Origin of the sequence: Cellulophaga sp. BC115SP, assembly GCF_009905545.1 — a bacterium.
GTDB lineage: Bacteria > Bacteroidota > Bacteroidia > Cytophagales > Spirosomataceae > Flectobacillus > Flectobacillus rivi.
This window is the reverse complement of the sequence record NZ_JAAALB010000003.1, coordinates 1-57671: the sequence shown is the minus strand read 5'-3', so window position 1 is coordinate 57671 and position 57671 is coordinate 1. Positions and strand designations below refer to the sequence as shown.

The following is a 57671-nucleotide window of genomic DNA, read 5'->3' as shown; positions in this document are numbered from 1 at the left end:
ATCATAAAAACAGTCATCCCAATAATATCGTCCAACATTGTTGCGGCAATACCGCCATGCAAGATACGAGCAGGATTTACCATTTCTTCTTTGACTTGGTATTCTATTTCGATACCATGGTCGTGAACCCCTACCAAAACACCGTCTAGAAATTTAGCCACTGGCGAAATACTCTTTTCGGCTACACGAGTACCAATATATTCCTTAAAAACCTCTAATGCGTGTTTATTACTCATTTTTCTTTTTAATAAGATTCAACATAAAGTCCAGAGATTCCCCTAGTAGCTTTTCTAGCTGTATTTCTGGATTTAGTTCACAGAATGGCTCAAATCGCCCTCTAATATTTAAAGATACCAACCCGTGCACGTAAGACCATATCGACATAGACAATACATCGATATTGGCAGGCAAAATAGAGCCTTGCTCAATACATAGCGCCAAGTTTTTTTGTAGTGCCACAAAATTGTGCATTCCACAATCCCAGCCAGCTTCTTGCTTTTTGAGTGCATGCATTGGAGCTTCTTTGATAAACATCAAATCGTATAACTCAGGATTCTCAAAAGCAAATTTCAAGTAAATCAATCCTCTCGCACGTAGTTGTTGAAAACCATCTTCGATATTTTCAACGGAACGCGTCATTTCTGATAATTTATCAAATCCTAATTCATGTACCGCATAAAACAATTCATCTTTATCTTTATAATGCAGATAAATTGTAGCTGGACTATACTCTATTTTGTCCGCAATAGCTCGAATAGAAGCCTTATCAAAGCCTTCTTTGATAAAGATTTCCTTGGCAGCTTCTAAAATTCGCTGCTTTAATTCTAGTTTTTCGCGTTCTTTTCTCTCTAAAATACCCATTTCTTATAAACCAATCTTAGTATGTAGACAAATTTAAGCAAAGTGTACAGGCATTCCCAACAGGTAGCTGGCTTATTTCACTTTTGTCCACACGGTAGTTCGTCCCAGCAACGAAACACCAACAAAACCTCTGATTTCTAATTCATCAGCTTTCTTGAGTTTCATATTACATGAATAACTTTTGCCATTTTTAGGATCATAAATACTTCCTTCTTCCCAAGCTTTTCCTGTAAACTCAAAGTTTTTTAGAATCACCAAGCCTAACAACGGTTGATTACGCAAAGATGCATCTGGATTATTTACATCTTTTTTGGCAGCATCTTTTATCCAAGAAAGTTTCCCAAAGTATTTATCTCCTTGTTTGAATATAAGCACTTTTCCATCTTTACTTTCCGACAGCCACTCCCCTAACACAGCGTCTTTCGTAGGGTTTTGAGCTTGTACGATTTGTATAGTTGATAACAGGGTGGCAAGAATAAACAATAACTTTTTCATGAGTTTGGATGATTATTATTAAAAGGTTTTGTTTTCAAGGCTTGAGATTCGGAAGATTTTGTAATCTTTGTATTAAATTATACTAAAACTATAGGCTAAAAATACTTATTGTATTTTTAATCAAATTTGAGATGACATTTAAGTAATCAAGATACTAAGTTTAGGATAATTTGAGTACTATTATTTCCTAAACGATTTAGGGTAAGCTAGTTCTAGTTATTCTCAGAGTTATAAATATGCTTTAAAGATTAATATTTTATCGTCTTTCATTTTTATAACGTTGTAAAATTACTAAACAGTGTTTAGTAAACAAATTTTTGACATTATTTTTTGAAAAATCTATGAAAAATCATTTTTTCAAAAAAATTAAATCATTGATTTACAGTAAATTAAATAAAAGCAATTATTATTTAAAGACAATCTAGTAAAATAGTAGTTTGTGCCATTTGGAAGATATTTCTAATTTTGCAAAATTGCACGTTCGAAATACCTCATTATTCAATCAAAAAGAATTACTTATTCTGAATAAGTGCAACAAGCACAACATTGTTGTTCTGAAAACCAAATATTTAATCCCAGAAATTTCAAAAAATATGAATTACCCACTTAACCAGATTCCTGAGAGAACTGAAAAGCCACGTCAAAAAGGTTTGACAATGGTAATGGACAAAGGGCTTAGTCTCAGACAAGTTGAAGATTTCTTGGAGCTTGGCTCTGGATATACCGATATAGTGAAGTTGGGTTGGGCAACCTCTTTTGTGACTCCAAACCTAAAAGATAAATTGGCTTTGTATAAATCGGCAGGCATCCCTGTATATTTTGGGGGTACTTTGTTTGAGGCATTTGTGGTAAGAGGTCAATTTGACGAATACCGTCGTGTTTTGGACCAATATGGCATGGAATACGCAGAGGTTTCGGATGGCTCTTTGGAAATGGAGCAAGATGACAAATGCGGATACATCCAAACTTTGGCTAAACAAGTAACTGTTCTTTCGGAAGTAGGTTCTAAAGACGAAGCCAAAATCATTCCTCCATACAAATGGATTAAATTGATGAAAGCGGAGTTGGAAGCGGGTGCTTGGAAAGTAATCGGTGAAGCTCGTGAAGGTGGAAACGTAGGTTTGTTCCGTGCATCAGGCGAGGTTCGTCAGGGCTTGGTAGAAGAAATTTTGACAGAGATTCCTGAAGAAAAAATCATTTGGGAAGCTCCTCAAAAATCTCAACAAGTTTGGTTTGTGAAGTTGGTTGGTGCTAACGTAAACGTTGGTAACATTGCTCCTCATGAAGTTATTTCATTAGAAACGATCCGTTTGGGCTTGAGAGGCGATACTTTCTCTCACTTCTTGGACAAAAAATAATTAGTATTTCTAAAAAGAATGATTGGGTGAAAACAACATTCGCTCAATCATTCTTTTTTAATTTTTGATTAAGATTCTCACTATCATACCGTACAAAGGTTACTCTTCTATACTTTTGTAGTTTACTTTCACTATTTACTCCAAGCCTCATTTGGACATTGTAAATCTTCCCAAACAATGGAAATCATTCAATTTGTATTACAACTTCTCAAAGATCCTTTAACTGCACTTACGCAGTTTATCACCGACAACGGTACACTTACTTATGGTTTGCTGTTCCTAATCGTATTTGCCGAAACGGGTTTGGTAGTTATGCCTTTATTACCAGGCGATTCGCTTTTATTTGCGATTGGCGTATTGGCAGCTCCTGCAACAGGTGGTAAAATCGATATTACTTTCGTTATTCCATTGTTGATTGGTGCAGCGCTTTTGGGCGATAATGTGAATTATTTTGTAGGGAAATATTTGAGTGACTTCGTTAAATCAAAAGATAAAATTCTCTTCTTAAAACGTGAGCACATTGTTAAAACAGAGGAGTTTTACGAAAAAAATGGTGGTCAAACTGTAATTATGGCTCGTTTTGTACCAATCGTACGTACTGTAGCGCCATTTGTAGCGGGTGCAGGTAGTATGAAATATGGCAAATACATTACGTTCTGTGTAATTGGTGCTATTGTATGGGTAACTTCTATTACTTTGTTGGGATACTTCTTGGGTAACAACGAGTGGGTAAAACATAACTTCGAAAAAGTAGTACTAGGTATCGTGGCTATTTCAGTATTGCCAATGGTTATTGGTTTTGTAAAAAGTCAATTTAGTCAAAAGTAAGGTGTTGAAGAAGGCACACTTGTTTTCTTCATATCAATCATATAAAGTATTATTTCATCAAAGAGGCAAAAGTTTTCGTACTATTGCCTCTTTGTTTATTTTTACGCTATGAAAAATTTATTTGGTCTTATTGGTTTTCCTTTGGGGCATTCGTTCTCGAAAGGATATTTTACAGAGAAATTTGAAAAAATTGGTCTTTCTCAGACACATGCGTATGAGAAATTTGAGCTAGAAAATATTGAAGATTTTCCAGCCTTACTTCAGTCTCATACAGGTGAACTAAAAGGGTTAAATGTGACGATTCCTCACAAACAAAACGTGATGGACTATCTTGATGAAATAGATCCAGCGGCGAGTAAAATTGGTGCAGTAAATACCATCAAGTTTTTGGAGAATGGAAAAATCAAGGGCTTTAATACCGACTATTGGGGCTTTAGATGGACGCTTGAAAAATGGGATGCTTTCAATGAGATTGCTCCTAAAAAAGCATTAGTACTTGGTAAAGGTGGCGCAGCCAAAGCCATTATCGTAGCTTTAGAAGACTTGGGATTAGAAGTACAATTGGTTTCTCGTACCAAAGAAAGCGATACTATCACCTACGAAGAACTTACGCCAGAGGTAATGTCTGAGCACTTGTTCATTGTTAATACAACACCACTAGGAATGTATCCAAAAGTAGAGAATTGCCCCGCTATTCCTTACGAATTATTGAGTGGAAAGCATTTACTATACGATATTGTGTATAACCCACTCGAAACATTGTTTTTGAAAAAAGGTACTGAAGCTGGCGTGCGTGGTGTTCACTTCGGACTAGAAATGCTACATGGACAAGCCGAAAAAGCTTGGGAGATTTGGAACAGCTAGATACGATTTCAGATTGGGAATTTTTGATTTCAGATTTAAACTTTTATACAATTCAATCCGAAATCAAAAATCCCACATCCGAAATCAATTTTATTGTTCAATCGAATACCTCCACAAACTATTATCGCCTATTTCTTTTTTATCTATTAAGCCTTCTGTTAGTGTTGGTGCCATGATGCCCTCTCCTATTGCTTGTGGACTAATCCAGCGATATGCTTCATCCCATAGTCCAGCATCGATACAGGATTGTAGTAAAGCTGTGCCTCCTTCGACGATGACCGACTGAATTTTTCGTTGGTATAAATCATCTAAAATCATCAGAAGCCAAGAGTTTTCTGCCTCCATTTGGACATAAGAAATATGCCCTTTTTGTTCTGACTTAATGGAATTATAGCAAATTGTAGGCGTTGTTCCTGCATAAATAGCCGAATCCTCCACTACTTGTAAATGTTTATCAATCAATACTCTTATCGGATTCTTACCTGTCCAAAAACGTGTATTCAGTGAAGGGTTATCATATTGTGCCGTTCGGGTGCCCACCATAATAGCATCCTCCTCTGAGCGCAATTGATGTGTCCATCGTCTGGATAAGGCATTGGAAATTTGAACCGCTTGGAAATTGGGTAAGGCTATTTTACCATCGGTCGATTCTGCCCATTTGAGAATAATATAAGGTCGTTTTTTTTCGAAAAAGGTAAAAAAGCGGCGATTCAACACACGTCCTTTTTCTTCTAAAACACCCGATATGACTTCAATTCCTGCATCTCTCAATTTCTGAATACCTTTTCCTGCTACCAAAGGGTTGGGGTCATCGTTACAGATATACACTCGACGAACTTGATGTTTGACCAATAAATCAGCGCAAGGAGGTGTTTTACCAAAATGCGAACAAGGTTCGAGCGTCACAAACACTTCGGATTCGGGCAAAAGGCTTTGATCTTTTACATCTGCTACCGCATTGACTTCAGCATGCCAATGCCCATAGCGTTGATGCCAACCTTCGCCAATTATTTTTCCTTGATGTACAATTACGCATCCTACCATGGGGTTCGGAGATACATTTCCTGCTCCCAATTGGGCAAGGGCAAGGGCACGTTGCATGAAGGCATTTATTTGAGTATCGCTCAAAACATGATTATTCTTCGACATTTCTGTAATTTTGTATATTCATCAGTGAAAAGAAAAGCGCTCGTATAGGCTAACGACATAAAAAACATCTTTGCTTTTATCTAAAGTAAAAAACCTATATCCAATCGCTTAAAATTTATTATTCTCCATGACTCAATCATCCAAGCAACTATTTGCGGATTTGGTAGCCGAAATTACGGCAGTTTACTCAGAAAACGAAGCAAAAAGCATGGTCTATCTTTTGCTTGATACGCTTGTGGGTCTTTCAAAAACAGACATACTTGTCGACAAGCCTGTAGACATTAATACAGATTTTGCCCCACTTGTGGCTCGTATCAAGTCCTTCGAGCCAATACAGTATGTGCTAGGCGTTGGTGATTTTTATGGAAGACTTTTCCACGTTAGTAAATCAACTCTTATTCCTCGACCCGAAACTGAGGAACTTATCGAACCTATCATTACCTTTGCCAAAAGTTTAGGGCACTCAGCTACTATACTTGATTTAGGTACAGGGACAGGATGTATTGCCATTACTATTGCTTGTGAAATACAAAATGGCGCTGTTATTGCTTATGATATTTCGGAAGAAGCATTGAGCGTTGCCAAGCAAAATAATGAACGCCACCAAGCAGGTGTTCAATTTGTTCAGAAGGATATTTTGACTTATCAATACGAAAAATCAGAGCAACTTTTTGATATAATTGTAAGCAATCCACCTTATGTGACACATCGGGAAAAAGATGAAATGGAGGCTAATGTACTTGACTATGAACCACATTTAGCCCTTTTTGTAGAAAATGACAATCCTTTGGTTTTTTATAAAGCTATTGCCAATTATGCCTCTTTGAATTTGGTAAACAATGGTTTTTTTATAGTAGAAATCAATCAGTACTTAGGCTCAGAAACTGCCGAAGTATTTGAAGAAAAAGGATTTGTAGAGGTAGAAATTATCAAGGATATGTTTGGCAGAGAAAGATTTATCAAAGGAAAAAAACAATAGCGTCAACATTTTTCCATTTTCTGATTATTCAAATGGATTAATTCTCGTCTTTATTGTACATTTATTAATAACATATCATACCATCTTTAACGAAAGCATTCCCCTGTATTTTACCTATCACACAACTTGAACATTAAAGATTTATGTCTGAACATTACAACCTTACTGTTTCGATTATCATTCCTTGTTTTAATGAGGAGCAGGTGATTATGTACACTTATGAGCGAGTGTCTAAAACCATGCAATCTTTTGGGCATAAAGGCTATGAAATCATTTTTATCAACGATGGCAGTCGTGATCGTACATTAGCTATTCTGAAAGAAATTGCTCAGAAAGATGCCAACGTCAAAATCATTGGTTTTTCTCGAAACTTTGGTCACCAGCCTGCTGTAACCGCAGGGATCCAAGCTTGTACAGGCGATGTAGCTATTATTATTGATGCCGATTTGCAAGACCCACCTGAGTTGTTTCCAGATATGGTAAAAATGCACCTCGAACAAAATGCCAATGTGGTGTATGGAATGCGGGAGAAACGTAAAGGAGAAACCTTCTTCAAAAAAATTACGGCACGTATGTTTTACCGTACCATCAATTTCCTATCAGATACTCCTTTACCTGTAGATACTGGTGATTTTAGATTAATTGATAGGCATGTTATAGAAGCATTCAAAGCTTTTCCAGAAAAGAACAAATATATCCGAGGGCTCATCTCATGGATTGGTTTTAAGCAAGTACCGATCATGTATGTGCGTGAAGAAAGATTTGCAGGAGAAACGAAATATCCTCTTTCTAAAATGCTCAAATTTGCCTCTACAAGTTTGTTGTATTTTAGTAAAAAACCTCTCAAACTTGCTCTGGGCTTAGGAAGTCTTAGCCTAATTGTAGGTTTAGCTTTAGGAATTTGGGTTCTTACAGGACTTATTTTCAGACCAGAAACCTTAGTGCCAGGTTGGGCATCAACGGTGATTGCAGTTATCTTCTTTGGAGGTGTTCAATTGCTTACGATAGGTGTTTTAGGAGAGTATTTGGGTAATATGTTTGAAGAAATCAAAAACAGACCAGAATATATCATTTACGAAAAAGTAAATTTTTAATAAGAAAAGCATTTGGGGCATTCTCCCACTATTCATCAAAAAAGCGGTCGAAAAACAATTTTCGACCGCTTTTTTTGATACTACCATGCTGGATATAACTCGGCTTAAGACGCAATCATTGCGTCTCTACTGCTAGAATAATAATGACTAAATTTGGAACGACTCATGTATTTGAGCTATACTGATGGTGGTTTATTTCAAACTGTAAATACTAATCACCTTATTCCCATCTACTTCTACGTTGAATACCTCTTTTGAAGGAACTAAATAAGCAGAAAAATCAGGATTGAAATTAAAATGACGATATTCTGTAATAAAATAGTCTGCTTGGTTAATGTCACTCACAAATTTTAGTGCATCTTTTTCGCTTTTTCCCAAGTTATACGAAGCGCAAATATTTCCATTAATTTTGACTTTTGCTCCTTTCTGACTGTGTATTTTCAAATAGTCTAATGCTTGCTTATAGGAAGTACCCCAATAATCCATCTCAAATTTTTTGTCGACATGATTTCCTGCTAATACATTAAAATACACATTTTGATACGGGTGATTTTTTACAATCCAAGCAAGTAGATATACCACTACCAACACATTCAAACCGATAAAGCCTCCTGCTACAGCAGGTTTCCATCCCTTCAGAAAGTCTTCAATCGTAACTATTCCCAATGTGGCAAGATACACAAACCCTGCGTAAGTAAAATACAAGTGACGCCAACCATCATACAAGGTCGAATCTAATACGACAACACTTAAAATGGGACCGACAAAAAGCCCTAGAAAAAATAAATTGATGTACGTAAGTGGATTCCTATATTCTGTTATCCATTGTTTTAAGGTTACAACAATACCTATCAATGCCAACAAAAGAAAAGGAATTGGCGTAGTAATCACAATCCAAACCAAGGCATAATAACGAGGCAAATCAGGGGCGGTATAATATTGACCTTCAAACAATACTGGCGCATTCAATGGATATTTACTCAGATTTTCGAATACCTCAATAAAGTGCCCGATGGGGTTTGTCCACAAATAAGGGAAAGCAATGTAAAAAGTCAGCAAATACACGATAAGCATGCTTGCCAACATTTTGAGTTTTTGGATTAAGTCTTTTTCTTGTGTAAAAAAATGTTTTAAGACTATTGCTCCTCCAAAAATCAGTGGAAGAAAAATGCCTACAATACGCAAAGCCGTAGCCAATCCCATAACCAAACCTAGCCCAATAGCATACTTGTAATTAGCGCCTTTTAAAATTTTAAAACCCAAATAGCCTGCAATTACAAAGAGGGATAACAGCGGTAAATCCTTAGGGTTATAGAATGATTCTGCCAAAAAACGTGGCGAAAACACATAGATAAAGCACCCTAACAAACTAATATATTGTTTCTGAAATCTTTCAGAAAGAAGTTTGTACAAGAAAATAATGGATAGCGCAAAAATCAAAAAAGTCGATAAGTGCCAAAGCCGATATACTCCCAATTCGTCGTCGATGCCCAACCCTTTTTCTAATACCACCATCGGCAAAGCAAACAGCGCACCATGGTCTCTATCTCGATAATGCTCCATGTCTGGTGCATTTTTCAAATCAGGTGGAATCACCTTCGAAGCCATACCTGGTGCCAATTGCCGAGCTACGTGAATAATATTCATAATCCCGATGTGACGCTCTGTGCCTTCATCGTACGAAACACCATAATCTTTGTAAACCAAAAGCCCACAAATAAAATAAACCACAAATAAAATCATGGGTAATTTGGGCGTATCGAGCAGACGACTAAAAAGGTTCAACTTCATATACAATAGTCTTGGGTTAAGTGGGAAAGATGAATGATAACTGTTAGCTCAGGTATTTTGAAGCTTTATTCTGAATGGCCTATCAAAAAATAACAACCGCAAAATATGTCGCAAAACCTATGCCCAAATGCTTGATTCTCTACAATATTTTTACATCATCGCTATAAATTATCCATAAAGTCAAATAGAACAGGGACAAAGTTCTCTGGCTACTGTCAGATGATATCCTATTATGCTCTTCTGTATTCTATTTTTCACAGTGAATTCCTGAAATTTTCTGAGCCATTCAAAGCCATTTTTATAAAAATATAACAATTCAAAGAAAAAAATAAAATAGTATGCTTGCATAACAATTTTATTTTTCTTTAACTTTACCTATCGAATCAAAATCTCATAAACATATTACAATGAACCGTTCAATCAAGAAAGTAGCTGTGTTAGGGTCAGGCATCATGGGAAGCCGTATTGCCTGCCACTTTGCCAATATTGGATGCGAGGTGCTCTTGTTAGACATCGTTCCTCGTGAACCCAACGATGCTGAAAAAGCGAAAGGTCTTACTTTAGAATCGCCTGCGGTACGTAATCGTATTGTCAATGAGGCATTTCAGAATACGCTCAAAGCTAATCCTGCCGCACTCTATTCTACGGCATTTGCTAACCGTGTCAAGCTTGGCAACTTCGATGATAATCTCGCCGAAATCAAGAATTATGATTGGGTGATTGAGGTCATTGTAGAAAACTTAGCCATTAAAAAGAGTCTTTTCGAAAAAGTAGATGCTCTTCGTAAACCAGGCACGCTGATTACCTCAAATACGTCGGGTATTCCGATTCATTTGATGGCAGAAGGTCGCTCTGAAGATTTCCAAAAGCATTTCTGTGGTACGCACTTCTTTAATCCTCCTCGTTATTTGAAGCTATTGGAAGTAATTCCAACACCGCAGACGGATTCGACTGTGGTGGACTTCTTGATGCACTATGGTGATAGATTTTTAGGAAAAACTACCGTATTGTGTAAAGATACCCCTGCCTTTATTGCCAACCGTGTTGGTGTTTATAGCATGATGAAAACCATGCAAGTAGTGGCAGAAATGGGCTTGACGGTTGAGGAAGTAGACAAACTTACTTCGGTAGTCGTAGGTCGTCCTAAATCAGGAACTTTCCGTTTGTCTGACTTGGTCGGTTTAGATACTACGATTAACGTTTCAAACAACCTATATGCGGCACTCACGCATGATGAGTCAAGAGATGCTTTTGTTTTACCAGAAATGATTAAAAAACTTCAGGAAAACAAATGGCTAGGTGACAAAACGGGTCAAGGGTTTTACAAGAAAATCAAAGGTGCTGGTGGTAAGTCAGAAATTTTGGCTTTAAACCTTCAAACTTTTGAATATGAACCTTCTCAAAAAGTAAAATTCGATGTTTTCGAAAAAACAAAATCTCTAGCTTTAAAAGACCGTTTTGCTGTATTGTTAGCAGATAAAGGCAAAGCTGGAGAGTTTTATCGCAAAACCATTTTGGATGGTTTTAGATATGTTACTTATCGCATTCCAGAAATTGCTGACGAGCTATATCGCATCGATGCTGCCATTTGCGCAGGTTTTGGTTGGGAAATGGGCATTTTCGAAACATGGGATGCTTTAGGTTTACAAAAAGGTCTAGAACTCATGAAAGCCGAAGGCATGGAACCTGCCTCATGGGTTCATGAGATGATTGAAAGTGGCGTAAACTCATTCTATAAAAAAGAAGGTGGTAAGCGTCTTTACTACGATATTCCAAGCAAAAGCTACAAGCTTATTCCTGGTACAGAATCATTTATTATTCTTGAAAACCTCTCAGATGGTATTGTTTGGAAAAACGGCGAAAGTCATATTTATGATTTAGGGGATGGAATTCTTGGTTTAGAGTTCCGCTCAAAAATGAATACGTTTGGAGCGGGAGTTATTGAGGGCGTTCACAAAGCTATCAATCTAGCAGAAAAAGATTTCCGTGGTTTGGTGATTGGTAACGATAGTACCGAAGCATTTTCGGCGGGTGCCAACTTAGCCATGCTATTTATGTATGCTGTCGAACAAGAGTTTGACGAAGTAAACCTCATGATTGCGCAATTCCAGCAGACCATGATGCGCGTTCGTTACTCGTCGATTCCTGTTGTAGTCGCACCTCATACGCTTGCACTTGGTGGTGGTTGCGAAATTACCTTACACGCTGACCGTGTGGTAGCAGCAGCCGAAACTTATATTGGTCTTGTAGAAGTGGGTGTTGGTTTGATTCCTGCGGGTGGCGGTACCAAAGAAATGGCACTACGCTGTTCTGACCTCTACAAAGCTGGTGACCCAGAGCTCAATATTTTGCAATCAGCCTTCATGAACATTGCGACAGCCAAAGTAAGTACTTCGGGTTATGAAGCATTTGACATGAACTACTTCCGTCGTGGCGACGAGGTTGTACTCAATCGCAGTCGTTTGATAGCCGATGCCAAACAAGCTGCCATAGAGTTAGCAGAAGCGGGTTATACCCAACCTAAACAACGTAACGACATCAGAGTTCAAGGAAAAGCTGGTATTGCGTTGTTTAAAGCAGGTATTACCTCAATGTTGATGGGTAAATATATCTCTGAACACGATGCCAAGATTGCCAACAAATTGGCTTATGCTATTTGCGGAGGAGACTTGAGTTATCCACAAAATGTAACGGAGCAATACCTTCTTGATCTTGAGCGTGAGGCTTTTTTATCACTTTCAGGCGAGCGTAAGACCTTGGAGCGCATCCAAAGCCTTCTTAATGGAGGAAAACCGCTTAGAAACTAAGAGGGAGTATGAATGTAAAGTTGCGAGTAGTGAGTTGTGAATATAAAATCATAATTTACAATATATTATCTCGACAATTAATTCAACTTATTTTTACCCGTAATAGGCATTAAGCTATATGCCATAAGCTAAAAGTATAAGCGTTTTTCTAAAAATCATGAATACCTTTTTTGCTTAATGCCTACAGCTTATTGCCTAATTTCATTTTTCTTATTCAAAATCCAGAATCAAACCATGAATGCATATATCGTTGCGGGCTATCGTACAGCAGTAGGAAAAGCTCCAAAAGGTACACTTAGATTCACTCGTCCTGACGAACTTGGTGCCGAGGTAATCAAACATATTTTATCAACCCTTCCACAATTAGACCCTGTACGTGTTGACGACGTAATTGTGGGCAATGCCGTACCAGAGGCAGAACAAGGGATGCAAATTGGGCGTTATGTAGCGCTATTGTCATTGCCTAAAGAAGTTTCAGGTTTTACCATCAATCGCTATTGTGGCTCAGGTGTAGAAGCTATCGCTATTGCTGCAGCTAAAATCTCAGCAGGTATGGCCGATTGTATCATTGCGGGTGGTGTAGAGTCTATGTCATTGGTACCAGTAATGGGCTATAAAACGGCTCTCAACTTTGATATTGCTCAGAAAACGCCTGATTATTACATCGGAATGGGACTTACAGCCGAGCAAGTAGCTAATCAATATAATATCAGTCGTGAAGATCAAGATGCTTTTGCTTATGCCTCGCATCAAAAAGCCATTGCGGCTCAACAGGCTGGTTTGTTTGACCCTGAAATTGTCCCTATTACCATCAAAGAAACGTATTTTGATGCTAATTCAGGCAAAAAGAAAACGAAAGAATCGGTCTTTAATAAAGACGAAGGACCTCGTGCAGATACCAGTGTAGAAGCCCTTGGCAAACTCAAACCTGTTTTTGCGGCAGGTGGTTCGGTTACAGCAGGTAACTCTTCTCAGACCTCAGATGGCGCTGCTTTTGTAATGGTTATGTCCGAAAAAATGGTGAACGAATTAAATCTGAAGCCTATTGCTCGCATGATGTCGTATGCCACTGCGGGATGCGAACCTCGTATTATGGGTATCGGCCCTGTATTTGCAGTACCTAAAGCCCTTAAGCAAGCTGGTTTGTCGTTAAACGATATTGACCAAATCGAACTGAATGAAGCTTTTGCGGCTCAAGCACTAGCTGTAGTTCGTACCTTGGACATCGACCCAAGTAAACTCAATCCAAACGGTGGTGCTATTGCCTTAGGACATGCATTAGGTTCAACTGGAGCTCGTTTGTCGGTTCAACTATTCAATGAAATGCGTCGTCGTAATCAGAAATATGGTATGGTGACTGCTTGTGTTGGTGGTGGACAAGGTGTAGCAGGTATTTATGAGCTTTTGTAAAAGAAGCTAGAAAGCATAAAATAAATCTTTTTAAAAGATAATATCAAAGAGGTGTTCGAAATCAGATTTTCGAACACCTCTTTTGATTAATAGTCAATAAATATCTAGTATTTGAGTGCTTTTTTCCCAATAGGGTGCGACTTAGGTCGCACCCTATTGGGAAAAAAAGCATAAGAGGTCTCTATTTTAAATTATCCCAAAATTCGAGAGGACTCCTATTGAATAGGAATATACCGTTTCTGTTTACATTGGTTTTCTCTTAAACCCATACGGACAATGTTTACAGCCATTTTTACAGCAATATCCTCTCTTCAGGTGGTATTCCTTCGTAAATACCATAAATCCCTGCTCATTCAAGTAATAATCCTCTGGCTCCAGTCCTCGGTTAGCCTTTATCTTTTCTTCATTTTTCATATTCAAGTGTCAAAGTTAACAGCGTCCAAGACAATAATAGGTTTCCTTCGTGGTTCTTTTTATTGATTTATTCGTTAATAACCTGTTTTTTGATTTCAACTTTCCAACCTATAGTTTAAGCAAAATGTTCAAAATATTGTATTTTTGTAAAAGTCATGCCAAGCAATTTTACATATCGCACCGATTACAAAGCGATGTGCCCTCCTCTCACGACGAGCGCACTTTATGGGCATTTCTGCAAAATTCACCGAATCCTTGAGTCTTCTACGTTACTCATCTACGTCATCTGGCTTTTTTCTGCTGTGTAATACTCTTCTAAAGTTTTGATACTTTAGGCAAAAGACTATGTTGTGATTCAACGGTAGTCGATTTTGTCATTTCTTTATTTTAAAATCATTTGTAAAAAGACAACACTAACAGACACACTGTTATCTGATAACCTTTTTACCTCAAAGAATTACGACAATGAACATTTCAGAAAAATACACAGAAGAACTAACTGCCACCGAATTTGCTATTACGCTTGAAGACCATTATGGTGCCCATAACTATCACCCAATGCCTGTAGTATTGGAGCGTGGTCAAGGTGTTTTTGTTTGGGATGTAGAAAATCGCCCGTATTTCGATTTTCTTTCGGCCTATAGTGCGGTAAACCAAGGGCACTGTCATCCAAAAATTGTGCAGGCGATGATTGAGCAAGCGCAAAAACTAACGCTAACCTCTCGTGCTTTTTACAATAACCAATTAGGACTTTGTGAAAAATATCTATGTGAATACTTCGGTTACGACAAAGTATTGATGATGAACTCAGGTGCAGAAGGTGGTGAAACAGCTTTGAAGTTGACTCGTAAATGGGCATACAAAGTAAAAGGTATTCCTCAAAATCAGGCTAAAACGCTTTACGCATCGGGTAATTTCTGGGGACGTACGATTGCGGCTATCTCAGCCTCTACTGATCCTTCGAGTTATAACGATTACGGTCCTTTATTGCCAGGTTATGAAATCATTCCTTACAACGATTTAGAGGCACTGGCTGAGGCCCTCAAAGACCCAAATGTAGCTAGCTTTATGGTAGAGCCTATTCAAGGCGAAGCAGGTGTTGTTGTTCCAGAAGAAGGATACCTCAAAAAAGCCTTTGAATTATGTCGTGAGCATAATGTACTGTTCATCGCTGATGAAGTTCAAACTGGAATTGCCCGTACAGGTAAGCGTCTTGCCTGTGATCATGAAGGCTTCCAACCCGATATTTTAATTTTAGGAAAAGCGCTATCGGGAGGTACCTATCCTGTATCTGCGGTTTTGTGTCGTGACGAAATCATGTTGACTATTAAGCCAGGAGAGCATGGCTCTACTTATGGTGGTAATCCATTGGCTTGTGCTGTAACAATGGCAGCTTTACAAGTAGTAAAAGATGAAAAACTTGCCGAAAATGCTGAGGCGATGGGACAGCTTTTCAGAGAAAGAATGACTCAACTCAAAAGTCAACGCCCAGACTTAATCACTGAAGTAAGAGGAAAAGGCTTGTTAAATGCCATCGAAATTAACGATACAGAAGAAAGCGAAACGGCTTGGAACTTGTGTATGGCATTTAAAGAAAAAGGATTATTAGCCAAACCAACACATGGTAACAAGATTCGTTTTGCCCCTCCATTGGTCATCACTGAAACTCAAATGGACGATGCTTGCTCAATTATTGAAAACGTAATTTTAGAGTGGAAATAAGTACTAGTGCTGAATGATGACTTGTCAATTGTGAGTGTAAATTTTTAATTATCAAATTTTACACTCACAATTGATTAAATCTCAAGTAATAGCCTTTAGTTTTAATGATACAAACCTAGAGGACATGAGTTATTATAAATTTAGAAATGATGTAAAGCATTGCGTCTCTACTGTTTCTATCCCTTTACAAACCATTTCTCGATTATCCCTCTTACCTCCTCTTCTTCAAAATTATCCTCAGACGCCCAAGCCAATATGCCATCTGGGCGAATCAATAAGGCTTTTAATCCTAAATGCTCAGTAGCTCGTATAGAGATATAACGCAATTGAGATGGATATTGAGCTCCTAGCTTTTTTAAGGAGGTATTATTTTCAAAATCCAGTAATAATCCTTTCCCCTCATGCGTCCAATCTGCCAAAGTACTACCATCTTCAAAAGCAAAATTGGGTGCGCTATAACCTGTTAAAGGGTGTATTCCTTCCAATGGGTAGTGTAAAGATATTCCCCAGATACGCTCAGCCATATATGTCGCACCATCTTGAGTCTGTAACAAATCCTGCATAACTGTTCGTAAAGCACGAGATTGGATACTTGGTTTCATTACTTCCACTTGTGCTCTTGACCAATCTAAAACCTTCTGACCAACAGGGTATCTTTCTGTAAAATACGTATCCAATAAACCTTCTGGGGCTTTATTTTGAATAGTTGCAGCAAGTTTCCATCCCAAGTTTAAGGCATCGCCTAATCCCAGATTTAACCCTTGACCTCCTAAGGGAGAATGAATATGAGCAGCATCTCCAGCCAAAAGAATTCGATTGTTGCGATAGGTGGTTGCTTGACGAGCTCTATCGGTCCATGTTGTTGCCTGATGTACTTTTGTCAAGGTAACATCTGTTGATGAAATATGGCGTAAAACAGCTTGAAGGTGCTCTAAAGTAATAGAATCTCCAGATTGGTGAAAAGCTCCTTCATCAAAATCTTGTAAAATAATATAGCCAGGTTGCGACTGTAGATACATTCCATTATCAGTAATATGTCGTCCAAAACCTAGTTGATCGCCATTTTCTATATCAACAAGCGCAGTATATCCTGTAAAAGTGGGTTCCGTTCCTTCAAACTCGAAGCCTCCTATTTTTCTTACCAGACTGCGTCCACCATCACAGCCCACGAGCCATTTCGATTCAAATACTTGATTATCGGCATAGACCATTACAGCATCTGAACTTTGAGAGATATGATTTACAGAAACTCCTCTTTGAATTATTACGCCCAATTCTTCGGCGCGCTGTGTAAAAATGGTTTCAAGCTCTAGCATTTCTGTCATTAAGCTAGTTTCTGTTGAGCTAGACAAACGATATTTCCATCGTGAAGAATCAACGTCTTTTTCATAAAAAGGTAGACCCGCAAAATGTCCTACCTGACGAGGTGCATTCTGAGTAGTGTTTGCAGAGCGATGTGGATTCTTGATTTTTTTATGTAATTCTAATGTTGAAAATAGTCCCCTTCTGTAAAGTAGTTCAATACTTGGAGCAGACAGTCCACGCATTCCGAAAAGAATTTTTTTCAAGGGAGAGAAAGAGGTCTCGGTTTTTTCCAAAACCAACACGGAACAATTAGCTAAAGCCAACTCACTAGCAAGGAACAATCCAACAGGTCCTGCTCCTACAATAATTACGTCGTACAGTATAGATGTCGAGTTGTTTTGCTGAATTTCTAATATTTCGTTCATAGTTTGATTAAATGATTGAAATACAAAATTCCTCTAAAGTATTGGCTTAGGATTGTACAAATGCGACAAAATCATCACTCATTGCAAGCTTTTCTTTTTTGATATTCTTGGCAAAAGCTGAAGGCGTTGTTCCACTGTATCGCTTAAATTCTCGTATCAGATGCGCTTGGTCAGTATATCCCAAGTCATGAGCCAAACCCGCAATATTACTTTCAGGGTAAAGCCACAACTGATTTCGGACTTGCTCAAACCTCATGATACTGGTAACATCTTTTACGGTAAAGCCTGAAGAATGTTTAAATTTTCGCTCCAAGGTACGAACGGTTGCATGAGCGGCCTCTGCAATTTGAGCTACAGGCATAATACCTTTAGCTTTCCTCATGGCTATTCCTGCTTTATATAACATCGTATCAGGGGAAATTTGCGCATGAATCGATAAAAAATATGCTTTCAGCAATGCCATTGCATCTTCTATTTTACCTTCTTGAATGCATTTTTGTAAAGGCTGTTGTAAAGTAGAAAGAGGGTGCTCAAACACAGCTAGTTTTGAGGTGCTAGAGCGTAAGCCCAATAAATCAAAAACGGTCCAAGGGAAACACCTAATAGCAATAACCTCAAGCCGATTTTTGGTCACATAACGAATAGGTTGATTGAGTAACCCTACCATAAAAGGAGATGGTAAGGGCTTAAGCTCTGCATCATATAGCTCTCCAAAATAAAAGATGATTTCGGCATAACCATCTGGTAATACTTCAAAACTAGATAGCTCTAGTTCATGCTCACTACGGTTATACCAAAAACACTTGATACTATCCTGTAACTCTTCGGGAGGGAGATATTCTTGATGCATATTACGGAAGTAGTAGGATTAGAAAATGGTAGAATATCGAAGTTCTTTTTATAACTTTACTTTGTAGAGGGGTTCTGCTCCACTACTCGGAGGCACGGGAGAGTGTCGAAAAAGCATTCTCCTGATGTCGTTCTCAGCATTAATCTTCTCAAATGTCCTCACAAAAAAACGTAACCACTCAATACTTTTCATATCAAATGATTACGTCTTTATTTGTAGCCCCGGCAGGAATCGAACCTGCATCTTAGGTACCGGAAACCCACATTCTATCCATTGAACTACGGAGCCTCGCCAAAATTTTAGCGTCGCAAAATTAAGAAAACTTCTCTAACTGTTTCACCAAAACCTCGAAATCTTTAGGGTATGGCGCTTCGACAGTGATACGTTCACCATCCATCAGATTAAAAGTCAACGAATGTGCATGCAATGCCACACGTTTCATTAAAGGAAGTTCGTCTGTATTTTTCTTAAGGTTAAAACCTCTTTTCAAATCTGAGAGATATAGCGTATCGCCTCCATACGTTGGATCGCTTACAATTGGAGCTTTCAAACAAGCCAAGTGAATCCTAATTTGGTGCATACGACCTGTAATAGGCATACACTCGATTAGAGTATGCTTACGATATACCTTGATTGTATTAAAAATAGTCTCAGCTTCTTTACCTTTCTGACGGTCAATCACCACTTGTGTACCATCACGCTTCTGAGCGATTGGCAAATACACCGAAATCATATCTAAATCATGAATACCATTAGCTACTGCGTGGTAGCGTTTAGCAACCTGACGATGTTCAAATTGCATTGACAAATGACGATAAGCCGCAGGATTTTTAGCAATAGCCAAAATACCAGATGTTTCTTTATCAAGTCGGTGAGCCAGTTGTGCATCATCAGAATATTCTTTTGCTAATCGCAAAATACTCTGTGAGTTATCAGCCTGACGCTCGTCGAGAGATGAAATATAAGGTGGTTTATTTATAACTATGAAGTCGTCGTTTTCGAAAAGAATTATATCCTTGAAATTAATGCGCATAAAAAAATAAAATATTAGTAGACTCAATATGAGCCGATAATCAAACGATTAGACAATACTGCAAAGTTCCTACTTTTTTTGCAAACTCTCGGTATGTTCCTGAAACAGTTTGTATTTTCTTTTAAAATGCTCCCTTTTAAAGTCAAAAAAGGTGCAAGAAACATCCTGCACCTTCAGTAATATGCTATTTTAATCTTCTGCTTCTTGTTTTTTGATGGTGGTTATCAAGCTTTGTAAAAACTCATGGCGCTCTGGTGAACTAGCAGGATACTCCATTTTTAGCTTGCTTAATCTTTCATGAATGACCTGCGCTACCATCAAACGCATATTCTTTTTATCATCAGCAGGAATTACATACCATGGAGAATGCTCGGTAGCAGTATGATCGACTAGCTCTTGATAGGCCTCATGATATTCTTTCCAAAACCCTCTTTCTTTGACATCCTGCTCCTCAAACTTCCAGTTTTTATCGGGGTCTTCGATTCGTTCGATTAAACGTTTGCTTTGTTCTTTTTTGGAAACATTCAAAAAGAATTTGACCACCTCAAATCCATTTTGGTGCAAATGCTTTTCATAATGTTTGATTGAATCATAACGTTCCTCCCACACTTTTTCCAAGTTTTTGGTTTGCTCTTCGGGTAAACGTTGTCCTTCGAGTAAAATCGAGGGATGAACTTTTACCACCAATACCTCTTCATAATACGAACGATTATGGATAGCCAATTGTCCTCTTTGAGGCATTTTGAGCATACTTCTCCACATAAAATCATGGTCAAGCTCTTCAGCAGAAGGTCGCTTGAAGCTATGAACTACGATACCCGCAGGATTGATTCCTGAAAAGACTGCTTTGATAGTACCATCTTTTCCAGCGGCATCCAAAGCCTGAAATATAATTACCATTCCATACCTTCCATGTGCATACATACGCGATTGAAGCTTATCGATTTTCTTATGCAGTTCAGATAATTGAGCTAAATAATCAGCTTCATCAACATACAAATCTTCGATTTTGGTAGGAAGTTTTTTGATGGAAAAATTACCATTTCCATCAAAACTAAAGTCTTTCATTTCAGGCTTTGCCATAGTGTTGTTTATTTTTCGTAAATACCTTTTGCTACTTTTTCAGTAATTGATTTAGGAGCTAACCAAGCCATAAAAGCCCCCAACTTGTTGATAAATCCTGTTACAACTTCAGTAGAACCACCAAACATAGATTTTACGGCTATCTGTGCTACTTCTGTTGGGGTCATCATTACTTTTTCAGCAGCTTTCAAGGCTTTTTCACCTACCTCTGCTCTATCGTTAAAATCAGTGGCAGTTGAACCTGGACTAATAGCCGTTACCGATACTGAAGTACCATCCAATTCATGTTTAAGTGCTCTGGTAAAATTGAGAACAAAAACCTTTGTGGCTGCGTAAATCGCCATGTGAGGCAATGCCTGATAAGCTGTTGAGCTAGCGATATTCATGATATATGACTTAGATTGACGCTTCAACATAGGCAAAAATGTTTGGCACATTTCTGTCAAAGTCAACATATTCAAGGTCATCATATCACGATTTTTTTCAATCGAGTAATGCCCTAGTGGACCAACTAACCCATATCCTGCATTATTGACTAGAATAGATACCTCATAGTTTTTGGCATTTACCCAATCATATACTTGTTGAGCCACGCCAATTTGAGCTAAATCAATTGCTAAGTAGTCAACTTCTACTTTATAACGAGATTTTAGTTCAGAAGCCACTTTTTGAAGCAATTCTTCAGAGCGAGCTATCAATAATAGGTTATATTTTCTGCTAGCAAGTTCTGCTGCAATTTCTTTTCCGATACCTTTACTGGCACCTGTAATCAATGCGTATGACATAATTGTGTGAATAGTCGGTTGAATCTGATTTTATACAAAATGCAATCCCCCAAAATTAACAAAGCCCCACCAAATGGCAGGGCTTCGTTTAAATAATTTACCTAAAATTATTTTTTAGGAGCTGGAGTTGCAGGAGTTGCACCTGGCAACATTGATTTCAAACCATCTGGATCTTCAGGTTTGATAGCAAGTGCTTTTTTGATAGCATCTTCAGCTTTTACGGTGTCTTTAGATACTGTCAAGTAGTAACCTGACAAATAACGAAGCGCTTCGTAAGTATCGTCTTTCTTCTCTTTGTAAGTAGTTGAGTTTTCTGCTTTAAGAGCGTCAATTACTGTCAAATATTGCTCATAGTATGGTGCAGCCAACCACTTATCGCCACTATAGTCAATCAAGTTATTTGTACGTGCACGGAACAAATAGAATGGAGGCCATTTAGCATTGATTCCGATAGCTTTAGCAAAAGAAGTATCACCTTTCATTGCCAAAGAAACACGGTTTACTGAGTCTGTTTTTGGCGTATAGGCAGCAGCAAAATAGTATGCTAAAGCAGCGTTATACCAGTCACCAGAAGTAGCTTGCAATTTCTTCTTTGCTTTCCATTCGATTGATTTGAATGCAGCATCAGCAGCATGAGCATATCTCTTTTGTTTGTAACGAATCGAGTAGATTGACAAGTGGTGGTTGTTGTTAGTATCTAACGGAGCCGCTTGTTCAAAATAGTGAACTGCTAATGAGTCGTTGTTCAAACATTGATAACCTTTTGCAAAATATACGTTATCCAAGTAGTAAGGTTTTACACCAGCTTTTACCATTTGCTCAAGGTTGTTGATACCTTCTTGGCATTTGTTCAATTCGATGAATGAATAACCTTTCATACGGTAGATATCATTGTCTTTTGCACCACCTGCTTCAGCTTGACTAGTAAATTCCATTGAACCAGTATAGTCTTTAGCCAAGAACAACAATTTAGCAGTACTCAACAAAATCGTTGGACTAGCTTCAGCTTTGCTAACATACTTTCTGTAATATTTAGAAGCGTCTTTGTAACGGTTAAAGATATTATAGTATTCACCAAAACGCTTGTAAATTGGTGCGTAGTTAGAGTCAGTTTCAACAGCACTTTGGTAAGCATTTACTGTATATTGGTAGTTTTTACCACGAAGATAAACTACACCAATTTTTGTGTATAACTTAGCACTTTTCTCTTTGAAGTTAGCTTGCTCATAAGCAGATACTGCTGGACCACCATCGTTTTTGATAAGGTATGCATCTCCTTTTACTGTATTCATATCAACTGTCAATTCCTTCACTTTAGTTTTTTCAGGAATCATATCAATCAAACGAATAGCTTCAGCTGGGTCATTGTTGCCTTTGTTTGCTTCTTCGCCGTTGTTTACGTCATAGAACATTACATAAGCTTCAGCAATACGGAACAATACATCTGCATTTTTTGATTTTGTATCAGCAATGATTTTATCAAAATCAACTTTTGCCTCAGCTACTTTATGATTCGCAACTTTGATAGCAACCAAACCAACTGCATTTAGTGGGTTTTTAGCATCAATAGTCAAACCTTTTTCGAAAGCAGCTTTCGCAGCATCAAGATGGCCTACACGCAAATTATAATAACCTAAATAGAATTGGTTCTCTGCCGTCGGAGCAGCCGCTACCAAGCTCTCAAAAGTCGCCTTCGCTTTACTTGGCTGGTCTCCATCCAACTGCGACAAACCTTGCTGTACTGTTTGCGCATTTGCAGCACCTGCAAACAGTAAACTAACAGCCACCAACAGAGATTTCATCTTTACTTTCATTTGTGTAATTAGTTAGTTGGGATTAAGATTAATGAATAAATAATTTTATTTGATTTAGTATTTATGAAAAGATCTAAAGTCAAGTGAATAACTTAGCAATTTTTATATTGTTTCTTTTTGAACTTCTAAGACAAAATTAAATTAAAATTTCCAATAAAAAGGCAAAATTTTATTCTTTATAACTAGAATATAAGATTTATTAAAAAGGTCTTAAAAAATCATTAGCAATTCATTGTCAATCAAATGAATAATAGTTCATTTTGATACAAAGACGCTATTCTCCAATTTTTACTGTACGAATTTGAATTGGTCTTGTTAATGGTAGTAAGCCTCCCTTCAAAACAATCAACTGACCTTGATCCATACACATATAATTGATAAAACCTGTACCGAGTCCCATGTGTGACTCCTTCAAAATACACTTAATCACACGCGTTAATGGGTACTTTTTTAAAGCTAGATTATAACCAAAAGGTTGATAGTAATCCTCTTTTGTTGGGTTGGGTTTGTCGGTCACCGACATTACATTGATATCCTTGATAAAACCCAGCGAAGCAGGGTCATCTCCATCGCTAATCCAGTTGGTACCAATGACGCCAATTGCATTTTTATGAGACTTCACATACGCTATGACCTCTTTATTAGACTTCATAGCAAAAAAAGGCACTTTATCTTTTTTGCTAATACCAAACTTATCCATCAAAAAGGTAAGATTACTTGAGTTAGAATTATCAAATACTAAAACTACCTCTTGACTATTCCCTCCTTTGCTAAATTCAGACCATTTTTTGATCTTACCTTTCATTAGAGCTTCAACGTCTTTAACTGTAATCAAGGTATCCTTGTTTGTTTTATTGGTAATCAAAGCCAAAGCATCTCCTGCAAATTTGTAGCTACGATACACAGTACGGTCATCTTCAAAAACCTTCTTTTCTTTCTCCGTCAACTCTCTTGCTACTACTACTAGTCTAGCCTTATCATTTAGCATCATATTGATAGCTTCTGTTTCGGGCTTATACACTACATTGATTTTGGTATATTTATAACCCTGCTCAAAAGCATACTTTTCTGCATCCAAAATATTCTGAAAAGACTCATCTACTGCCACCGTTATTTCCCCTTTTGCAGGCGTATCAGTAGGTGCATTTTCATTGGGGTGGTTGCCTACGTATCCACAAGAAGAAACTAAGGCACCGAGTACACCAAGAGCTGAAACAAACTTAATATACTTTTTCATTGCTTTTTGAGATTTATAATATTAACGAAGCACCTAGATGCGTCTATATATTTTCTTTGAATAATCTAATTCTATTAACTATCATTAACAAAGTTTTACTTCGTCATGAGCAATGCTTATCTGCATCAGCAATAAGCCTTATCATTTCTTATTGTCATAATAACGATACTCATCCTCTTCTTTCTCTTCCTCGGTATCTTCTTTATATTTTTCAATCGCTCTGTATCCTCTATACAAACCATAGATGATAAGAATTGCTCCCCAAGCATAAGACCATTTTATACTTGGAAAAAACACCTGTGCAAATGCTGAATCTGGCACAATGATTAAGAAAATTCCAATGCCTATATAGGCTACAGACATCAGTCCAGCAATAATAATTACTGATATGGAATAATACTTTTGTGAATCTCTTTTTGGCATCTTTCAAAAATTTAAGTCCCTCTAAAAATGAAACCTGCCAGTTTCCTGACAGGTTTCATACTAATAAAGACTATAGTAATGCATACTACTCCGACAAAACGAAGTTGATAGGCACTGTAAATCTTGAACGAACTGGACGTCCAGACTGCTTACCAGGGTTCCATTTAGGAACCATTTTGATTACGCGAACAGCTTCTTCATCGCAACCAAAACCTACTGATTTCAATACTTCAACACCTTGGATTGAACCATCGGTATTTACAACGAACTGAACGTAAACTTTACCTTGAACGTTAGCACGTTGTGCAGCGGCAGGGTATTTAAGGTTTTTCTGCAAGAATTTTGCAAAAGCAGGAATACCACCAGGGAATTCTGCATTTTGTTCTACCGCAGTAAAGATTTCTTCTTCAACTGGTTTCGGTGGCTCAACTGGAGCTTCTTCTTTAGCAGGTCTTGCATCTGGATCCACTGGAGGAGCGATATCATCAGTATTACCTTTAACGCTTTCTGTTGCAGTATTACCTTTGATGTTATCTACCTCTGGTGGAGGCTCAGGCTTTTGTACCTCTTCATCACGCTTGATTTCCGGAGGTAAGAACTTAGTAGTTGTTACTTTCGGAATATCTTTTGGTGGTGGTGGTGGTGGCGGTGGTGGTGGTGGTGGCGTATCCGATTTCTTCGGAGGTTCGGCCACTTTCATCACCTCTGCAATCACCTCTGTCTTTTCATTGTCTTTTGGAGTCAAGCTGCTAATAATAAACGGTAGAGCAAGCGCACCAGCGAAAAGAGCAGAACCTATCATTACTGACCTCTTGACGACAGCTTGATAATTCTTTCTCAAAAAATAAGCACCGTATTCCTTATTCTTATCCTTAAAAATTATGTCGTCAAGCGTTGCGTTAGGGCTAATTACGTTTGACATATTTTCTCGTTTTGTTAACTCTGTTGAAATTCTTTTTTTGTTTTCAGAACCACAGAACTAAGATAAAACTATTTATTTAGTTTTACAACTATTTTATTAGTTTTATTTTAATTTCATTGGTGTGCTTAATTATTTTCCTGATTTCTTCACCATTTCCTCATCAATAGGAGTGATTTCAAGAAGAGCATAACGCTTGTTATCAGTAATTGCACACTCATCGAGCAAATCCACCATATTTTTATACTTAGCACCTTTGGTAGCCTTGATAACGATAGTGAAGTTTTGTCCGATTTGCTTTTTTAATCTAAATAGTACTTGTCTGATACCTTGATCTGAGTAGTCAGTTACTTGAACAACTGCTGCTGCATCACCTGGTTTACCTTGATAATAGTAAACTTTATTTTCGTCTGGCAACACCGTAAGTGTTTCCGATGCTTTTACAGGAGATGTTTCCTTTGTCTCAGTTTTATCAGGCATACTAAGCTGCATTGTCACGGGCTTAGCCAACGTAGTTGTTAGCATGAAGAATGTGATAAGCAAGAAACCTAAGTCTACCATTGGCGTCATGTCAATCTTGGTAGACGCTTTCTTACTACGCTTTTTACCACCTTTCTTACCCCCACCGGACTGGTCTATTTCTGCCATAGTCGTTGAGTAGTTTTAATGTTGTTAATAGGATATCAATCTAGTTGCTTCGAAGGTTATGAGTACCCTACCCCACAATGCAGGGCAGGGTTAATAAACTACTGAGTACAACTTAATTAATTTCTTGGTTTGTTTTCAGGACCTGTAATCAACTGGAAAACGTTGATGTTTTGTGACTGTAATGTACCTACAACCTGGTTGAAAACTTTGTAATTTGAGTTACCATCACCTTTGATAGCTACTTGTAGAGCAGGGTTTGCTAATTTAGCATACGTTACCCACAAGAAAAGCTCATTGGTTACAGAGTCGCAAGGAATACCTTGGTAGTATCCTTTTGCTTTCCAAGCCGATGGTTTTTCCTCTAATACTTGTTTCAGTGCTCCAGCTGGATAACCTACAATTTCAGAAGCCATAAAGTTTTTCTGCATTGTAGCCGTGATAGGAACACCAACGCGGTTAGCCATTCTTTCCAACATCATCTGTTGTGCTTCCTTATCGTCAACACCCATGAAAATCTTGCCATCTGGCGCAACCGAAATGGTAATAACACCTTTTTCAGAAGGAAGCGGCTTTTCAGAGATAGACGTAGGAGGCGTAATGGTAACAGCTTCTTCAGGACGGAATTTCGCCGTCAACATGAAGAATGTGAGCAACAAGAATGCCACGTCACACATCGCTGTCATGTCCAAAGACACACTCTGTCTTTTTGCTTTTACCTTTGGCATAATGTTATTAATTTGAAAATTTGAGAAAACTTATATTTGAAAACAATCTTGGGATTCAGAAGAGTAAACTCTTCAGATTTTCAAATTGCCCAATTTTCAAACTACTAACTGTGGTGAGAAGCGAAGTTTTGGTTAACGCTCAAACCGATTTCGTCAATGCTATATGTCAATTCGTCAATTTTAGACGTAAAGAAGTTATAACCGATGATACATACAGCTGAAGTACCGATACCCAATGCAGTGTTTACTAGGGCTTCAGAGATACCGTTTGCAAGAGCTGAAGAGTCAGTTGAACCTCCTGAGTTACCCAAAGCCGAGAACGCTTTGATCATACCGATTACAGTACCTAATAGACCAATAAGGGTAGATACCGACGCCAATGTAGCGATGATAGTAAGGTTTTTCTCCAAAATTGGCAATTCCAATGAAGTAGCTTCTTCAACTTCTTTGCTCAATGCAGCCAATTTTTGTTCTTTGTCTAAAGAACCGTCTGTAGACAATTGCTTGTACTTTTTAACAGCAGCTAAAGTAACGTTACCTACTGAACCTTTTTGTTTGTCACACTCTTTCAATGCACCTTCAACATCGTCTTTGTCCAAAGAAGCTTGGATTTTACGAACGAAAGCGTTGATGTCACCAGTACCTTTTGCTTTACCGATTGTAAGGATACGCTCGATAGAGAAAGTCAATGAAATCAAGAAACATGTCATCAAAACTGGTACGATGATACCACCTTTGTAAACGATACCAAAATAGTCACCTGGAATTGGGTGTCCGTCTGGGTTGTTGTTCTCAAAGTGAGAAGGATCTCCCATTACGAATTTGTAAAGAGAAAGTGCTACAGCAAATAGAATCAAAATGATTACGCCCGCAGGAATACCGCCTGACTTTTTGTTTGCTGGTGCTGCTGGCTTTGGAGCAGCTGGTTTTGCTTGTTGTGTACTCATTAGTTTGGTAATTTGGGTTTAAGTTAAAAAACAATTTTTAGGTGATTTTTTAAAATAAATCTACAGAAAACTGTTTCAAGACAAAAGATTATTTCGATTGTTTTATGTTTTCTAGTAATGACAAAACTAACATAAATTTCTTTTAATTCTCATATCTCTATTGTCAAGTTTTTTTTAAGAAATTCGTCCGTATTCAACAAACATTGTATTATAGTAATATTTTAAAGCTCTATTCAATACTTTTGATGTACTTTTTGAAGAATTTGATTTTTACAAGAAAATATATAAACTTTTGAACAATATCTTATTTCGGGTAAATCTTATCAAGGATTGTTTCAATTTTCTGTATTTCATGAGTATTTACTACTGACTTTTGATGAGAAAAAACACTCAGATATTTTTCAAGAATTGTATGCCCTCCTTCTAGGCGGATCCGAACCTTAGATGATTTATCAGCAAGAATCGATACTATATTGCCGACTCCCCCTAAGTTAGCTTCTGGTTCGGCATCTATTAATACAAATATTTCTACTGCATTACTGATGGCAACTTTTAACTGATTCAAAATAAGACTCTCAGAATAATTATCAATGTCATAGGTTACAAAGTTGGCAGACCAGCCTTCTTGATAAATAATTTGGTGCAATGGATTTTGGTAGCGAACCTCCAATGGACTCTTTCGTACTTGAATATATAGCAATAATGTGTTCATGCGAATTGTATTTTTTTCAGCTATTAGCTGTACCTTTGAGTGTTTATTCCTTACAGATATGGCGCAATATTATTCATATAATCGAGAAAATGCGAAGCGTAAAACAAGCGCTTCCTCCCTCAAAGAAGCAATTGAAGATATGCTAGAGTTTTACAAACTTCGTACAAAGTTTGATGAAACCTATGTAGCTGCTCACTGGGAGCAAATTATGGGAGCTCCTATTGCTGCGAGAACAACCAAGGTTTATATTACTGAAGCAAAACTGTATATTCAACTGGATTCGGCCTCTTTGCGAAATGAGTTGTTAATGGCAAAAAACAAGATTCTTCAGCTAATCAATCAAGCTATTGGTGCTGAATTAGTTAATGAAGTGATTTTCCTTTAAAAAAAGCCCTTGTGTTAATCTGACACAAGGGCTTTTTTTATATGGCTGATGTTGCTTTTTTCAGTAATGCTATAGTCTTTTTGATTCCTTCTATTTCGGTTAGGGTTTCTCCTTCATACTCTATACCGATAATGCCTCTAAAACCTGACTTCTTGATAACATTCATCATTTTTATATAATCAATCGTTGGCTCATTGCCTTTGGCATCAAAATTAAAGGTTTTAGCACTTACTCCCTTAGCATACGGCATCATTTCGGCGGTACCTTTGTATGGGTCATATTGTGTTTTGCAATGACTATGCCACTCTGCACCACTCCATTCTAAACAGAAGTTGCCAAAATCGGGTAATGTTCCGCAGTTTTTCATTCCAACCTCTTTCATAATACCCGCCAACCATGCACCATTGGCAGAATATCCTCCGTGGTTTTCTACGATGATATTGATATTATGAGCCTTTCCAAATTCGCTTAATGTTCTCAAGCTTTCTACACATCGCTTAGCCACTTCTTTAGGGTCTCCCTCTCCTCTTGAATTTACCCGAATGGTTTGGCAACCTAAAAACTGCGCAGCCTCCACCCATTTGTAATGGTTTTCGACAGCTTGCTTACGTTTTTGAGTATCAGCTTCACCTAATTCGCCTTCGGCATCAATCATAATCAGGTGATTGCGAATTCCTGATTCTACAGATCTTGTCCTTAATTCTTTGAGATAGGCTTTATCTTTTGCTTTATCAGGGAAAAATTGATTTACATATTCAACAATCTCTAAACCAAACTCTTTTTTAGCAAATTGTGGAAAATCTAAATTACTCAATTTGCCACTAAAGATTGTTTTATGCAAAGACCATTCGGCTAGTGATATTTCATAAAAAGGTTTAGCAGCACTATTTAGCCAGTCATTTGATGACAAGGCCAACCCTGCTAATCCTAATGAGGATTTTTTGAGAAAATCTCTTCTTGTTTGTTGTATCATAGTAAGATTCAGAATGAAGGGTAAGATGGTTTTGATTAAGCTATTTGTTGAATTTGGTGTTTTTTTCCTCTAAAATCAAATGAATCGCCTACAACTTTCCCCATTAGTAATGCACCAATAGGAGATTGGGCTGACACTACCATCACTGCTTCGCCTACTACTTTGATTGAACCCAAGCTAACAGCAATAAAAAATATCCCCATACTCGTATGCACAAGTGCGCCCAAAGACACATGTTGAGGAGTATGTTGAGGATCTATCCTTTCGAGCAGAACTCTTTCTTGACGAGCTTGTTCGTATTGGCGAGCGTACATATCTCTATCTAACTGCCCCATCGCTCTTGCTGTTTCGTATTTGTCCCCAGCAGAACTTTTACTTTCCTCATTGGCAGAAGCTTGGGCAGCTTGCATAGCACCCCAAGCAGCTTGCATTCGTTCTTCTAGCTGATTTTTAATATAATCTATAACCTCTTGTTTCATAAGTCTACTTGTCTAACAAAGCCATTACAACTTTGATTTTGTGGTAATCGTATTTGCCCTGCAACAAGTCAAACACAGGTTTGACAGGTTCTCCTTTTTTAGTACCAAGTATTTTCATGGCTTGGGCAATAGCGTTAAACTCTACTGTAGTGACAAATTTGCGTAAATCTACAGGGTGACCTTCTTCAAAGAACTTCACCAGATGCGATACAATCGTAACAGGGCTCAAACCTCTTCTTTCTGCTATCTCATCTAGGGATAAACCTTCTTCATAAAGTGAAAAGCTTATTTTGGCGGTATCTCCTTTTTCACCTCCAGATTTACCTAAAGTTTTGATGAAATCCCGAATCTCTTTGAGGAAAGCATCACCATATTGTCTGAACTTCTGCTCTCCTACCCCTGATACATTGAGCATCTCGGCTGGAGAAATAGGTTTTTTCTGCGCCATATCAGAAAGGGTTGCATCTGAAAAGACCACAAATGGAGGAATATCCAAGTTATCGGCAATTTGTTTACGCAACAATCGCAAACGCTCAAACAACTCATCACGAACCACCTCTCGTTTGGTTTTTTCTTTAGGAGCTGCATTGGCTTCGCGTTCAGCTTGCTTTTCTTCAAATGGCCTAAAGCGTACAAGTTGCACTTTTTTACCATCCTTCAATACCGACCAAGAAGCGTTGTTTAGTTTGAAGGCATGTTGCTCGTCGTAGGCAATATCCATAATACCTGAATTAAGCATTTGCTGAATGTAGTCTGCCCACTCTTCATATTTCAAATCACGCCCTGCGCCAAAGGTTTTGATTTCATGATAACGATGTTCTATAATTTTACGATTATTAGAACCACGAAGTATATCAATCAGCATACCCATAGCGATTCTTTCATTAGTACGTGCGATTGCAGAAAGGGCTTTCTGAGCTAGTACACTCGCATCAAACCTAATAGGGGGATTTTTACAAACATCACAATTTCCACAGTCACGGTCGACCTCCTCGTTGAAATAGCTTAATAGAATCCGTCTACGACAAATTTCGGCTTCTGCATATTGCTTTAATCTATCCAACTTAGCTAATTGGACTTCTTTCATTTCTGCTGGCAATTCAGATTGCGCCAGCATATCTTTTCGGACAATAAGGTCATTATAAGAATAAAACAATAGTGTATCAGCTTTTACACCATCACGACCTGCACGACCTATTTCCTGATAAAAACTTTCGATATTAGCTGGCAGTGAATAGTGCATTACCCAACGAACATTGGACTTGTCGATACCCATACCAAAAGCAATAGTAGCGCAGATCACTTGTATATCATCTCGTAAAAATTGGTCTTGTACTTTGGCACGTTCGTCGGTGCTCATCCCTGCGTGATAGCATCGAGCAGAGATACCCACTTTTAGCAGTGAGTCGGCGAGTTGTTCTGTATTTTTTCTACTTAAACAATATATAATGCCTGCTTTTCGAGGGCGTTCTTGAATAAACTTTTGAATCGTCTTCAAGCGATTTCGTCCTGGTTGTACCGACAATGATAAGTTGGGTCTGTCAAACGAACTAATAAAGACGCGAGCTTCGGGAATTCCCAACTGGGTAAGTACATCTTTTCTGGTTACTCTATCAGCTGTAGCAGTTAATGCCATAAAAGGCACATTGGGCAATGCAGACTTCAGCACGTGTAATTGAGTATATTCGGGTCTAAAATCATGTCCCCAAACAGATACACAGTGAGATTCATCCACGGCCACCATACTTACTTGCAAAGACTTTATCCAATCGAGGTATCCATTCGAAAAGAGTTTTTCAGGAGAAATATATAGTAGCTTTATTTCACCAGCTTTACATTGGCGTTCTATCGCAAATCGTTCAGCACCAGAAAGCGAAGAGTTGATATAAGCAGAAGGAATACCATTGGCTTGCAATGCTTGAACTTGGTCGTGCATTAATGCGATTAGAGGGGAAATTACAATCGTAATTCCTTGCATCATCAGTGCTGGTACCTGAAAACAAAGGGATTTTCCTCCCCCTGTTGGCATCAATACCATACAATCCTGTCCATACAATACCCAATCAATGATGTCAGCCTGAAGAGGTCTAAATTTATCATACCCAAAATATTGCTTGAGTACTTGTTCTTTTGTCAATGCCATTTTAGCAAAATATAAATAGTGAATGATGATGAAGATGTCTGTAAAACATAGCGTGTAGAATGTTGCATCTTCAACACAAAGTTAGCAAATGTTTGGGTTTAGGATAAAACTGAGTTATTGCTTGTACAAAATAAAAGCGGGTAAATACCATACAGCATTTACCCGCTTTTGAAAAAAATCGTTTTAGAAACTAGTAAGCTCTAATTTCTACTCCTTTCATAAAGTTTACAAAAGCTTTGTTTACAACCTTATTACCACCTGGTGTTGGGAAGTTACCCGTAAAATACCAGTCACCAAGATTATATGGACAAGCTTTGTTCAGACTGTCTACTGTTTGATAAACAATTGCCAAATCAGCTTTTAAGTCTGCTGGCTTTACAATATCTGCGATTTTAGCTGAAATCTCTTCGTTTGTAAATGGTTCGTAAATCGCCTTCACAAAGTTTTGTGTATGAGCAGTTCCTAATTCAAAAGCACTTACACAACGACCCAAAGTATCTTCAAGGATATCTTCCATGTGACGCTCTATCAACAATTCATAAGTTGCACGGAATGCCACAAAATCTTTCATTCTTGACATATCGATACCATAACAATCTGGATAGCGAATTTGAGGAGCTGATGAAACAATTACGATTTTCTTAGGACCTAATTTATCCAACAACTTCAAAATAGAGCGCTCGAGTGTTGTACCTCTTACGATAGAGTCGTCAATCAATACAACATTATCAACTCCTTTTTTGATTACCTCATAAGTAGTGTCATACACATGTGACACCATATCATTACGATCGGCATCATTGGTGATGAAAGTACGAAGTTTTACATCTTTCGAAATCAACTTTTCAACACGAGGACGGAAAGTCAATAACTCCTCTAAAGTCTCTTCTGCCAAACCTCCGCCCATGATGGCTTTCTTACGTTCTTTGGCAAGATAATCTTCCAAGCCTTCAATCATACCCAAAAAGGCAGTTTCAGCAGTGTTTGGAATATACGAGAATACGGTATTTTTGAGGTCGTAATTTACTTCTTGAAGTACTTGTGGGATTACCAAACGTCCTAATTCCTTACGTTCGGCATAAATATCTGGATCTGAAGCGCGTGAGAAATAGATTCTTTCGAAGCTACACGATTTCTTTTCGAGTGGTTCAATAAATTTCTTTTCAGAATAGTTACCACGTTTGTCAATAATTAAAGCATGACCTGGCTGTACTTCCTGAATATCTTCGTAATTACAGTTAAATGACGTTTTGATAGCTTGTTTTTCTGAGGCAACTACTACCACTTCATCATCGGCATACCAAAAAGCTGGGCGAATACCCGCTGGGTCGCGTGCTACAAAAGCAGAACCGTGTCCAGTCACACCGCACATGGCGTATCCACCATCAAAATCACGACACGAACGCTGTAATACTCTTTGCAAATCAATGTTGTCTTCAATCACATTTGACAACTCTGGATTTTCGTAGCTATGTTTATGGAAGTCAAACTGACGTTGGTTTTCTTCATCTAAGAAATGCCCAATTTTTTCCATCACGGTTACTGTATCCACTTTTTCCTTCGGATGCTGTCCTAATGAGATTAACTTATTAAAAAGTTCTTCTACATTAGTCATGTTAAAGTTACCAGCAACTACCAAGTTTCTACTTCTCCAGTTGCTTTGACGCAACATTGGGTGGCAGTTTTCGATTTCGTTTTGACCGTGTGTACCATAGCGCAGGTGACCCAAAAATACTTCACCAGAGAATGCTACATTTTCTTGAATCCACTTGGCATCTTTAGCTTTGTCTTTGTGGTCTTTCAAGCCTTTACGAAACTTCTTGTAAATTTTTCCGAAAATATCAGCTACAGCATTTTGCTCTACAGAACGGTATCTGCTGATATATCTGTGACCAGCAGGCACATCAATTTTGATGTTGGCTACACCTGCACCGTCTTGTCCTCGGTTCACTTGCTTTTCCATCATTAGGTAAAGCTTGTTGATACCATACAGCGGGGTTCCGTACTTATTGATATAGTACTGATAGTCTTTTCGGAGACGGATGAGTGCGATACCACACTCGTGTTTGATTGCGTCAGACATGACTTTACTTGGTAGTTATTTTGCGTTTGTCGAGTATTATTAAAAAATAGTACTCCTGAAACCATTTATACAGATTAAAGTGGTTCGGTAATTTTTCGCAATAAAATTCAGATTAATAGAGGGTTAACGATGGGTTATCTTTCAGTAAACAAAATTAGGTAGAAAATCCTGAGATTACCAAGAATTTTTGTGCCATATTTTCGAATGATAAAGTAAGAATTTGATACTTAATGGTTATTGAAAACTAAATCTTTATTTACTTATAATTTCATCCAAAATATTTTATGAATTACTGAAAAGACTCTCGTTTTTGATATTACCAACCAAAGCTACAAGCTATTTTGGAAAACTACTAATGCTTTTCGGTAAGCGAATAACTTTAGTTATAATTGCCATACAAAGCCCTATTTAAAATAGTTCCTCATTAGGTATAAATACTGTAATATCAGATACTTTGATGTGTTTTGTTACTTATAAACAATAGTTATCCACAATTTCGAAAACTTGTGGATAACTATTGTGGAGTATTTATTCTATTTCAATGACTACGCCTGATGTAGCTGGGTGCGCTACACAGGTCAAAATATAGCCTTGTTTGATTTCATTATCTGTCAAACCGTCTTCTTCGTCCATTTGAACTTTTCCGCTCAAACATTTGCCCATACATGCAGTACACATACCTGCCTGACATGAATATGGTAAATCTATATCTTCGCGAAGTGCCGCTTCAAGGATTGTTTCGTGTGGTTTTACTAATACTTGATAATCTTCTCCTTCGTATTGAATGGTAACCATTTGCTCTTTTAAGCTACCGCCCTCTTCTTCATCTGCTTCGTTGGCAGCGGTATCATGTGCACTGAAGAAATGTTCTTTGTGGATTTGGGCATCGCTTACTCCAAAAATTCTAATGGCATTTTCTACCTGCTCCATCATACCTTCTGGTCCACACAAGTAATATTCGGCTTTACCAATATCCAACCCAAAATCTTGTTTTAAGAAAGTTACCGCCGACGCTTGGTTGATACGAGTTTTGTAACCTGTCCATGTATAAGAAGGTTGACTTAGCACATGTAATACTCTAAAACGACCTTGATAAGTTTTTTCTAGTTCTTCTAATTGTTTCTTGAAAATGATATTCTCTTCATTTCTTGAACCATAGACTAAATACACTTTGGTATCAGTTTCTACTGGCAAAACTGATTTGGCAATTGACATTAATGGCGTAATACCTGAACCACCACCAAATAAAACGATTACTCGCGACTTAGTTGGATTTGGTTCGATTACAAAATGTCCCATTGGTTCCATCATTTCGAGCGCATCGCCTACCTTAAGATTGTCACAAAGGTAATTTGATACCAGTCCTCCCGGAACACGTTTAATAGTTATAGCAATCGAAGCATCCTTGTTAGGCGAACTAGACATTGAATAACTACGACGTACTTTTTTACCATCAATTTCTGGAATTAAAGTCAAAAACTGTCCAGCCTTGTAACTGACAGCTTGATGGATAGGATGCCAAAAAGAAAAAGTCTTTGTATCTGGAGTTTCTTCAATAACCTCCTTTACAGTCAAATGAAAATATTTTGCACTCATCTAATGATATAACAGTTTACAAGACCTTTACTTTTTCGAACCCGATAAAAGTCAAATTAAAGTCTGGTTTCTAAATCAATTCAAGGAACGAATACCCTAAAAGTCCTATTTCTTATCATGGGACTTTTAGGATAATTCGACCACAAAACTACAGCAATCTATTGGGGTATCAAAGGATAATTTTCCCTAATGCATGGATAATAAACCTATAGTAACGCTAAAGTTGAGTCACTACCTCGTCTACATTTTTGGTATTAGGGAAAAAAGAGAGTAATCGAAGAAGAATTGCCTCCACAACTGCATCGGGACATGACGCACCGCAGGTTAGCATTATTGTGGTAATATCTTTATGGGGCAGAAAACTCTCTGTCACTTTTTCATTTTTAGTATGTAAATCAAAATGACTAATTAGATTTTCTGATAAAATTTTATCTGCTGAAGAAATAAAATAAGTCGGTAGTTTTTGTTCACAAAGCTCTACTAAATGTGAAGTATTTGAAGAGTTGTAACCACCTGCAACAATTACCAAATCGGCTTCTTTTTCTAATAACCCATACGTAGCACTTTGATTATCGTTGGTAGCATAACAAAGAGTATCACGAGTATCTGCAAAATAAGAAGTAATATCAAGCCCATCAACGTGATATTTTTCACGCATGACATTCTTAAGATAGTCAGCAATTGCTTGTGTATCAGAAGCCAACATCGTTGTTTGATTTACGACACCTATACGACGTAAATCTTTCTCAATATCAAAATTTTCAGAGTATTGCCCCTTAAATTCTGTATAAAAATCTGCTTGAGGTTTTTCTCCTGTGATATATTTTGCCAGCTCAACCGTTTGCTTCATGTCCTTCACCACGATTGTTGGAGCGTTTTGTTTGGCATGCGAAAAAGTCGCACGAGTTTCTTCATGCGAAGGTTTGCCATGTACGACAATGGTATAATCCTTTTGTCCAATAGCAGATGCACGATTCCACACCTTTTCGACAAATGGGCAAGTTGTATCATACTGATAGGCATTAATACCGATATCTGAGAGTTTTTGTTGTATCTCCAAAGTTGTCCCAAAAGCAGGCACAATGACAACATCATCGCTGGTAAGAGATTCCCATTCGATCAGTTGATCACCCGAAGTATTCATGATAAACTGTACTCCACGACTCAGCAAATCTGCATTTACATCGGGATTATGAATCATCTCAGAAAGCAAGAAAATTCGTTTGTTGGGATTCTCATCGATGGTTTTATACGCTATCTCTACCGCATTTTCAACACCATAGCAAAATCCAAAATGTCTTGAAATCAAGAAACGTACAGTACCAAAATCAAGCAATGTTGGCGTAAAGTCCTTCTTTAGCTTGTCCTTTTGGCGACGTTTTTCCTTGATTCCTCCAATGATACTACTCTTATAGAGTTCTGGTATTTGAAAAGACTTCATTTTCTTCATTTTTTTGCGTGCTTCTAGCCCAATAGACTCAGCCTCTGAACCTGACGCACGTTGTGCTTCCTTAACGGGAGATTTAGTAAATAACTCCATTTTATTAAACTAGTTTTTGACCTAACAGTTTTGAAAATCGTCGTTTAATCACAAAAAACTTGTAAAATCTTTCAAACACCCTTACAAGGTGATTGTCTTTGGTACTGTTAGACGTTATTGCTATAATTCATCGACCTGTCATCTTAATAAGATTTTCAGGAAAAGTACGCCAAAGATAATAGTTGTCTCACGGATATTTTCACAAAGGTTAATTTCTTGTTTTTTCAAAACTCACAAAGCAATTTTCATTTAAGCGGGCCACTTTTAAAAATATGCTTTATTGTACCCCGATTGGTAAACAAGTAGCCCAATATGAAAACACTTTTTTTATTGTGATTAGTTCGAAAAATCCAACTCTCGAGATTTAATACAAAGTCCTTATTAAAGCCAAACGAGTATTCTTGAATCACCCTAAGCTTAAAGCTTTGTATCTATTAATTTTGTATTGAGTATTTCTTTAGACCTTTCAAAAAAATGATTTTTCTCATTAATATTCTCTTATTATTTAGCGTATATTTGATTCAACCAAACGTATTAGTTGACAAAACCTCTTCTTTCAAAAACCTCTAAAACAAGCTTTTAAGCGTATTTAAAAAGTTTTTCCGTTTTTATCTGTAACTTTCAGCCCCATTCGTGCGTCAATAAGATAGGCAAGTCGGTTATTGAACGACTGTTTGGCAAAGTCATACAAACAACCGTTTAATAACTTTAACAATAAAGTATTGGATATGCTATTGATAAAGTAATTAGAGTATTCTATTTTTGTTGTTGCTTAGATAAAAAAAATACAACAATGCTATTAGCAAAATATTTGCCAATTAGTGTTTCAAGTTATTTCTAACAGTTAAAGTACTCTTACAAGTACACTTAACGATACAAGTTCATGAAAATTAGAACAAGGCGTTTCTTCCGAAACCCAATGGTGCTATTAGGAATCCTGCTTTGCTTCGTTGCTAGTTTAATATCATTCAGTCACGGGGTTGCAGATTTTAATCAGAACAAACAAGGGTTTTTCAAAGGAAATATTAGTTTCGAAGAGAATCGAGAGCATTCTTTCAAAACGTCCAAAGTAGTTGTCAAAAAATTAATAGAAAGAGGTGGAAATAGTATCACGATTATGGCCACCGACGACAGTACTTCTGAATCTGTTTATGTAAGACTTTACAATGTGGATAAACCATCTACTTTTTTTATCCCTGGAAATGGTACACAAAAAAATGTAGGAAACATTGTAAAAGATTTTAGTCAGTATCGTGACATCAACAATTTTTATCAAGCGTCTCTTCCCAATTCGGAAGGTTTGCTAAATGGAGTAGGACGTGTTAACATCATCAAATTGACAGATGATGAAATTGAGGGCGAAATCATTATTATGGCAAACAATGCCGAAGGAGAACAAGCTCAATTGTCGTGGTCAAAATTTAAAGCAAGTATTCAATAGACATAAAAAATACAATTTTTTGTGTAAAAATATATTTAGTGGTTAGGTGATACAAAAACGCTTGTTGCAGTTGCGACAAGCGTTTTTTGTTATTGGAAATATTCTTGGTTTAATCCAAAATCACTTTTGTTGACTTTATTAATGAAAACTTATCGTGATAATTTTTGTATTTCGCTAAGATTCAGTAATTTTGCACCCTGATTTTAAGATGGTTAGTCATGTCAAATTCATTAATAATTGATAATTAGAAATTTGCGCCAAGAACTAACCAACTAAAGAAGAACTAAAAAAAACTAAATAATCAACATTTAAAATGGCAAGGGATTTAAAATACACAAGAAACATTGGTATCGCGGCCCACATTGACGCTGGTAAGACTACTACTACTGAGCGTATCTTGTATTATGCTGGTGTAAGCCACAAAATCGGTGAGGTACACGACGGTGCTGCGACTATGGACTGGATGGAGCAAGAGCAAGAGCGTGGTATTACTATTACTTCAGCGGCTACTACTGTAAACTGGAACTATAGAGATGAGAAATACCATATCAACATTATCGATACTCCAGGTCACGTTGACTTTACTGTAGAGGTAAACCGTTCTTTGCGTGTATTGGATGGTCTTGTATTCTTGTTCAGTGCTGTTGATGGTGTTGAGCCTCAATCTGAAACTAACTGGCGTTTGGCTAACAACTATAACGTACCTCGTTTAGGTTTTGTTAACAAAATGGACCGTTCAGGTGCTGACTTCTTGAATGTATGTCGTCAAGTGAAGGAAATGTTGGGTAGCTACGCTGTACCTCTTCAATTGCCTATCGGTGCTGAAGATAAATTTGAAGGTGTAGTTGACTTGGTAAACTTCCGTGGTATCAAATGGAATGAGCACGATAAAGGTATGACTTTCGAAGTAGTACCTATTCCTGAAGATATGTTGGAAGAAGCTACTGAATACCGTGAGAAATTATTGGAAGCTGTAGCTGAATTTGACGAGTCATTGATGGAGAAATATTTCGAAGATCCAGAATCTATCTCTGAAGATGAAATTTTGGCTGCTCTTCGTGAAGCTACTATCTCAATGAAAATCGTTCCTATGTTGTGTGGTTCATCTTTCAAAAACAAAGGTGTTCAAACAATGTTGGATTATGTAATGGCGATTCTTCCTTCTCCATTAGATAAAGAATCTATCAAAGGTACTGACCCTCGTACTGATGCTGAGATCATCCGTAAACCATCTACTTCTGAGCCATTCTCTGCTTTAGCATTTAAAATCGCAACTGACCCTTATGTAGGTCGTTTGTGTTTTGTTCGTGCTTACTCAGGTGTGTTAGAGGCTGGTTCTTATATCTTGAACAACCGTTCTGGAAACAAAGAGCGTATCTCTCGTATCTTCCAAATGCACGCTAACAAGCAAAACTCAATCGAGCGCTTAGAGGCTGGTGATATTGCTGCGGTAGTAGGTTTCAAAGACATCAAAACTGGTGATACCCTTTCTGATGAGAAAAACCCTATCGTTCTTGAATCAATGGTATTCCCTGATCCAGTTATCGGTTATGCTATCGAGCCTAAGAAATCAGCTGACCAAGACAACTTCTCGAAAGCTATTGGTAAATTGATCGAAGAAGACCCTACTTTGCAAGTTGAATCTAACGAAGAAACTGGTCAAACTATCATCAAAGGTATGGGTGAACTTCACCTTGAAATCATCATCGACCGTATGCGTCGTGAATTCAAAGTGGAAGTAAACCAAGGTGCTCCTCAGGTAGCTTACAAAGAATCGTTGACTAAAACTACTGAACACCGTGAAGTTTACAAGAAACAATCGGGTGGTAAAGGTAAGTTTGCCGACATCGTATTCGAAATGGGACCAAGAGAAGATGGTAAAGAAGGTTTGGAATTCGTTAACGGTATCGTTGGTGGTGTGATTCCAAAAGAATTTATCCCTGCTATCCAAAAAGGTTTCGAAGGTGCTATGAAAAATGGTGCTTTAGCTGGATACCCAATGGACTCAATGCGTGTTCGTTTGTTCCACGGTTCATTCCACGATGTCGATTCAGATGCATTGTCATTCGAATTGGCAGCTCGTATGGGTTACAAAGAAGCAGCAAAAGCAGCAGGTGCTAAATTGATGGAGCCTATCATGGCTGTTGAAGTAGTAACTCCTGACGAATATACTGGTCCTATCACAGGTGACATGAACCGTCGTCGTGGTATGATGAAAGGTATGGACTCAAAACAAGGTGCTGTAATCTTGAAAGCAGATATTCCATTGTCTGAATTGTTCGGTTATGTAACTGACCTTCGTACAATGTCTTCTGGTCGTGCTACAGCTAACTTGACTTTCTCTCACTATGAATTCGTTCCGCAAAACATTGCTGACGAAGTAGTGAAAAAAGCTAAAGGTTTGTAATAACACACTAGCTTGCTAGTTGTATATAAGCTACCGCCTCCTCGACTTGTCGTGGGGGCGGTTTTATTTATCCCCTACTCCAATGACGCTCCCCATTCTTTATCAAGACGAATATCTTGTAGCCATCAACAAACCTCATAATTTGTTGGTACACCGCTCGCCTATTGCTGCTGAAGAAACTGTATTTGCTTTACAGCTACTTCGAGACCAACTGGGTGTTTGGGTAAGTCCATGTCACCGAATTGACCGTAAAACTGGTGGAGTACTATTATTTGCCTTGAATAAAGAGGTAGATAAACTTGTCAAACAGCAGTTTGAACAACATACTACTCGCAAAAAATATTGGGCTTTAGTAAGAGGATATTTACCAGAAGAAGGCTTTACTGACAGACCTTTGGCTAAAGACAATGGAGATATGCAAGATGCGCTTACTCGATTTAAATGTTTGCAGCAAATTGAGTTACCGATAGAAGTGAGTCGCTATCCAACGTCTCGATATTCGTTGGCAGAAATATATCCTGAAACAGGTCGAATGCACCAAATAAGAAGGCATTTTGCACAATTACGCCATTATCTTATTGGTGACAAAACTCATGGAGAATGTAAACATAATAAGATGTTTGAGCAGCATTTTGGACTGAATACTATGCTTCTTCATGCAGCTTCGTTGGAGATAGTTCATCCTATTACAAATGAACCATTGTTGATTGAAGCACCCTTACAAAATGAGTTCTTGGAAATTCTACAAAAGATTGGAATTTCTACAGATGGTTTACTTATTGAACATCAATAGTTATATCATTAAGCTACAAATCATTTTGCTTTATAAAAATATCTAGAATAGCATTTGCTCAATAACTTGTAAATCAGTAATTTTGCAGTCCCAAATCCGAAGCAAATGGTACTTTCGGCTTTGGTTTTACCAAACGTACCAATTCAGATGAATCAAAAAATCAGAATCAAATTGAAGTCTTTTGACCACACTTTAGTGGACAAATCGGCTGAGAAAATCGTGAAGGCTGTTAAGGCTACAGGTGCTGTTGTTTCAGGTCCTATTCCTTTGCCTACAAAAGTGGAAAAATTCACAGTTTTGCGTTCACCACACGTTAACAAAAAAGCTCGTGAGCAATTCCAATTGTGTACTTACAAGCGTCTAATCGACATCTACTCATCATCTCCAAAAACAGTTGATGCTTTGATGAAATTAGAATTGCCTTCAGGTGTTGACGTTGAAATCAAAGTGTAGTTTGCCTTGATTCCAAATCATAAAAAATCCCATCCAGACCAAGTCTAGATGGGATTTTTGTTTTATGACATTTAGTATTTTTTAGTTTTTTAGTGCATTTAATTCACCTTGCAAAAATGTCATCAATGAAGCAATATGCTCTTTTGAAAAATCAAATGGAATATTTGCCGCATTGTAGACCGATGCCATTGGTTTAGTATATCCCAGCTTCAACGCATTCAAGTAGCCTTCTAAACCTTTTTGTGGATTTTCTTTGTAGTTTTTCCACACGCCGATAGCACCCAGCTGCGCAATACCATATTCGATATAATAGAAAGGCAATTCGAATATATGTAATTGACGATGCCACATACTCGATTTGAAGGTTTCCAAACCAGACCAGTCTGTAATCGAATCTGCAAACTGTTCATAAATACGAAGCCATGCTTGTGTACGCTCTTCTGTGGTATGAGTTGGATTTTCATAAATCCAATGTTGGAATTTATCCACAGTAGCTACCCACGGCAAAGTACTCAAAATATCCTCTAAATGTTGAATCTTTGCACGACGCAATTCTTCCTCATTATCAAAATACACATGCCAGTAATCCATCGTAATCAACTCCATCGACATCGAGGCTAACTCTGCTACCTCTGACGGAAAATTACGGAAGGTATTTAGGGCTAAATCTTTAGTTACAATCGAATGAACGGCATGTCCACCCTCATGTAACAAGGTAATCACATCGCGCATCAACGATGAAGCGTTCATGAAAATAAATGGGAAACCCGTTTCTTCTAAAGGATAATTGTATCCTCCTGGTGCTTTACCAACTCTTGATTCCAAATCTAAGCGACCCATTTGTTTCATCAAGGTCAAACATTCACCTAAGAATGGATCGAGAAGATTAAAGCAATCGATAGTTTTATTAAGCAAATCTTCACCTCCATTGAACGGATGCAAAGCTGGACGTCCTTTTACGTCGACACCTTTGTCCCAAGGACGTAATGAATCTAATCCTAGCGTTGCTTTGCGTTCCTCTGCCAATTGATTCAAGATTGGCACAACTGTTTCTGCTACAGCTTCATGAAAATCGAAGCATTCTTTTGGAGTGTAGTCAAAGCGCTTTAATGAAGCAAAAGAATAATCGCGGAAGTTTTCAAAACCCGCATTCAGTGCAATCTGATGACGAACGGTTTTAAGTTTATTGAAAACTTCATCCAATTTGTCACGATCTTGAATACGACGTTCTTGGATTTTGCGATAAGCCATTTCACGAATAGCTCTGTCAGCATTTTCCAAAAATACACCCGCTTGTTGCAAAGTTTTAGTCTGACCATCTATCTCAACAGTCATTACACCCACTGTGCCTTGGTATTCGCTAGAGAGGTTTTGGACTTCTGTAAAAAGGCTAATATTCTCAGTTCTGAATATTTCAGTAGCTTTTTTGATTCCTCTAAAAGTAATATTAAATGCTTCAGCGTCGTCTCCTTCAGATGTCAAAATATCTAAAAAAGGACTTTCTAGCGTCTTTTTATTAAGCGTATCATCATAATTTGCCAGCTCGGGTTGGATTTCGGTCACGAACTGATCAAAATGTGCTTTTACTTCTTTATCAGTAGTATCGCAAGTCATTTTGATATAGCGCCAAGCAAAGTTTTCTGAAAGATAACTTTCTAGCTCAGAGCGATCTTTCAAGAATTTTCTAAATTCTTCAAGTGTATCAATGGGACGTTCTACCAAATTATCATAAAATGGCTTTACGCTTTCTACGTTAGTTAATTCAAAAGTATCTCCAAGAAAAGTACGTACAGGAGGAGTAGTCGATATAGTCGCAGTCATAATAATAGATTAAGATTGTTATGCTAAGTTAGCGTTTAACGATAGGTCGTTTCAAGACATAATATACCTTTATTCGGGTTGCCTACTGTAGTTGCTATCCTCTAAACTAATAAACTTTCTACAACAAAGCAATCAGATTCATCAACCAATCTGCCTTAAAGAAGAATCCTAACAAAGGCAAACATAGAGCGCTTGCTAATATATATTGAGTTGTAGAAAGAGATGTATCAAACTCGGTTTCAGCGTTTTTGAAAAATAAATAAAAGGGTATTTTAAGATAAAAAAACAAAGAAATTGCAGTGTTAAATAATCCAAAAATAAATAAAAGCAAAAGAATATGCTTTTGCGTATCTGCTGTTTGATAAGCTTCCCAAAGTGCTGAAAAGATATTAAATTTAGCGAAGAAACCTGCCGTTGGAGGAAGTCCAGCAAGAGATACCAACGTAATTAATAATAATACACCAAGTGCAGGATTTTTTCGACCTAAACCCTTAATTTGCACTATCTCAAAATCGTTCTTTGTTCCTAGATAAATCGCTAATAAATCAACCAAGTAAAATGCTGCGAAGTTGGCAAAGAGATACGTTACCAAATAAAACACTAAACTTTTAACACTGAGCTCAGATAACGCCATCAAGCCTATCAACAAAAAACCTGAATGGGCAATGGTAGAATAGGCCAATAATCGCTTGGCTTTGTTTTGCCATAGCGCCGAAAAATTACCAAACGTAATCGTAGCCAAAGCTATCACACCTGTAACGAGTCGTAGGTCGTTGGGAACTGCCATATAAAATCGTAACGCCACCAACATCGTAGCCACTTTGGGAGCGACCGAAAAAAAGGCAACTATCGGCATTGGAGCAGCCTGATAGGTATCTGGCGTCCAAATATGAAAAGGAGTAGCTGAAAGCTTAAACAAAAATCCTGAGATAGTCATCACAACTGCCACGGTGGTAGCCAATTCGTCTACTTGTGTGAGACCTCTACTAAAATCAGGTGAAGTAATAGACAACGTTCCCGTCATGCCATACAATAATGACATTCCGTACAACATAATCGCTGAAGAGGTAGCGCCAAAAATAAGATATTTGATACCGCCTTCTGCACCAACTTTATCTTTATTGATGGTTGTCAAGATATAAGAAAGTAGGGATACCATTTCTATCGCTAGATAAATCATCAGCAAATTGACAGACATGGTCATCAATTGTAAAGCGATAATCATAGCTATAGCAATAGCATAAAACTCGTTGGGAAATTGATACTTATTGATATGTATGTGCAAAAGCATCAAGATTCCTGAAATACTTATCAATGCTTTAAAGAAAATAGCTTTGGCATCAATAAAAAGCATTTTATCAAATAAAAAAGTATCATTAATAGTCGCAAATTGGTCTATTACTTGATACAAATTAATTAATAAAACGATTATGCCTGCTACGGTAAAATTTGAAGTTGAGACTGTAGAAGCAACAAGTTTTGAGGACTGTTTGGTTACAACTAAATCAGCAATAATAAATACAACAAAAACACCTGCCAAAAACGCTTCGGGTGTAATAACACCAAAGCTGTTCAGGATTTGTAAAAGCTGCTGTTTTAAGTCCAAAATGTTTGTCATCTTAATTCTACACAGAAAATCAAATTTCCGCCTTTGTTTGTTTTTGTTTATATTTACTCATCAGAGCTAATTGATAACCATGAAGAGAAACGCATTTTATTGGATAATACAGATTATGAGTTGGTCTTTTATCACACTTACCTCGCTGAAGTATAGTGGACTAGCCGACGAAACTCCCATGTATAGACTAATCTATGTTTGTACCTATATGATATTAGGAATGGGTATTAGTCATCTTTACAACTACATTCATGAAAGTTATGACCCCGAAAATTTTACCTCACGTCAGTTTATCGTCTTTCCCCTTCTTGGAAGTTTGACGATTGGAACTTGTTTTGCCCTAACCGATTTTATCTTTTTTAATCGCAGTAGATACTTACATGGAGAAATCGATGCTATGGATTGTATCTTCTTTGTTTTTGATAATATCTGGCTTGTGATTCCGTGGTTTCTATTTTATCATCTTTATCGATTTGTGCAAGTTCACGAAAGTCGCAGACAAAGAATTTTGGCTGCCGAGAAAATGCTCAAAGTCGTTGAACTTGAAAACCTCAAAAAACAACTTAATCCTCACTTTTTGTTCAACGCACTCAATAGCATTAAAGCGCTTACTATCAGCGATAGCCGTCAGGCTCGTGATGCTATTATGCAACTTTCTGATTTACTTCGTCTGTCGCTCAACCTTGGAGACCAACAAAAAGCGATGCTTAGTGAAGAGATTAAATTAGCCCAAGATTATTTAGCACTCGAAAAAGTTCGTTTTGATAACCGTCTTCGCTATGAATTTCATGTTCAAGAAAATATTGATGACATTCTAATCATTTCGATGTCTTTGAATACACTTATCGAAAATGCGGTTAAGCATGGTATAGCCAAAACCAAAAACGGAGGTCTTATTCAAATAGATATTAACACCCTTGGTCACGATGTAATCATCAAAGTTCGTAATACGGGGCAATATAATCCACAACCTAAAACAAGTGCTAATGGTATTGGTTTGGATAACCTACGAAAACGTCTTGAATTGCATTATGGCAGTAAAGCTTCTTTTTCAATCACCAACGAAGATGATAATGTCTTAGCCACGATCATAATGCCATTCTAGGTTTTTGTATAAGATGATTAAATACTATACAAAAAGCTTTATCAACTCATTTACAGCTTGGTTTGACACATCAAAAACCAAGTTAGGGAATATCCCCAAAATTAAAGCTAAAATCGCCAAAGGGAAAAGCATAAGCTTTTCTCTTGTATTCAAATCTGACAATACAGACTCTTCATATCTTGACCAAAATTTTCCAAAAAACATTCTCTGTAATGTCCAAAGGAAATATCCAGCTCCCAAAACTAATCCTAATACACCAAGTCCAGTAACCCATTTTGGGAAATATAAACTATTAAAGCCTCCTATCAAGGTAAAAAACTCACCAATAAAACCAGAGAATGCTGGTAAGCCCAACGAAGCAAAAAACGCTACAGCTGTAAGAGCTGTGTAAACTGGCATTTTAGAGGCCAATCCTTGATAGCTATTGATACGACGATCGTGTGTGCGACTGTACAAAACCCCTACTAGCACAAACAACATAGCCGAAAGAATGCCATGCGAAAACATCTGGAATACAGCACCATTAATTCCTTCGCTTGTCAGTGAGGCTATTCCTAATAATACAAAGCCCATGTGCGAAACCGACGAGTATGCAATGAGTTTTTTGAGGTCATTCATCGCCAAAGCATTATAAGCTCCATACAAAATAGACACAACTCCTACAATCGCTATGACAAAAGCTAGTTCACTGCCAGCCTCAGGAAAAATAGGATAGGCAATTCGTAAAAGCCCATATCCACCGATTTTCAACAGAATACCTGCTAGCACTACCGACACAGGCGTTGGCGCTTCTACGTGGGCATCAGGCAACCATGTATGTACGGGTACGGCAGGTAATTTTATCCCAAAACCAATTAAAAGAAATATAAAAGCCCAGTTGCGCAAGCCCATTCCTGCAATGCTAATATTTGAGAAAACATGCAACCATGATTCTGGCAAGAAATTATTCGGGTCAGGCAAAAACCTTAAGTCAAAAGTATGTACCAATTGTTCGGATGGAAGACGTCCCTCTGCTAACAAACGCTGAATCTCAGAAATCAAATTTGGTGTCACTTGCTCCAACTCACTAATCAAACCCGTTTGTAAGGCCGTCTCAACTGGATCGATTGCTGATAAATACAAACCAATCATGACTACCAAAATAAATAATGAGCCTACCAAGGTGTAAATAAAGAATTTGATAGAAGCATATTCTTTGCGAGGTCCACCCCAAATACCTATCAAGAAATACATTGGTAACAACATAAACTCAAAAAATAGGTAGAATAGGAACATATCCAAGGCGACAAAACAGCCTATTACCGAGCCAGTCAAAAGCAAATAGAGGGCGTAATACGCTTTTTCTTTTTGTCCAATCTCAAAAGACGAAATTGAGCCGATAAACATTACCAATCCCGTCAGCAAAATCATGGGCATACTAATACCATCAACCCCAATCAAGTAATCAATCGAGGCCACACCCAAACTTCCCAACGGCAGGGTAATCCAGTCTTTTTGTACTAAAAATTGAAACCCTTCTGTATGTTGGTCAAATTGTAGATAAACCCATATACTCAAAAGAAATTCCACGGCAGTTACGCCAACGGTAATCCATTTGAAATATCCTTTGAGATTTTCAGGTAATAACAGAATTACTACTGAAAAAGCAATGGGTAAAAATATAAGTAATGAAAGTACTGACATCGTAACTGTTTTTTCCTCGCCTCAACGATTCGTTGCTATCGACGAATTGAATTAATATATAAAGAAAAATATTAAGCCTAATAATCCCATTAATGCTGCAAATACATAGAGTTGCACTTTACCATTTTGTACTGCTCGTGTCATTTTACCAATGATTCCAATCCAACGAACTACAAATCCAACACCACCATCAACAATTTTGGTATCGACCCAAGACACAGCACGAGCGATTGTTTTTTGAGCAAAAGCCAGCTGGTTTACCCATCCATCAACCCAGTTGGTATCGGCATATTGAAAAAACCTTGCCAATAACATCGTAGTTTTTACAAAAAGCCAGTGATACAAATTATCAAAAGTTGGTACCTGAATATCAAAAGTTCTATTTCGAGTCAAGTATCCTAAAACAATTCCCAAACCAGCACTTGCTACAGAGGCATAGCCAATCCACGAAGAAGTTGGTAAATGAAAGCCATTATCTATAAAGTGCCAAAACCAAGCATGGTCAGCATGAAATGGATTCATCGCAAACACAATTCCCAATGATAATATGGCTAGTAAAATCAAAGGCCACGTTATTTTGAAAGACCCCTCATGAATATGCTCAAAAGGCACATTTTCTGCACGAAATTCGCCCATAAATACTTGCCATACTTGTCTGAACATATAAAAGGCCGTCATCACGATTCCTACAAAAGTAAAAATACCAATGATTTTGAAGTAACTGTTCATTTCTGCCAAATGAAATAAATTGGCGAGAATAGCATCTTTAGACAAAAAACCTGAAAACAATGGCAAACCAGCCAACGAAGCGGCAAAGATGATAAAAGTGATAAACGTTACAGGAAGTTTTTTTCTCAAACCTCCCATTAATCGCATATCCTGAGCATCAAAATCATGATGGTGCGAAGCATGATGAAGAGCGTGAATTACCGACCCAGCAGCTAAGAACAAACCAGCTTTGAAAAACGCATGGGTTAGTAAATGAAATAAAGACGTAGCAGTACCCAAACCAATCAACATCAATCCCAACTGAGAGATAGTCGAATACGCCAAGGTCTTTTTTATATCAGTTTGAAAAATCGCATATATCGACCCTAGCAACATAGTTGTACAACCAATTCCTGCTATTACCATAAACGCTACATCAGTAAAAACAGGTTGTACGCGTGCCAATAGGAAAATCCCAGCAGCCACCATCGTCGCTGCGTGAATCAATGCTGATACTGGCGTAGGTCCTTCCATCGCATCAGGAAGCCAAGTATGCAACGGAAACTGCGCTGATTTACCCACACAACCACAAAACAAAAGCAAGCCTGTTATCTTAGCTACTTCAGGAGTCAAGTTAGCAGGAGTTTGTCCTAATACCGCAAAACTCAAACTTCCCCAATAGTGATATACCATAAAAATACCGAGCAAGAAGCCCAAATCTCCCACACGATTCACTAAAAAGGCTTTTTTGGCAGCTTGTGTTGCAGATGTTTTTTGATACCAAAACCCAATCAAAAGATATGAGCTCAATCCAACCAATTCCCAAAAAGCATATATCCCCAACAAATTGTCGGTCAGGATAATACCCAGCATTGAGAAAACAAATAATTGGAGAAAAGCAAAATAACGATGTTTGGCAGGGTCATTCTCCATGTATTCCATAGAGAAAATTTGCACTAAGAAGGCAATGAAATTGACCAACAAAAGCATCATCAATGCTTTTGAGTCGAATAGGAATCCAAACACAAAATCTATTTGTCCTATCTTAAACCATTCGACACGTAGGTTGGTTGGCAAAGCCACACTCCTACTAAGCCCTATAGTAAGCAAAAGGTTTAATACTGACAGCCCCGAGGTAATCCACCCAACAATATCTTTGCGACTCTTGCCAAGTCCCAACGAGATAGCAAATCCTGCTAGTGGAGTCAGTAGTATAAACCAAAAGAGAGTTGCAGGAGTCATTCTGTAATAATTTCTATCATAAGCTGTTCAAAACCAAGATATTCAAGGTTTTATACTCATTTTCTTGGAAAATTTCTATTTTTACGCAAATATACGTGTCTATTTTCAATTAAGCCTAATTGTTTTGACATAAAATCTACTAAGTTTGTGGACTTAAAAAAATTATGTACTTAGCTTTCAGCTTGTAGTCCCTGAGCAACGATTCTAAGGGAGGTATTTGATTATACAACCTTTTACAATATAAGGTGGTTCAAACAAAACTGTCAAAGAGGTCGTTCATCACTCAAGCTCAACCACGAAATTCATGGAAAACGCAAAATCTGTTAACTCTTCAAGAACAACAATTACCGAATTAATGATTCCTTCGTACGCGAACTTTGGGGGGAAAATCCACGGAGGAATTTTATTGTCATTGATGGACAAAGTGGCTTATGCCTGTGCAGCCAAGCACGCAGGGACCTATGTTGTCACGGTTTCGGTCGACAACGTGGAATTCAAAAAACCAGTTGAAGTGGGTGAGTTGGTTTCATTACATGCCTCTATTAACTACGTAGGACGTTCGTCGTTGATTATTGGTATTAGAGTCATTGCCGAAAATATCAAATCACAAGAAGTAAAACATACTAATACTTCCTATTTTACGATGGTTGCCAAAGATGAAGATGGCAAACCTACGGAGGTTCCAGGCTTGATTCTTGAATCTGATGATGACATCCGACGATTTTTGGAAGCAATCAGAAGAAAGGAAATTAAAAATGCCTATAAAGGCTTATTAGATGATGCTAAAACAAGTATCGATATTGACCAAAATCTATACCTTTTACAAAACGAAAGGTGTATTGTGAAAAGAGACCGCGATATGGAAAGTCTCTGGTAAAAACTTGAATAGCTTTTCACTTTTGTGAAAAGCTATTCTTTTGTGATGTGTCATAAAATATGTTATCTTGCGAACTGTATTTGCGCTGCTCAATACCTTATTCAATAGACTATCATTCTTTAATAATGGCACAATCTTTCTCAATGATTAAACTACTTCGCATAGTCTTAGTACTTCTTGCGTTACTCGCTATCGGTTTCGTCGGAATGCGTTTCTATACCAAATCTTTCAGTCCATCCGACACTGCAGACTTTTCACATAATGGTTTAGAAATCAATGTCGACTACTGCCAACCAGCCAAAAAAGGACGCCTTATTTTTGGTCCTCAAAATTCCAAAGCGCTTGTTCCTTACGGCAAATGGTGGCGCACTGGTGCCAACGAAGCTACAGTTATTACTTTCAACAAAGATGTCCTTATCTCGGGCAAGCCTCTCAAAGCTGGAAGTTATACCTTGTTTACGATTCCAGAAAAAGACGTTTGGACAATTATTATTAATGAAGAAGTAGGACAATGGGGATTATCTTATGACCCTACAAGAGACATTCTTCATGCACCTGCTGCAGCCATTAATAAATCGGACTCTGTTGAAAAATTCTATATCGATTTTAACGAACAAGGTAATGGTGCAGATATGTTGCTTCGCTGGGACAAAGTCGAAGTGGTGGTACCAATCAGAATTCAGTAATAATTTACCCTAAAGCAACGATAACACCTTACAGTCTGTCCTAGAAGTTAGTCGTTTACTTTTATTTAAAGCCACTAACATTTCTTCTGATTTTAATTTCATCTACCAACAATGTTTACTAGGGAAAGAAACTAACATAGGAATACTTTCGTTAATGCTTTACAAACTAAGAATATCTTAAACCCCAATCATGAAGAAGTTACTATCAAGTATTTTGTTGTTATTAACCCTTTCAACAATCAGCTTCGCTCAGAAAGTTAATCCTGCCAAATGGACTTGGTCTTTGTCAAAGCCCAACCCAGAAGTAGGCGAAACTGTCGACGTTATTTTCACTGTTTCTATCCAAAAAGACTGGTATCTCTATTCTTCCGACTTTGATCCAGACTTAGGACCTACCGTAACAACGATCAAGTTTACGCCAAACGATTCTTATGAAACAGTAGGTAGTCTAAAAGCGATTAATCCTTCTAGAAAATTCGATAAGGAAATCTGGAATGGTGAATACAGTTATTTTAAAGGTAAAGCAGAGTTTCGCCAAACGGTAAAAATTCTAAAAGATAAAATCAATATCGATGGTGCCTATGACAGTCAGTCTTGTTCAGATGTAACAGGTATGTGTGTACCTATCAAAGGAGCATTTTTGATTGAAGCACAAAGCGCTGCAGCTAAAAAAACTGACGATAAAAAACCTAATCTTGATTCGCTAAAAGCGGTAGAAGAAGCAGCCAAGTTAAAGGCTGACTCAGCAGCCGTTGTGCCTACAGATTCTGTAGTGTCAGATTCTAGCGCTGTTTCAGGCGATGCCCTTACGGCAAGTGACGAAGAAAAACCAGAAGAAACATCACTTTGGGGCTTTTTCTTATTGGCTCTAGGAGGTGGATTTGTTGCTCTTTTGACACCTTGTGTGTATCCTTTGATTCCAATGACCGTTTCTTATTTCACAAAGCAAAAAGGTGGACTTCAGAAAGCGCTTTTATATGGCTTTTTTATCATTGCCATCTATGTACTATTCGGAACAATCATCGCTTATGCTTTTGGACAAGCAGCACCTAACTTCATTAGTACGCACTGGATTCCAAATATGCTATTTTTTGTCGTATTTGTAGTTTTTGGGGTATCATTCTTAGGTTGGTTCGAAATCGTTCTTCCTTCTTCATTTGTCAATAAAATCGATGCACAATCAGACCGTGGTGGTATTGGAGGAATCTTCTTCATGGCTTTCACTTTGGTATTAGTATCGTTTTCTTGTACAGGTCCTGTTGCTGGTACGATTTTGAGTCTCGGTTCACAAGGTCAAATTCTTCGCCCTATTATTGGTATGTTTGGTTTCGGATTAGCTTTTGCTATACCGTTTACCTTATTTGCCATTTTTCCAAACTGGTTACAAAACCTTCCTAAATCGGGTGGTTGGATGAACTCAGTAAAAGTGATTTTAGGCTTCCTTGAATTAGCATTGGCCTTGAAATTTTTAAGTACTGCTGACCAAACTTATCACTGGCATATCCTCGACCGCGAGGTGTACCTTGCAGCTTGGATTGTGATTTTCTCATTAATAGGACTTTATTTATTAGGTAAAATCCAAATGCCACACGATAGTAAATTAGACAAAGTCTCAGTACCTCGTACTTTGTTAGCTATTGCCGTATTGACATTTGTAGTATATATGATTCCGGGTATGTTTGGAGCACCACTCAAGGCTCTTTCAGGCTGGTTGCCTCCAATGGAAACGCAGGATTTTGTTATTGGTGGAGAAAGTAGTTCAGTAGCGACATCATCTAATACTGATCCGAATTTTCCGAAGAAAGTAAAATATGATGAATTTCTAAAATTGCCTTTAGGGCTTCACGGTTTCTTTGACTATAAAGAAGCAGCAGCTTATGCCAAACAAGTCAATAAACCATTATTTATCGATTTTACAGGTCACGGCTGTGTAAACTGTCGTAAAATGGAAGCAGCAGTATGGTCTAATCCAGAAGTGAAAAAACGCATTGAAAACGACTATGTATTAGTGGCCTTATATGTGGATGATAAAACAGAACTTCCAAAATCAGAATGGTATAAATCCAAAGATGACGGTTTGGAAAAAACTACAATTGGTGACCAGAATCTTGATTTTGAAATCACTCGATTCAACGGAAATGCTCAACCATACTATTGTCTAGTCGACCCTAATAATGACTCAAAAACACTGGTAAAACCAAGAGCCTATAATGAGAATATTGAAGAGTTTATCAAGTTCTTAGAAGATGGCAAAGCAAAGTTTAACAAGAAATAATAACAAAAAAGGGATGCTATTGTTAGCATCCCTTTTTTGCTTACCTCAACTAAGTTTCTTAAATAACCATATCAATAAGTTCAGAATAATTGTCAAAAGAATAGAGGTTGTTATAGGGGCAAATAACTTAAAATTTTCTTTTTCTATTCGAATATCTCCAGGCAAATTCCCCAACCAATTCCAACGATCTATTTTATCTGCTAAAAAGTAAATTGCAGCCCCGCCTATCACCAGTACAACACCTACCAGCATAATGAGTTTTCCTAAGTTTGCATTCATATATTTGATAAATTGAATATCTTTTTCAAATAGAATATTCCTACATTTGAGCGTATTTACTTCCTGCTAAAATAAAACCTTTATTTAACGATCATTATGCAAGCTAACGAAATTCAATCAGCACTCGAAAAAAGTGTTGAGTATTATAAAAAATCCCTTTTAGAATATTCTCCTGAGCAATTTGTGACAAAGCCAAACGATGAAGAATGGTCTATTGGGCAAATGTACGAACATGTGTGCATGTCAGCACTCTATTTTTTTTACAAAAGGGTTACATATTGTCTCGAGCAACGCAAAGGGCAAATCGGCGGAGATAAAAATATTTATGGCGAAAAACAATTTAAGTATAATAGTTTTCCTCCAGCCAAACTAAAAATCCCAGATGCTCTCAAAGGTCCAGAACCTGTTGCTCAAGAACAACATAAATATCTTGACCTTCTTGATCAAATCATAGCTGAAGGAAAGATACTTGCCGAACGAATTCCTTTAGATACTGGAGAATATAAATGTCTTCAGCCAGCATTTGGTTGGTTAGATGCCCACGAATGGTTTTGGCTCAACGAGCAGCATTTTAGACATCATTTATTGCAAAAAGCTCGGATAGATACTTTTCTTGATATTGCTAAAAACTAATTTCTCCTTTACCGCTTTGTTTTGGTAGGGTATTTGGAGGATAAATTTCCATACCGTATCATTGTGATTTGATATATGAACCTATCATATCATAAGCAAATATTTTCTTACCGTTAAAAATGGATTCTATTGCACTATATGAACAAAAACTCCATCAAACAATTAATACTATTTTAGGAATTGATGGGGTTTTAGAAAAAACGCATTATTCGAACACCCAAATTGAAATACTTCATGCCTGGTTAGTTGGATTTTTCATCAATGATTATGAAAAGTATTTATCCAAAAATGCGTTGCCTTTTGACCGGCGAAATCTTCAAATCACAACACAGCTTGTTTCAGAAGGAATGAGTAATATCTCTGTTGAGGTATTAAATCAATATAAAACATTCTATACAAAGTATCTCGAATTGTACCAATTTGTTCCAGTAAGTTATTGTATTACACAAAAAATAAATACACAATCAAGACTTGGCTTGAATATCGAGATTCTTTTTGATCGGTTTGAAGTTGGACATTTCTTTATTTTAAGTAAAATGCTTTCTTCTATAAAAAAAGCTTTTTATGAGATAACAATTATCCAAAACGCTTGGTCTGTCCCAATCTTTAAAGAAAACATCGATAATTACTATTTTGAGCAAAATGGCCCAGAATATGACCTTGAAGAAGCAATTGAGCAGATGGCAAAGACAGCACTTACTCAGATAGGGCTATAATAGGCATAAATCACAAAATCCGCTAGTTTTTAGAATAAAACTAGCGGATTTTGTGATTTATTGAGACGCTCTCAGCATCATTTTAAGTCGATTGACACCTTGAGATTCTTGTCGCTTTAATCGTTCTAATTCATCTTCAAAAATACTAGATTTTGCTTCGATGAAAATCATATTAGGATACGAACAATATAGTTCAAATGATAAACGAACCCTCTCCATTTGATAATCTGACGTAATTACAGCCACAACTTCAGGTGAATATCTTGAAAGTACTCTTCTTGTTAATTGAATGTCTTCCAAAAGATTTTCTCCTAACACAAACTCTACAAAGCTCTCATGAGCTATTCCATGCTCTAAAAGAAAATTTTGCATAAGTTGTGCATGAGCATAGTCACTTGTATTAAAAGCCTCCCCAAATCCACCAGTACATAAAATATGAAAGGAGGGATTATTTTTCAAAAATTGAAGTGCTGTCAAAAGTCTATCTAACGCAATATGAGATAATTCACCATCAGATGTATTCGAAGCTGCACAGATAATCAATAATTTATTCATAACAAATAAGCATTTAAGCATAAAAGTAACCTAAAATTATTGAATAACAGATAAACTATCTTTAAAACGTAAATAGTGAACCTATTCTAATGATAGTCTCCCAACCCAAAAACATGAGTCATCCCGAATTTAGCGAGTGAGTGATTCTGTAAAAATATGTATTCCATCAGTAGAGACACAATGATTGCGTCTTAAGGCAAGTCATATCTAGCGTTGTAACATCAAAAAACTTGGAGAATAATCCCAATCCTAAAAATTCGGGATGACTTATGTTTCATCTTCATTTATACTATTTGGGAGCTTTTTACTATATCTCAAGATTGAGATGCATATTCAGTAGCACGCAGCCTGCAGTATCATCAACAGTATTGAGTCTTGTAAAACGAAAAAAGCCACTCTTTTGGAGTGGCTTCTATTCTAATTTGTAATATTTTGGAGCTTTTTTACTTTCCCGCATTTGATTGCAGTATCATCAACGGTACTGGGCTTAACTGCTCTGTTC

At 37.5% G+C, this 57671-nt stretch carries 51 protein-coding genes and 1 tRNA gene (1 of these 52 running past the window's edge); 19 read left to right on the top strand and 33 right to left on the bottom strand.

Going from position 1 to position 57671, the window contains the following annotated elements; all coding sequences use genetic code 11:
• The 3 genes from GVN22_RS03105 to GVN22_RS03095 all read right to left on the bottom strand — a co-directional run.
• Window positions 1-236: the 5' portion of a PaaI family thioesterase gene (locus tag GVN22_RS03105; protein ID WP_166549616.1), read on the bottom strand. It extends 208 nt beyond the left edge of the window; the window shows 236 of its 444 coding nt (coding positions 1-236); the start codon lies at window positions 234-236; its stop codon lies beyond the left edge, outside the window.
• Window positions 229-861, bottom strand: coding sequence for a TetR/AcrR family transcriptional regulator (locus tag GVN22_RS03100; protein ID WP_166549615.1), 633 nt, complete (start codon window positions 859-861; stop codon window positions 229-231). Before GVN22_RS03100 ends, GVN22_RS03105 begins: the two co-directional genes overlap by 8 nt.
• Before the next feature lie 72 nt (window positions 862-933).
• Complete coding sequence (locus GVN22_RS03095) at window positions 934-1356, bottom strand: DUF2147 domain-containing protein (RefSeq protein ID WP_166549614.1); 423 nt, start codon at window positions 1354-1356, stop codon at window positions 934-936.
• A gap of 593 nt (window positions 1357-1949) precedes the next feature.
• On the opposite strand from GVN22_RS03095, the gene GVN22_RS03090 reads away from it, so the two are divergent.
• The 3 genes from GVN22_RS03090 to GVN22_RS03080 all read left to right on the top strand — a co-directional run bounded on the left by GVN22_RS03090 (window position 1950) and on the right by GVN22_RS03080 (window position 4406).
• Window positions 1950-2714 (top strand): phosphosulfolactate synthase, encoded by a 765-nt coding sequence (locus tag GVN22_RS03090; RefSeq protein ID WP_095166936.1) that lies wholly within the window; start codon window positions 1950-1952, stop codon window positions 2712-2714.
• Between the two features lie 177 nt (window positions 2715-2891).
• The gene (locus GVN22_RS03085) at window positions 2892-3542 is read left to right on the top strand and encodes a VTT domain-containing protein (protein WP_166549613.1); all 651 of its coding nucleotides are present in this window, start codon (window positions 2892-2894) and stop codon (window positions 3540-3542) included.
• A gap of 108 nt (window positions 3543-3650) precedes the next feature.
• Window positions 3651-4406, top strand: a complete 756-nt coding sequence (locus GVN22_RS03080) for a shikimate dehydrogenase (protein ID WP_166549612.1) — start codon at window positions 3651-3653, stop codon at window positions 4404-4406.
• 90 nt (window positions 4407-4496) lie between these two features.
• Here the strand turns inward: GVN22_RS03080 and ribD are convergent, their stop codons facing one another.
• Window positions 4497-5555, bottom strand: a complete 1059-nt coding sequence (gene ribD / locus GVN22_RS03075) for a bifunctional diaminohydroxyphosphoribosylaminopyrimidine deaminase/5-amino-6-(5-phosphoribosylamino)uracil reductase RibD (RefSeq protein WP_166549611.1) — start codon at window positions 5553-5555, stop codon at window positions 4497-4499.
• 127 nt (window positions 5556-5682) lie between these two features.
• Here ribD and prmC point away from each other — a divergent pair, with 127 nt between their 5' ends.
• Window positions 5683-6534, top strand: coding sequence for a peptide chain release factor N(5)-glutamine methyltransferase (prmC, locus tag GVN22_RS03070; protein WP_166549610.1), 852 nt, complete (start codon window positions 5683-5685; stop codon window positions 6532-6534).
• A gap of 143 nt (window positions 6535-6677) precedes the next feature.
• The gene (locus GVN22_RS03065; protein ID WP_166549609.1) at window positions 6678-7628 is read left to right on the top strand and encodes a glycosyltransferase family 2 protein; all 951 of its coding nucleotides are present in this window, start codon (window positions 6678-6680) and stop codon (window positions 7626-7628) included.
• Window positions 7629-7820: 192 nt separating this feature from the next.
• On the opposite strand, the gene GVN22_RS03060 is transcribed toward GVN22_RS03065, so the two are convergent.
• Window positions 7821-9419, bottom strand: a complete 1599-nt coding sequence (locus GVN22_RS03060) for a glycosyltransferase family 39 protein (RefSeq protein WP_166549608.1) — start codon at window positions 9417-9419, stop codon at window positions 7821-7823.
• A gap of 407 nt (window positions 9420-9826) precedes the next feature.
• Between GVN22_RS03060 and GVN22_RS03055 the strand changes: the two genes are divergently transcribed.
• A complete protein-coding gene (locus GVN22_RS03055) occupies window positions 9827-12226 on the top strand; it encodes a 3-hydroxyacyl-CoA dehydrogenase/enoyl-CoA hydratase family protein (protein ID WP_166549607.1) in 2400 nt (799 codons plus the stop codon).
• Between the two features lie 234 nt (window positions 12227-12460).
• Window positions 12461-13636: an acetyl-CoA C-acyltransferase gene (locus GVN22_RS03050; RefSeq protein WP_166549606.1), complete on the top strand. Its 1176-nt coding sequence runs from the start codon at window positions 12461-12463 to the stop codon at window positions 13634-13636.
• A 243-nt stretch (window positions 13637-13879) separates the two neighbouring features.
• Here the strand turns inward: GVN22_RS03050 and GVN22_RS03045 are convergent, their stop codons facing one another.
• Window positions 13880-14050: a DUF5522 domain-containing protein gene (locus tag GVN22_RS03045; RefSeq protein WP_166549828.1), complete on the bottom strand. Its 171-nt coding sequence runs from the start codon at window positions 14048-14050 to the stop codon at window positions 13880-13882.
• Between the two features lie 465 nt (window positions 14051-14515).
• Between GVN22_RS03045 and rocD the strand changes: the two genes are divergently transcribed.
• Complete coding sequence (rocD, locus tag GVN22_RS03040; RefSeq protein ID WP_166549605.1) at window positions 14516-15772, top strand: ornithine--oxo-acid transaminase; 1257 nt, start codon at window positions 14516-14518, stop codon at window positions 15770-15772.
• Window positions 15773-15948: 176 nt separating this feature from the next.
• On the opposite strand, the gene GVN22_RS03035 is transcribed toward rocD, so the two are convergent.
• The 14 genes from GVN22_RS03035 to GVN22_RS02970 all read right to left on the bottom strand — a co-directional run bounded on the left by GVN22_RS03035 (window position 15949) and on the right by GVN22_RS02970 (window position 28678).
• Window positions 15949-17502: an FAD-dependent monooxygenase gene (locus GVN22_RS03035; RefSeq protein WP_166549604.1), complete on the bottom strand. Its 1554-nt coding sequence runs from the start codon at window positions 17500-17502 to the stop codon at window positions 15949-15951.
• A gap of 46 nt (window positions 17503-17548) precedes the next feature.
• Complete coding sequence (locus GVN22_RS03030) at window positions 17549-18352, bottom strand: helix-turn-helix domain-containing protein (protein WP_166549603.1); 804 nt, start codon at window positions 18350-18352, stop codon at window positions 17549-17551.
• Between the two features lie 216 nt (window positions 18353-18568).
• Window positions 18569-18640, bottom strand: a tRNA-Arg gene (locus tag GVN22_RS03025).
• 25 nt (window positions 18641-18665) lie between these two features.
• Window positions 18666-19385 (bottom strand): RluA family pseudouridine synthase, encoded by a 720-nt coding sequence (locus GVN22_RS03020; protein WP_095166956.1) that lies wholly within the window; start codon window positions 19383-19385, stop codon window positions 18666-18668.
• Window positions 19386-19574: 189 nt separating this feature from the next.
• A complete protein-coding gene (locus GVN22_RS03015; protein ID WP_166549602.1) occupies window positions 19575-20468 on the bottom strand; it encodes a PPK2 family polyphosphate kinase in 894 nt (297 codons plus the stop codon).
• 8 nt (window positions 20469-20476) lie between these two features.
• Complete coding sequence (locus tag GVN22_RS03010; RefSeq protein WP_166549601.1) at window positions 20477-21253, bottom strand: SDR family oxidoreductase; 777 nt, start codon at window positions 21251-21253, stop codon at window positions 20477-20479.
• A 107-nt stretch (window positions 21254-21360) separates the two neighbouring features.
• Window positions 21361-23067, bottom strand: coding sequence for a lipopolysaccharide assembly protein LapB (locus GVN22_RS03005; protein ID WP_166549600.1), 1707 nt, complete (start codon window positions 23065-23067; stop codon window positions 21361-21363).
• Between the two features lie 274 nt (window positions 23068-23341).
• Entirely contained in the window at window positions 23342-24304 is a 963-nt protein-coding gene (locus GVN22_RS03000; RefSeq protein WP_166549599.1) for a PstS family phosphate ABC transporter substrate-binding protein, read from the bottom strand.
• A 141-nt stretch (window positions 24305-24445) separates the two neighbouring features.
• A complete protein-coding gene (locus GVN22_RS02995; RefSeq protein ID WP_166549598.1) occupies window positions 24446-24727 on the bottom strand; it encodes a hypothetical protein in 282 nt (93 codons plus the stop codon).
• Between the two features lie 85 nt (window positions 24728-24812).
• Window positions 24813-25649 (bottom strand): energy transducer TonB, encoded by an 837-nt coding sequence (locus tag GVN22_RS02990; protein WP_166549597.1) that lies wholly within the window; start codon window positions 25647-25649, stop codon window positions 24813-24815.
• Window positions 25650-25778: 129 nt separating this feature from the next.
• Window positions 25779-26294, bottom strand: coding sequence for a biopolymer transporter ExbD (locus GVN22_RS02985; protein WP_166549596.1), 516 nt, complete (start codon window positions 26292-26294; stop codon window positions 25779-25781).
• Between the two features lie 116 nt (window positions 26295-26410).
• Window positions 26411-27019: a biopolymer transporter ExbD gene (locus tag GVN22_RS02980; RefSeq protein WP_166549595.1), complete on the bottom strand. Its 609-nt coding sequence runs from the start codon at window positions 27017-27019 to the stop codon at window positions 26411-26413.
• Window positions 27020-27123: 104 nt separating this feature from the next.
• Complete coding sequence (locus tag GVN22_RS02975; RefSeq protein WP_166549594.1) at window positions 27124-27966, bottom strand: MotA/TolQ/ExbB proton channel family protein; 843 nt, start codon at window positions 27964-27966, stop codon at window positions 27124-27126.
• 304 nt (window positions 27967-28270) lie between these two features.
• Complete coding sequence (locus tag GVN22_RS02970) at window positions 28271-28678, bottom strand: hypothetical protein (RefSeq protein ID WP_166549593.1); 408 nt, start codon at window positions 28676-28678, stop codon at window positions 28271-28273.
• 58 nt (window positions 28679-28736) lie between these two features.
• Between GVN22_RS02970 and GVN22_RS02965 the strand changes: the two genes are divergently transcribed.
• The gene (locus tag GVN22_RS02965; RefSeq protein WP_166549592.1) at window positions 28737-29063 is read left to right on the top strand and encodes a DUF721 domain-containing protein; all 327 of its coding nucleotides are present in this window, start codon (window positions 28737-28739) and stop codon (window positions 29061-29063) included.
• A 37-nt stretch (window positions 29064-29100) separates the two neighbouring features.
• Here the strand turns inward: GVN22_RS02965 and GVN22_RS02960 are convergent, their stop codons facing one another.
• The 7 genes from GVN22_RS02960 to GVN22_RS28070 all read right to left on the bottom strand — a co-directional run bounded on the left by GVN22_RS02960 (window position 29101) and on the right by GVN22_RS28070 (window position 38592).
• Window positions 29101-30036, bottom strand: a complete 936-nt coding sequence (locus tag GVN22_RS02960) for a sugar phosphate isomerase/epimerase (protein ID WP_166549591.1) — start codon at window positions 30034-30036, stop codon at window positions 29101-29103.
• Window positions 30037-30071: 35 nt separating this feature from the next.
• On the bottom strand, window positions 30072-30515 hold the full coding sequence (locus GVN22_RS02955; RefSeq protein ID WP_166549590.1) for a transcription elongation factor: 444 nt from the start codon (window positions 30513-30515) through the stop codon (window positions 30072-30074).
• Window positions 30516-30519: 4 nt separating this feature from the next.
• A complete protein-coding gene (recQ, locus tag GVN22_RS02950) occupies window positions 30520-32658 on the bottom strand; it encodes a DNA helicase RecQ (RefSeq protein WP_166549589.1) in 2139 nt (712 codons plus the stop codon).
• A 190-nt stretch (window positions 32659-32848) separates the two neighbouring features.
• A complete protein-coding gene (locus tag GVN22_RS02945; RefSeq protein WP_166549588.1) occupies window positions 32849-34741 on the bottom strand; it encodes an amidophosphoribosyltransferase in 1893 nt (630 codons plus the stop codon).
• A 528-nt stretch (window positions 34742-35269) separates the two neighbouring features.
• Window positions 35270-36337, bottom strand: coding sequence for a ferredoxin--NADP reductase (locus GVN22_RS02940; RefSeq protein ID WP_166549587.1), 1068 nt, complete (start codon window positions 36335-36337; stop codon window positions 35270-35272).
• 217 nt (window positions 36338-36554) lie between these two features.
• Entirely contained in the window at window positions 36555-37877 is a 1323-nt protein-coding gene (locus tag GVN22_RS02935) for a 4-hydroxy-3-methylbut-2-enyl diphosphate reductase (RefSeq protein ID WP_240915553.1), read from the bottom strand.
• 589 nt (window positions 37878-38466) lie between these two features.
• Window positions 38467-38592: a hypothetical protein gene (locus tag GVN22_RS28070; RefSeq protein ID WP_255494240.1), complete on the bottom strand. Its 126-nt coding sequence runs from the start codon at window positions 38590-38592 to the stop codon at window positions 38467-38469.
• Window positions 38593-38760: 168 nt separating this feature from the next.
• On the opposite strand from GVN22_RS28070, the gene GVN22_RS02930 reads away from it, so the two are divergent.
• The 4 genes from GVN22_RS02930 (at window position 38761) to rpsJ (ending at window position 42971) form a co-directional block, all read left to right on the top strand.
• Window positions 38761-39318: a hypothetical protein gene (locus tag GVN22_RS02930; protein ID WP_166549586.1), complete on the top strand. Its 558-nt coding sequence runs from the start codon at window positions 38761-38763 to the stop codon at window positions 39316-39318.
• Between the two features lie 313 nt (window positions 39319-39631).
• Window positions 39632-41725, top strand: coding sequence for an elongation factor G (gene fusA / locus GVN22_RS02925; RefSeq protein WP_166549585.1), 2094 nt, complete (start codon window positions 39632-39634; stop codon window positions 41723-41725).
• Window positions 41726-41807: 82 nt separating this feature from the next.
• Window positions 41808-42518 (top strand): pseudouridine synthase, encoded by a 711-nt coding sequence (locus GVN22_RS02920; RefSeq protein WP_166549584.1) that lies wholly within the window; start codon window positions 41808-41810, stop codon window positions 42516-42518.
• Window positions 42519-42665: 147 nt separating this feature from the next.
• On the top strand, window positions 42666-42971 hold the full coding sequence (gene rpsJ, locus GVN22_RS02915; protein ID WP_095167108.1) for a 30S ribosomal protein S10: 306 nt from the start codon (window positions 42666-42668) through the stop codon (window positions 42969-42971).
• Between the two features lie 81 nt (window positions 42972-43052).
• Here the strand turns inward: rpsJ and GVN22_RS02910 are convergent, their stop codons facing one another.
• Together GVN22_RS02910 and GVN22_RS02905 are read right to left on the bottom strand one after the other, a co-directional pair.
• Window positions 43053-44792 carry a M3 family oligoendopeptidase gene (locus GVN22_RS02910; RefSeq protein WP_166549583.1) on the bottom strand — a complete coding sequence of 580 codons (1740 nt, stop codon included), beginning with the start codon at window positions 44790-44792 and terminating at the stop codon, window positions 43053-43055.
• A gap of 118 nt (window positions 44793-44910) precedes the next feature.
• Entirely contained in the window at window positions 44911-46410 is a 1500-nt protein-coding gene (locus GVN22_RS02905) for an NADH-quinone oxidoreductase subunit N (protein ID WP_205690771.1), read from the bottom strand.
• Between the two features lie 79 nt (window positions 46411-46489).
• On the opposite strand from GVN22_RS02905, the gene GVN22_RS02900 reads away from it, so the two are divergent.
• On the top strand, window positions 46490-47515 hold the full coding sequence (locus GVN22_RS02900; protein WP_166549582.1) for a sensor histidine kinase: 1026 nt from the start codon (window positions 46490-46492) through the stop codon (window positions 47513-47515).
• 24 nt (window positions 47516-47539) lie between these two features.
• Here GVN22_RS02900 and GVN22_RS02895 read toward each other — a convergent pair whose 3' ends face one another.
• Window positions 47540-49198, bottom strand: coding sequence for a NuoM family protein (locus GVN22_RS02895; protein WP_166549581.1), 1659 nt, complete (start codon window positions 49196-49198; stop codon window positions 47540-47542).
• Between the two features lie 51 nt (window positions 49199-49249).
• Window positions 49250-51148 carry an NADH-quinone oxidoreductase subunit L gene (locus tag GVN22_RS02890; RefSeq protein ID WP_166549580.1) on the bottom strand — a complete coding sequence of 633 codons (1899 nt, stop codon included), beginning with the start codon at window positions 51146-51148 and terminating at the stop codon, window positions 49250-49252.
• Window positions 51149-51452: 304 nt separating this feature from the next.
• Here GVN22_RS02890 and GVN22_RS02885 point away from each other — a divergent pair, with 304 nt between their 5' ends.
• The 3 genes from GVN22_RS02885 to GVN22_RS02875 all read left to right on the top strand — a co-directional run bounded on the left by GVN22_RS02885 (window position 51453) and on the right by GVN22_RS02875 (window position 54986).
• The gene (locus GVN22_RS02885; protein WP_166549579.1) at window positions 51453-52025 is read left to right on the top strand and encodes an acyl-CoA thioesterase; all 573 of its coding nucleotides are present in this window, start codon (window positions 51453-51455) and stop codon (window positions 52023-52025) included.
• Window positions 52026-52168: 143 nt separating this feature from the next.
• A complete protein-coding gene (locus GVN22_RS02880; RefSeq protein WP_166549578.1) occupies window positions 52169-52711 on the top strand; it encodes a DUF2911 domain-containing protein in 543 nt (180 codons plus the stop codon).
• 190 nt (window positions 52712-52901) lie between these two features.
• Window positions 52902-54986 carry a cytochrome c biogenesis protein CcdA gene (locus GVN22_RS02875; RefSeq protein WP_166549577.1) on the top strand — a complete coding sequence of 695 codons (2085 nt, stop codon included), beginning with the start codon at window positions 52902-52904 and terminating at the stop codon, window positions 54984-54986.
• Window positions 54987-55031: 45 nt separating this feature from the next.
• Here the strand turns inward: GVN22_RS02875 and GVN22_RS02870 are convergent, their stop codons facing one another.
• On the bottom strand, window positions 55032-55265 hold the full coding sequence (locus GVN22_RS02870; RefSeq protein ID WP_166549576.1) for a DUF2905 domain-containing protein: 234 nt from the start codon (window positions 55263-55265) through the stop codon (window positions 55032-55034).
• A 96-nt stretch (window positions 55266-55361) separates the two neighbouring features.
• On the opposite strand from GVN22_RS02870, the gene GVN22_RS02865 reads away from it, so the two are divergent.
• Together GVN22_RS02865 and GVN22_RS02860 are read left to right on the top strand one after the other, a co-directional pair.
• The gene (locus GVN22_RS02865; RefSeq protein ID WP_166549575.1) at window positions 55362-55898 is read left to right on the top strand and encodes a DinB family protein; all 537 of its coding nucleotides are present in this window, start codon (window positions 55362-55364) and stop codon (window positions 55896-55898) included.
• Window positions 55899-56017: 119 nt separating this feature from the next.
• Window positions 56018-56614 carry a hypothetical protein gene (locus GVN22_RS02860; protein ID WP_166549574.1) on the top strand — a complete coding sequence of 199 codons (597 nt, stop codon included), beginning with the start codon at window positions 56018-56020 and terminating at the stop codon, window positions 56612-56614.
• A 57-nt stretch (window positions 56615-56671) separates the two neighbouring features.
• Here the strand turns inward: GVN22_RS02860 and GVN22_RS02855 are convergent, their stop codons facing one another.
• Entirely contained in the window at window positions 56672-57169 is a 498-nt protein-coding gene (locus GVN22_RS02855) for a YdcF family protein (RefSeq protein WP_166549573.1), read from the bottom strand.
• Window positions 57170-57671 lie beyond the last annotated feature (502 nt).

Excerpts from the sequence above, each read along its gene's own strand:
- GVN22_RS03100 (WP_166549615.1), bottom strand. The coding sequence starts at position 861 with ATGGGTATTTTAGAGAGAAAAGAACGCGAAAAACTAGAATTAAAGCAG.
- GVN22_RS03095 (WP_166549614.1), bottom strand. The coding sequence starts at position 1,356 with ATGAAAAAGTTATTGTTTATTCTTGCCACCCTGTTATCAACTATACAA.
- GVN22_RS03090 (WP_095166936.1), top strand. The coding sequence starts at position 1,950 with ATGAATTACCCACTTAACCAGATTCCTGAGAGAACTGAAAAGCCACGT.
- GVN22_RS03085 (WP_166549613.1), top strand. The coding sequence starts at position 2,892 with ATGGAAATCATTCAATTTGTATTACAACTTCTCAAAGATCCTTTAACT.
- GVN22_RS03080 (WP_166549612.1), top strand. The coding sequence starts at position 3,651 with ATGAAAAATTTATTTGGTCTTATTGGTTTTCCTTTGGGGCATTCGTTC.
- ribD (WP_166549611.1), bottom strand. The coding sequence starts at position 5,555 with ATGTCGAAGAATAATCATGTTTTGAGCGATACTCAAATAAATGCCTTC.
- prmC (WP_166549610.1), top strand. The coding sequence starts at position 5,683 with ATGACTCAATCATCCAAGCAACTATTTGCGGATTTGGTAGCCGAAATT.
- GVN22_RS03065 (WP_166549609.1), top strand. The coding sequence starts at position 6,678 with ATGTCTGAACATTACAACCTTACTGTTTCGATTATCATTCCTTGTTTT.
- GVN22_RS03060 (WP_166549608.1), bottom strand. The coding sequence starts at position 9,419 with ATGAAGTTGAACCTTTTTAGTCGTCTGCTCGATACGCCCAAATTACCC.
- GVN22_RS03055 (WP_166549607.1), top strand. The coding sequence starts at position 9,827 with ATGAACCGTTCAATCAAGAAAGTAGCTGTGTTAGGGTCAGGCATCATG.
- GVN22_RS03050 (WP_166549606.1), top strand. The coding sequence starts at position 12,461 with ATGAATGCATATATCGTTGCGGGCTATCGTACAGCAGTAGGAAAAGCT.
- GVN22_RS03045 (WP_166549828.1), bottom strand. The coding sequence starts at position 14,050 with ATGAAAAATGAAGAAAAGATAAAGGCTAACCGAGGACTGGAGCCAGAG.
- rocD (WP_166549605.1), top strand. The coding sequence starts at position 14,516 with ATGAACATTTCAGAAAAATACACAGAAGAACTAACTGCCACCGAATTT.
- GVN22_RS03035 (WP_166549604.1), bottom strand. The coding sequence starts at position 17,502 with ATGAACGAAATATTAGAAATTCAGCAAAACAACTCGACATCTATACTG.
- GVN22_RS03030 (WP_166549603.1), bottom strand. The coding sequence starts at position 18,352 with ATGCATCAAGAATATCTCCCTCCCGAAGAGTTACAGGATAGTATCAAG.
- GVN22_RS03020 (WP_095166956.1), bottom strand. The coding sequence starts at position 19,385 with ATGCGCATTAATTTCAAGGATATAATTCTTTTCGAAAACGACGACTTC.
- GVN22_RS03015 (WP_166549602.1), bottom strand. The coding sequence starts at position 20,468 with ATGGCAAAGCCTGAAATGAAAGACTTTAGTTTTGATGGAAATGGTAAT.
- GVN22_RS03010 (WP_166549601.1), bottom strand. The coding sequence starts at position 21,253 with ATGTCATACGCATTGATTACAGGTGCCAGTAAAGGTATCGGAAAAGAA.
- GVN22_RS03005 (WP_166549600.1), bottom strand. The coding sequence starts at position 23,067 with ATGAAAGTAAAGATGAAATCTCTGTTGGTGGCTGTTAGTTTACTGTTT.
- GVN22_RS03000 (WP_166549599.1), bottom strand. The coding sequence starts at position 24,304 with ATGAAAAAGTATATTAAGTTTGTTTCAGCTCTTGGTGTACTCGGTGCC.
- GVN22_RS02995 (WP_166549598.1), bottom strand. The coding sequence starts at position 24,727 with ATGCCAAAAAGAGATTCACAAAAGTATTATTCCATATCAGTAATTATT.
- GVN22_RS02990 (WP_166549597.1), bottom strand. The coding sequence starts at position 25,649 with ATGTCAAACGTAATTAGCCCTAACGCAACGCTTGACGACATAATTTTT.
- GVN22_RS02985 (WP_166549596.1), bottom strand. The coding sequence starts at position 26,294 with ATGGCAGAAATAGACCAGTCCGGTGGGGGTAAGAAAGGTGGTAAAAAG.
- GVN22_RS02980 (WP_166549595.1), bottom strand. The coding sequence starts at position 27,019 with ATGCCAAAGGTAAAAGCAAAAAGACAGAGTGTGTCTTTGGACATGACA.
- GVN22_RS02975 (WP_166549594.1), bottom strand. The coding sequence starts at position 27,966 with ATGAGTACACAACAAGCAAAACCAGCTGCTCCAAAGCCAGCAGCACCA.
- GVN22_RS02970 (WP_166549593.1), bottom strand. The coding sequence starts at position 28,678 with ATGAACACATTATTGCTATATATTCAAGTACGAAAGAGTCCATTGGAG.
- GVN22_RS02965 (WP_166549592.1), top strand. The coding sequence starts at position 28,737 with ATGGCGCAATATTATTCATATAATCGAGAAAATGCGAAGCGTAAAACA.
- GVN22_RS02960 (WP_166549591.1), bottom strand. The coding sequence starts at position 30,036 with ATGATACAACAAACAAGAAGAGATTTTCTCAAAAAATCCTCATTAGGA.
- GVN22_RS02955 (WP_166549590.1), bottom strand. The coding sequence starts at position 30,515 with ATGAAACAAGAGGTTATAGATTATATTAAAAATCAGCTAGAAGAACGA.
- recQ (WP_166549589.1), bottom strand. The coding sequence starts at position 32,658 with ATGGCATTGACAAAAGAACAAGTACTCAAGCAATATTTTGGGTATGAT.
- GVN22_RS02945 (WP_166549588.1), bottom strand. The coding sequence starts at position 34,741 with ATGTCTGACGCAATCAAACACGAGTGTGGTATCGCACTCATCCGTCTC.
- GVN22_RS02940 (WP_166549587.1), bottom strand. The coding sequence starts at position 36,337 with ATGAGTGCAAAATATTTTCATTTGACTGTAAAGGAGGTTATTGAAGAA.
- GVN22_RS02935 (WP_240915553.1), bottom strand. The coding sequence starts at position 37,877 with ATGGAGTTATTTACTAAATCTCCCGTTAAGGAAGCACAACGTGCGTCA.
- GVN22_RS02930 (WP_166549586.1), top strand. The coding sequence starts at position 38,761 with ATGAAAATTAGAACAAGGCGTTTCTTCCGAAACCCAATGGTGCTATTA.
- fusA (WP_166549585.1), top strand. The coding sequence starts at position 39,632 with ATGGCAAGGGATTTAAAATACACAAGAAACATTGGTATCGCGGCCCAC.
- GVN22_RS02920 (WP_166549584.1), top strand. The coding sequence starts at position 41,808 with ATGACGCTCCCCATTCTTTATCAAGACGAATATCTTGTAGCCATCAAC.
- rpsJ (WP_095167108.1), top strand. The coding sequence starts at position 42,666 with ATGAATCAAAAAATCAGAATCAAATTGAAGTCTTTTGACCACACTTTA.
- GVN22_RS02910 (WP_166549583.1), bottom strand. The coding sequence starts at position 44,792 with ATGACTGCGACTATATCGACTACTCCTCCTGTACGTACTTTTCTTGGA.
- GVN22_RS02905 (WP_205690771.1), bottom strand. The coding sequence starts at position 46,410 with ATGACAAACATTTTGGACTTAAAACAGCAGCTTTTACAAATCCTGAAC.
- GVN22_RS02900 (WP_166549582.1), top strand. The coding sequence starts at position 46,490 with ATGAAGAGAAACGCATTTTATTGGATAATACAGATTATGAGTTGGTCT.
- GVN22_RS02895 (WP_166549581.1), bottom strand. The coding sequence starts at position 49,198 with ATGTCAGTACTTTCATTACTTATATTTTTACCCATTGCTTTTTCAGTA.
- GVN22_RS02890 (WP_166549580.1), bottom strand. The coding sequence starts at position 51,148 with ATGACTCCTGCAACTCTCTTTTGGTTTATACTACTGACTCCACTAGCA.
- GVN22_RS02885 (WP_166549579.1), top strand. The coding sequence starts at position 51,453 with ATGGAAAACGCAAAATCTGTTAACTCTTCAAGAACAACAATTACCGAA.
- GVN22_RS02880 (WP_166549578.1), top strand. The coding sequence starts at position 52,169 with ATGATTAAACTACTTCGCATAGTCTTAGTACTTCTTGCGTTACTCGCT.
- GVN22_RS02875 (WP_166549577.1), top strand. The coding sequence starts at position 52,902 with ATGAAGAAGTTACTATCAAGTATTTTGTTGTTATTAACCCTTTCAACA.
- GVN22_RS02870 (WP_166549576.1), bottom strand. The coding sequence starts at position 55,265 with ATGAATGCAAACTTAGGAAAACTCATTATGCTGGTAGGTGTTGTACTG.
- GVN22_RS02865 (WP_166549575.1), top strand. The coding sequence starts at position 55,362 with ATGCAAGCTAACGAAATTCAATCAGCACTCGAAAAAAGTGTTGAGTAT.
- GVN22_RS02860 (WP_166549574.1), top strand. The coding sequence starts at position 56,018 with ATGGATTCTATTGCACTATATGAACAAAAACTCCATCAAACAATTAAT.
- GVN22_RS02855 (WP_166549573.1), bottom strand. The coding sequence starts at position 57,169 with ATGAATAAATTATTGATTATCTGTGCAGCTTCGAATACATCTGATGGT.